Source organism: Nocardia sp. X0981 (assembly GCF_977089955.1).
In genome coordinates, this window is sequence record NZ_OZ372435.1 from 2,305,386 (window position 1) to 2,363,056 (window position 57,671).

Here is a 57,671-nt window from a genome sequence, read left to right on the forward strand (position 1 = left end):
CCATCGCGCAGATTTTGGCCGATGAGGCCAACGATGGCTCATCGATTTCCCCACCGGAATTGGTCAGTGCGATCACCGGGGGCCGACCGGTCGACAAGCTGGTGAACAAGGCAGTCCAGCACGGCTGGTCCGAGGCTCTAACCATTGCCCTCTACCAGGCGTATCATGCCGGCAAGTTCGGCGAAGGCCGAAAACTTCCCTCCATCGCGCAGCTCGTCGAATACCTGAACAGTGCGATCCGTACCGTCGGTGCCGAACACCCGCAGGTTTCGGAATGGGATGTCAGAACGGCGTACCAGAAACTCAGCGAGGCGGGCCCTCCTTCAGCGGCCGTACGGCGAAACAGAACCGTGGCGAGGCCGAGCGGTCGGCTGAAACGCGTGGCGTCATCCACTCCGCTCGATCCAGCAGAACTTCTCGAAATACTCACCGGCGACAGCACTCCCGGCACCCTTATCCGTGCAAGAACCGAACTCCGGAGTTGGCACAAAGCCCTCACCACCGCATTTCGCCGCGCGCTTCACGACGGTAAGTTCGTCGAAGGCCAACAGCTGACCCCGATCGTGCCACTAGCGCAATTTCTCGGCCTATCGCAGAGGACAGTTGCCTACGTTTACGATGAACTGGATGCCCTCCACTATCTGGAGAGGATAGAGGGTGGCGCGATCGTAGGCCCCGAGAGTGACCGGCCGACGTCGATGGACCCGATCACCATGGTCCTCACCGCATCGGAGCTCCTGGAGATACTCACCGGGGATCCCACCCCCGCCACCCTCGCCCGTTCGGCGGCCGAACTCGGGAGTTGGCACGCGGCTCTGGTCACCGCGCTGCGCCGGGCACTGGATGATGGCAAGTTGGTGGAAGGTCAGCAACTGACATCAGCCTCGATAATGGCCCGGCACTTGGGCATTGCGAAGTACACAGTCACCCGGGTATATGCTCGACTTGCCGAGGAACTGTATCTGATCGTCGTCCAGGGGCAGGGCACCACTGTGGCGAGTCCGAAAGGTAGGAAGAAACCGAATCATCGGCAGCAGCCCCCAGCTGATCATTCGCCGGAGCTTCCGGTTGATGCATCGCCGGAGCTTCCGGTTGATGAATCGTCGGAGTCCCCAGCTGAGCCTCCTCATTCCCTCACCGCATCACAGCTTTTGACGATACTCAGCGGGGACCCTACTCCCGCCGCCCTCGCCCGTTCGGCGGCCGAACTCGGAAGTTGGCCCGCGGCTCTGGCCACCGCGTTTCGCCGGGCATTTTATGACGGCAAGTTCGTGGGAGGCCAGAAATTGACACCGGCGGCGAGGTTGGCCCGCCACCTCGGTAAAGCGAACGAGATTGTCGCCCGTGAATACCGGAAACTGGCTGCTCTCCACTATCTGGAAATGAGTCGCAGTGGTGTGTTCGTGCGGCCTGAGAGCGACTGGCCGGCATCAATGGACCTGACCCCTGCAATATCAAAAAATAATGTCGGCCGCGTAGACGCGAAGCTGGCCGCCCTGCGCTATCGCGAAATAGGGCGGGAGGGGTCGATCGCGGCGTCTGAGAGCGGCCGGGTGGCATCTGCGCGCCCCACCACTACTGCCCTCACCGCACGAGAACTTCTCGAAAGACTCACCGGGGACCCCACCCCCGACACCCTCATACGTTCGGCAACCGATCTTCGAAGTGGGCAGGCCGCTCTCACCACCGCATTTCGCCAGGCACTGCGCGAAGGCAAGCTCGGTCCGGGCCGGAAACTCCCCTCGATCAGGGAACTCGCCGGATACCTGAGCAGTCCGGCCCGTACCGTCGGCCCCGAATATCGGAGCATCTCAGCAGTTACTGTCAGGCAGGCGTACGCGCAACTCACCGAGGAAGGCTGGCTGGCATCGGCTCCGGGGTGGGGTACGGCCGTGGCGCGTGAAAGCCGTTGGCCGAAATCTGTTGCTCCGTTCACGCTCCCGGATGAGCAGTCGACGACTGAAGCCACCTCCCCCCTTACGGGCGTTCGGGCGACGGGATCGAACCATCATACGGATATGACAGCACGGCGACTACGCGGTGGAGTTCCCCCCACGGCAGATGGCACCGTGCCCCGCCCATTGGACGACGGGATCCGATCGAGGGAACTGCTCGAAGATGTCCGCCTTCGCGCGGTGTGGAACGCCACCGGAGGTGGTGGCACTCGCGGCGGGCGGCCGCGATCGGGCCCTCGTGACCCCGCGGCCGGTCGGGAGCCCGAGGCCGGGTCCGAATCTCCCGGAGCGGTCGGGTCCGCCGATCCGCCTCCCTTGGTGAATACCGATGGTCCCGGCCCGGAACTGGCCGCCGCGCTACACCTCGACGTAGACGCCGATCTCGACGGTCCGACCGATCATCGGCCGGATCGAGTGATCTCGCCGACCACCCCCGGCCGAGACGATCCGCACGGGTGGCGGGTGCACAACCCGCCCGGCGTCTCGACGGCGAGCGAATATCGTCCGCTCGGTGGCGACTCCGGCGTGGATATGTCGCCGGAGGACGCCCGGACCATCGCCTACGCGGCGCTCGCGCGCAACGAGACCGCGGAGGGGTTCGGCAACCGGATCTACTTCATCGGTGAATATGTGCTCGTGCTGGTGAAACCCGTGGAAGGGGTGGATCCGAAACAATTCCCGCAACACGCGGTGTTACGAGAGCTGACCCGCGCCGGCGTGGAGAATACGCCGCGGGTTTTCGCGGTCCTGACGGATTTCCGGTTGCCGGAGGGAACGGTGACCACCGAATCGGCACCCGCGATGATCCTGCGGCGGGAGCCGGGCCGGAAGGGCGATCAAGCCGAGTTCTACCACCGGCGCCGGGAGATCCTCGCCGTGGCGAAGCGGATGTTCGAGCAGTTGCGTTCCGTGGATGTGGCCCCCTTGCGGCAGTACCTGCCCGATGATGTGCCCACGGATGTCTGGGAGTTCGCCCGCTACGTCATCGATGCGCAGCGCGGGGTGCTTCGTTCGATGGCGGAACAAGACGCCCGCGCGGTATTCGATTACTTCGGCAGTATCAGCGCGGACAAGACACTCGCGGCACCGCCGGGTGAGCTCTATCGACAAGCTTCCGAACCGGCGGCGAACTACCGGCATCTCGGTGCGCCCGACGACGACAACCGGCCGGAGCTGCCCGCGCGCGAGGCATTCGATCTGCTTCGACTCGCGCTACGGTTGCAGGGGGGTATCGAGCAAGGCGGGCATTGGGCCGGCGCCTTCGTCGGCGACGGCTATCGGGTCGGCTGGGATATCCGCTCGAACAGCCCGCTCGGTGACGATCCGCTGGGCCTGCGGTTGTTCGCGGGGCAGGAGCACCGCCTGGCGACCGTCACGGCACCGCTGGTACCCGAGCTGCTACCGCGAGTTCTGCATGCCTTCCGCGGGACGGAAGTGATGGAGGGCCGGGACGTCCCGAACCTGGTGTTGGTTACGCGGCGGCTGCCCGGCGCCCAGCGCGAAGGCCGCGACCTGCGCGCCATGGTCGACGAGATCCACCACACCCGTGACCTGCTCCTGCGGCAGTTGGCCCGGGTGCCGCGGAGCGTGCTGGACGATCTGGCTCCCGGCGCTCCGCGCAGTGCCCGCGGTTTCCTGCGCTCACTGATCGAGCACGCTCGGGCGGCGTTCGAGCCGCACCGGAACGCGGTGGAAGCGCTGGGACTGGTCGATGTCGCCGACCCGTTCCGGGAAGTGGCGGCGCGGATCGGTGAATTGGACGATCGGCCACTGCAATTGGCGCCGATAGCCTTCGACGGCACGAACATACTGTTCGCCAACGATCGCGTTTCCGGAGTGACCGGGGCACTCGGCCTGGTCGACAGGTCATGGCCGACGGCCTGGTTGGCCACCAGAAACACGGGCCTGGTCTCCAAGGAGTTGCTCGATAAGAACGCGGCTGTCTACACGCATTTCCTCTCCGTATGGTTTCTCGTGGAACAAGCGGTCGGCCTGGCTTCGGAACAGGCTCCGAAGCCAGGGGCCGGTGGGCCGGCGCCGGGCCCGGTGACCTCGTTCGACGACCCCCGATCCGTGGCCGATATCTTCGACCTACCGGTGCGACGCAGGCCGAGGAATCTTTTCGGCGGCAGTTCCCCCGAGCAGCAGTCGATCTTCTTCGCCGATGACCGCCGCCTCGACCGATCGGCACAGGCCAACGCCGGTAGTCGTCGTCGCCCCGCGGACAGCACGCGGTCTGTGCCCAGCGCGGATGGTGGGGCCGACCGCTCCGACACCCCGAGCGCATCCGCGGAGCCCGGCCCGTTGCGCGCCGAGCCGGCCGGAGAGGTGCTCAGATGGGTACGGACGGCCGTGGGCCGGTTGGTGGAGCGGGGTGTCATCGAGCTCGACGCGGAGCAGCAGCGTCAGCTGGTGGGTGAGATCGTCGATGACGTCGCCACCGCGGCCGCACCCTTGCTCTCCGACGCCTCGGACGCCGGTATCGGCCAGAAATTGGCCGGTATCACCAGGCGGACCATCCAGCATCATGTCGGGATCGAAGAGTCTCGCCGCCGCATGCTCGATGCTCTTCCCGAGGAGCTCCGGAGCGGAGCACACGGGCGAGCACTGAAGCGATTCACGCGCAGCGAATTGCGGCAACGCCTTCGTGATCTGGCCACCGAGCATCCCTTCCAGTACCGCAGTCTCAACGATTTCGCTGATCCACTGGCAGCACAGCGCCGATTCCGGGCCGCGCTCACCGTCACGCGGATTCCGTTCGAGGAGACTGTCGCGGACGAGCCGCCGAGTGGGGTGGCCACGATCTCCGCGCAGGCATTCGTCACGACGATCGCCGAAGGCTTGCCCTGGGAGCAGGGGACCGGTGACACCGAAAACCCGGATCTCGGTCGGGAGGCGATCGCAGCTCTGGCGGGCAAGCACAGCTGGCGTAGCGTTCTCGTTTATTTGATCGGCCTCGCGATCCACGAGGGCAGGCTCGCGGTGGATCAGAATCTCCCGTCACGGAACGCAGTCGCCGAGCACCTCGGTGTATCGGGGACATCGGTGGCGGATGCGTATCGCGATCTGGAGCAACGGGAGTATGTGGTCGAAACCGCGTACGGTTTTGTGGTGGGTGCGGAAGGGCGGCCGTCTCGTCCGGACCCGCTTCCGCTGCCGGCGCTCGAGGCTGCTGGTTTCGTGGACAAGCTCACCGAAAGCGATGCGGTCGAGGGTCGTGGTCGTGAGGTGATCGCAGCGCTTGCCGGCGCACGCAACTGGCGTATTACTCTCGTTTCTTTGATCGGCCATGCGATTCACGACGGTAAGCTCGCGGTGAATCAGCAGCTCACGTCACAGACCGCGCTCGGCAAATACCTCGGCGTGAGCGGTACGACAGTTACAGAGATTTATCGTGCCCTGGAGCAGCAGGGGTACGTGGTCGAAACCGCGTACGGTTTTGTGGTGGCGGGTGCGGAAGGGCGGCCGTCTCGTCCGGACCCGCTTCCGCTGCCGGCGCTCGAGGCTGCTGGTTTCGTGGACAAGCTCACCGAAAGCGATGTGGTCGAGGGTGGTGGTCGTGAGGCGATCGCGGCGTTGGCGGGCGTGCACACCTGGCGTGGTGTTCTCGGTTATCTGATCGCTGTGGCGATCCACGACGGCGAGCTGGTGGTGAATCAGAAGCTCCCGTTACGGAACGCAGTCGCCGAGCACCTCGGTATATCGGTGACGCCGGTGGCGGATGCGTATCGCGATCTGGAGCAGCAGGGGTATGTGGTCGAAACCGCGTACGGTTCTGTCGTGGCAGGTGCGAAAGGGCGGCCGCCTCGCCCGAAGCCGCTCCTGCTTCCGGTGCTCGATGCTGCCGGTCTCGTAAGAAAGCTCACCGAAAGCGATGCGGTCGAGGGTCGGGGTCGTGAGGCGATCGCGGCGTTGGCGGGCGTGCACACCTGGCGTGGTGTTCTCGGTTATCTGATCGCTGTGGCGATCCACGACGGCGAGCTGGTGGTGAATCAGAAGCTCCCGTTACGGAACGCAGTCGCCGAGCACCTCGGTATATCGGGGACACCGGTGGCGGATGCGTATCGCGATCTCGAACAGCAGGGGTATGTGTCCGAAGCCCTGGATGGTTTTGTGGTGGCGGGTGCGCAAGGGCGGCCGTCTCGTCCGGATTCGCTTCCGCTGCCGGCGCTCGAGGCTGCTGGTTTCGTGGACAAGCTCGCCGAAAGCGATGAGGTCGCGGGTGGTGGTCGGGAGGCGATCGCAGCTCTGGCGGGCGAGCACACCTGGCGTAGGGTTCTCGCTCACTTGATCGCTGTGGCGATCCACGACGGCAAGCTCTCGGTGAACGAGAAGCTCACGTCGCCAACCGAACTCGGCGCACACCTCGGTGTAGCGGATAAGACAGTCGCAGCGGTCTATCGTGCCCTGGAGCAGCAGGGGTATGTGGTCGAAACCGCGTACGGTTTTGTGGTGGCGGGTGCCGAGGGGCGGCCGTCTCGTCCGGATTCGCTTCCGTTGCCGGCGCTCGAGGCTGCTGGTTTCGTGGACAAGCTCACCGAAAGCGATGAGGTCGAGGGTGGTGGTCGGGAGGCGATCGCAGCTCTGGCGGGCGAGCACACCTGGCGTAGGGTTCTCGCTCACTTGATCGCTGTGGCGATCCACGACGGCAAGCTCTCGGTGGGGCAGAAGCTGCCGCTGCTGTCGGGGCTCGGCGCACACCTCGGTATAGCGGATACGACAGTCGCGGATGCCTATCGCGATCTCGAACAGCAGGGGTATGTGTCCGAAGCCCTGGATGGTTTCGTGGTGGCGGGTGCGCAAGGGCGGCCGTCTCGTCCGGATTCGCTTCCGCTGCCGGCGCTCGAGGCTGCTGGTTTCGTGGACAAGCTCGCCGAAAGCGATGAGGTCGAGGGTGGTGGTCGGGAGGCGATCGCAGCTCTGGCGGGCGAGCACACCTGGCGTAGGGTTCTCGCTCACTTGATCGCTGTGGCGATCCACGACGGCAAGCTCTCGGTGAACGAGAAGCTCACGTCGCCAACCGAACTCGGCGCACACCTCGGCTTAGCGGATACGACAGTCGCAGCGATTTATCGTGCCTTGGGCCAGCAGGGGTATGTGGTCAAAATCCTGGATGGTTTTGTCGTGGCGGGCCCGGAAGGGCGGCCGTCCCGTCCGTGCCCGCTTCCGCTGCCGGCGCTGGCTGCCGCCGGTTTCCTGGAAAGGCTCGACGAAGGTGCGGATGGCGATGCGATCGGAGCTTTGGCGGCCGCGCGCAGCTGGCGTAAGACTTTCGTTTCGCTGATCAGCTATGCGATCTGCCACGGCAACCTCGCGGTGAACCAAAAGCTCACACCGCCGGCGGAACTCCGCAAACATCTCGGTGTAAAGGATATGACAGTCGCCAGGGCATATGGCGATCTCGAACAGCAGGGATATGTAGCCAAAACCGCGGACGGTTTTGTCGTGGTGGACGCTTCCCCGTGGCCGGCCGGCTCCGCCGGACCCGACGCTGCTTCCGGGCAGCGCAGTGCCGCGCAGCAGATATCGGGCGGCAAAAGCTTTTCGCCGGCGGTGAACGATCGGCGCGCGAGAGTACCTCGGCGTACAGGCATGATCGGCACCATCGGTGTTCCCGACCCGTCGCAGCGTTTCGGCGAGGAAAGCGATCTCTGGTATCGCGGCCCGAGGCTCGCCCGGGGGCAGCGCCGAGTGGAGTGGCTCGCGCAGGTCGAGGCGACCGGTGGCGGCTGGGCTCCCAAACCGCGAAACCTTTTCGGTAGTTCCCCTGAGCAGCAGGCAGTGTTCTTCGCGGATGACCGCCGCCTCGATGCCTCGGCGCAGGCCAATGGGGGTAATCGTGGTCCCGCGAACAGCAGGCGGGCTGCGCCCGACGGCGAGGTCAGGGCCGAGCGGCCCGGCGCCGCGGCCGCGTCCGCGAAACCGGGTTCGTCGCGCGCTGAGTGGGTCGAGGAGATGGTCGGACGGGAATGGCCGGCTGTGCGCCGGCTGGTGCAGCGTGGTGTCATCGAGCTCGATGCGGCGCAGCAGGAACAGATGATGCGCGAGATCGTCGACGATATCGTCGCCGCGGCCGCTCCGCTGCGGGATGATTCCGTCACCGATATGGGCCGGCTACTGGCCAATATCACCGTACAGACCATCCGGAATCACGTCGGGATCGAAAGGTCTCGCCGCCGCATGCTCGATGCTCTTCCCGAGGAGCTTCGGAGCGGAGCACACGGGCGAGCACTGAAGCGATTCACGCGCAGCGAATTGCGGCAACGCCTTCGTGATCTGGCCACCGAGCATCCCTTCCAGTACCGCAGTCTCAACGATTTCGCTGATCCACTGGCAGCACAGCGCCGATTCCGGGCCGCGCTCACCGTCACGCGGATTCCGTTCGAGGAGACTGTCGAGGACGAGCCGCCGAGTGGGGTGGCCACGATCTCCGCGCAGGCATTCGTCACGACGATCGCCGAAGGTTTACCCTGGGAGCAGGGGACCGGTGACACCGAAAACCCGGAACCCGGTCGGGAGGCGATCGCAGCTCTGGCGGGCAAGCACAGCTGGCGTAGCGTTCTCGTTTATTTGATCGGCCTCGCGATCCACGAGGACAGGTTCTCGGTGAACGAGAATCTCAGTTCCCCAACGGAACTCGGTGCACATCTCGGCGTAGCGAATACGACAGTCGCAGCGGTCTATCGTGCCCTGGAGGAGCAGGGGTATGTGGTCGAAACCGCGTACGGTTTTGTGGTGGCGGGTGCACAAGGGCGGCCGTCTCGTCCGGACCTGCTTCCGCTGCCGGCGCTCGAGGCTGCTGGTTTCGTGGACAAGCTCACCGAAAGCGATGAGGTCGAGGGTCGTGGTCGGGAGGCGATCGCAGCTCTGGCGGGCGAGCACACCTGGCGTGGTGTTCTCGGTTATCTGATCGCTGTGGCGATCCACGACGGCGAGCTCGCGGTGGATCAGAAGCTCCCGTTACGGAACGCAGTCGCCGAGCACCTCGGTATATCGGGGACACCGGTGGCGGATGCGTATCGCGATCTGGAGCAGCAGGGGTATGTGGTCGAAACCGCGTACGGTTTTGTGGTGGCGGGTGCGGAAGGGCGGCCGCCTCGTCCGGACCCGCCGGGTGGGGTGGCCAGTATTTCCGCGCAGGATTTCGTTATTGCGATCACCGAAGGCCGGCCGACCGACGAATTGGTGAACACGGCAGTCCAGCACGACTGGTTCACCGCTCTCGCTTTTGTCCTCCGCCGGGCGCTCCACGAAGGCAGGTTCAGCGAAGGCGAAAAGTTTCCCCTGCCCGCGATCGTCGCGGAATATTTGAATAGTTCGGTATGTGCCGCCGGTGCCGGCGATCCGGAGGTTACGGCGTCTACTGTCGACAGGGTATATACAAAACTCGCCGAGGAGCTGTATCTGACAAGAAGTAGGGGCCCGAAGGGCACGAGGGTGGCGAGTACGAGTGGCTGGCCGGAACCGACTGATGTGGAACCACTTCCAGCAGTGCCGACTCGCCCCCTCGCGCCGGCGGACTTTCTCGGGATGATCACCAGGAGCTCCGACCCCGTCATCACGGAGCGCGATCGGGAGGCGACCACGAAGTCGGAGCTCCCACGCTACGGACGTCGGGCTCTTGTTTCTCTGATCATCGAGGCGATCCGTGACGGCGGACTCTCGGAAGGCCGGAGGCTTCCGCCGCGGCAGCCGCTCGGCAAACACCTCGGTGTATCGGATAAGACGGTTGCCTGGATCTACCATGAGCTGGAACAACAGGGGTATGTGGTCAACACTACGGACGGCCTTGCCGTGGCCGGTGAAGGAGGGGAGCCGGCTCGTCCGCTCCCGGTTCCGGTGCTCGATGTCGCCGGTTTCGTGGACAAGCTCACCGAAAGTGAGGCGATCGAAGGTCGCGGTCGCGAGGCGATCAGAAAGGTGGCGCACCCACGTGCCTGGCGTAGCACTCTTGTTCCGCTGATCATCGAGGCGATCCGCGGCGGCGGGCTCGTGGGAGGCCAGAAGTTCCCCTCGCAGTGGGAGCTCGGTAAACACCTCGGTGTATCGGATACGACGGTCATCTGGGTCTATCGTGAGTTGAAACGGCAGGGGTATGTGGTCGAAACCACCGGCGGTTTCGTCGTGGCCGGTGAAGAAGGGCGGCCGGCTCGTCCGGATCCGCTGCCGATTCCGGAGTCTGCTACTGATTTCGTGGACAAGCTCACCGAAAGCGAGGCGATCGAAGGTCACGGTCGCGAGGCGAGCAACAAGTCGGGGCCCGCGCACTACGGGCGTCGGATTCTTGTTTCTCTGATCCATGAGGCGATCCGCGGCGGCGGGTTCGTGGCGGGCCAGAAGCTTCCGGCGCAGGGGGAACTCGCCACACTCCTCGGTGTATCGGATACGACGATCGCCTTGGTCTATCGAGAGTTGGAACAGCGGCGGTATGTGGTCGAAACCACCGATGGTTTCGTCGTGGCCGGTGAAGAAGGGCGGCCGATTCGCCCGGACCCGCTCCCGGTACTCGATGTCGCCGGCTTCGTGGACAAGCTCACCGAAAGTGAGGCGATCGAAGGTCGCGGTCGCGAGGCGATCAGAAAGGTGGCGCACCCACGTGCCTGGCGTAGCACTCTTGTTCCGCTGATCATCGATGCGATCCGCGGCGGCGGGCTCGTGGGAGGTCAGAAGTTCCCCTCGCGGTGGGAACTCGGCAAATACCTCGGGGTATCGGATACCACGGTTGCCTGGATCTATCATGAGCTGGAACGGCAGGGGTATGTGGTCGAAACCACGGATGGTTTCGTCGTGGCGGATGCCGACCGGTAGCCGGTCGGCTCCGCCGCATCCAAAACCGCTCCCGGCCGGCGCAGCGGATATCCGGTGGCGAAGCTTCTCACCAACTCCGGATGATCGGCGGGCGACGGTGCCTCGGAGTACGAGCATGATCGGCTCCGGCGGTGTTTCCGGTCCGTTGCTCCGGAATGCCTCCCAGTGTCGGGAACCCGCCGGGATCGAGACGGAACCGCCATCGGCCTATCATCCCAGGAGCTGGAGTCTCATCTGGTCGGGCGATATGTGGGTCGGCGCACGCTGCCGACGGTGCCGAGATAGTCGAGAAGTCAGGACGTATGGAAGACAGGGCGCCTTCCGGGCCTCCTACACCGGACCCTCTGCCCATACCGAACAACCCATGGCCCCAACTCAAGGAATACGCGACCCGGTCGAAGGATCCGCTGAAGTTCGAGGGGATGATGGCGGGTCGACGCGGTTCGACTCCGGTCGGAGCGCCACCGACCGCGGGCTCCGGACAGCCTCCCAGGGAGGGGAATTCGCGGTGGTCGCGACCGGACTGTCGGCCGCCTATCATTGTAGGTCCGGTTGATGTGTACCTCGGGGCGGAGCCGCGTACTTGCCGGGCTCGTATCGCTGGTTTCCTGGGCCGTCACGATAGTAACGGCACCGCCGCGCTGCCGATGGTGCCGAGATAGTCGAGGAGTCGGGAGGTATGGGAGACATGATGCCTTCCAACCTCTTGTACGTAATCTTTCGGCTTTTGCGTGGCCGAAGCACCGGACTCCCGGCGCTTACCGGCCGAATGCCGGGAGCGATGGCCGGTGGAGGTTCCCGGAACTTCGGGCGCGGTCCGATCGGATTCATGTCAGGATGTGAATCGGATGGACCGGTGGTCCGTCCGGCGGTCTCAAATGGTTAGGAGTGACCTGTGGCGCCGAATGACGTGCCGTCGTGGGGGAGCCTCGAGAACATGGCGGCGAACGGCCTGCTGCAGTTGGAAGACAGTGCCGTGGACGATTGCATACGCGCATGCAACGCCGTGGTCGGTCGGCTCCTGGCGCTGCGGAAACATATCGCCGAAATGTCCGATCTCGCTGCGTTCGCGCCGAGCCTGGGTTCCAGTAATACGCTGGCGCAAAAATTCGTTACCAGCGCTGAAACGCTCGGCGATATTCTCAAAGACCATATCGACATCCAGAAAAAGATGGCGGATACCTTCCTTGCGGCAGGAAAGGCATACATCAAGGCCGAGGTCGACAGTGAAGACCAGATGAATCGTATCAAGGCGCTGAACGATATTCCGCCCATAACCACCAAGCCCGGAAAGTTCCATAAAGATCCGAGCTCGATCCAGCCCGAGTACGAACAGGCCGGGTTCCTGGGTTGGAAGAATCTGGATAAAGGAAAGATAAAGAACGCGAACGGGTACTCGAACGGATTCCATGTCGATGCTCTACCGAAAGGTCTGAAGAACCTCGGAGGCGGTCGATTCGTCGGCGTTCCTGCTGAGGGTGAGAATCCGCATTCATGGGATTACAATCGATTTCATTCGATCGGGCAGGAGATCGACTGGTCCACAGCGGCGGCTCGGGCGGGCAAATGGAAATGGATGATGGGGGAATTGGACGAGGTCTTCACAACGTTCGTGAACGATGTGGGTGCCGTGACAAACGGGGGAAAGTGGCACAGTGACGGTGCCGGCGCAGCGCTGAGCGCAACCACCCAGTACGTGAAAGATACTCAGGAACTCCGGGAGAAGGTGGGGCTGCTCGGCACGAATCTCTCCTATACCGCCGGATGGCTGCAGTTGACCAAGAGCAGCATGCCCACCAGCCCGCAGGATCTGTCGGGCCAGGAAATAGCACAACCGACGGGAACCGTGGTAAGCGCTCCGGGTGGTAGCGTCGGGCCGGTGGGTATGGAGTACCCTGACCAGACTCCGATATATCGCGCGAATTTCGAGAACACCTACCTTGTCGGTCTTCCCGAATCCGATGGAAGCGTACCCGACCTCCCATTCCCGAAGAGCTCGGTGCCTGGAGACTATGAAACCGGACCGGGTTCCCCGCCTTCAGGGAATGGAAGCCCCTACGGTGGTGGTGGCAATGGCGGTGGCGGTGGTGGCGTACCGAACTACAACGGTGGAGTCATTCCTTCCGCGCAGAACGCGGCATGGCAGGGGGCGCTGCCCGGCGGCCCGCAGGCCCAGGGCTCGGTCGACAGTCGGACGGCGGATGCGGTGGCTCGGCAACAGGCAGCCGACGCACAGTTCCAGCGGGAGCAGCAGGCGGCTGCCAGGCGACAGCAGGCCGAGGCGGCCCAGTTCCAGCGTGAACAACAAGCCGTAGCACGACAGCAGCAAGCCGACCAAGCGGCGCAGCAGGCCGCCCTGGCGGGACAGCAGGGGATGCAACAGGCCATGTCTGCTGCGCAACAGGCCGCGCAACAGGCGATGTCGGGCCTCGATCAGGCGGCGCAACGGGCCGCGCTGGCAGGTATGCCGCCGGGCTCGGACCCCAAGGCGGGTCTTCCGAAAATGGGCGGGGGAATCGGTGCCGGTGCCGGTGCCGGTGCCGGTGCCGGTGCGAGTCCACTGGCGAAAGAGTGGGGGCAGTCGTCGAGGTTGTTCCCGCGGGCCAATATTGCGGCTGCGCCGGCCGGTATGGCAACAGGCGCTCGGGCCGCCATGATGCCGATGGCCGGGATGCCCGGCTCACCGGGTGCAGCCGGTGCGGCAGGTAGGAACGCGGGAGAAGGGAACAACCAGCACAAGCGGCCTGCCTTCCTCGAATCCACCGAACATCTGGAAGAAGCGCTGGGAGAAGCTCCCCGAGTCGTCAAGCCCGTAGTGGAGAAATGAACCGGACCTGGGAACTCACCGATCTGGAATTTGTTGTCGCCTGGGAAGATATGAAGGGGGAGTTCCTTCCGCATCCCTTCGTCTTCACCAGTCGAACACCTCTGTGGAACGACTATCTACGCGAAAAGAAAGAGGTCAGGAAACAGCTGGAAACCAAACTGGATCACTCGTTCTCCGAAATTCTTACCAGGATTGCCCAACCGGATATCCGACTCGAAGTGACGGCCTGGGACAGCCGGGCCACCGACGACCCGAAAAGTTGTATCCGGATACTGGCGGTCCGGCTCGATGCCGATGCTCTCGTGGTGACCCAACTTCCTGGAGAAACGGTTCGGCACAGTGGTGGTTTCACACTGGCCGAAGCCGACCCGTTGGCACTCGCCGATATCGTGGTCGCCGCCCTGCCGAAGGCCGACGCCGGGCACCGGCGCGAGGTTGTGCTCACCGAGGCCGAAGGCGCGACAAGGGACGAGGACTTCGACTATTCCTACCGCGAGTCGGAGGTATTCGACTCGTTCGATGATTCGGTAGGGCGTCGTTCCACCGATTTCCTGAATGCGCCCACCGGATTGATGGGCGTCATCAGAATCGTTCAGGGGCGTTCGAGGTTCGGCCCACGCGGAATCGTCCACAGGACACTGCGTTGGCGCGATCTGCTCGATGACGGTCGCTACATGATCACCGCGGACAACCCTCCGATCGCTCGTCCGGTCAGCGCCAAGCAGATGATCGCGATGGTCAACTCCGAGATCGTAACCGTGGTTCGCGCTATCAAGGACGAGCGGATGTGATGGTACGTGGCCGAGTGATCGAGGGCGGTGGGCTGGAAGTTCCAAGGATCCCCAGATTTGGTGATTGGCGGTATCCGAGTGCCGCCTACACTCATTGACCAGCACAAGAAGACGAGGGATGTCATGTGGTCCGTCACATCGAGGAGTGGCTCGATTTCGATCGAGACCACCGAGCAGGGCTTGCCGATCGGGATCACGATCGAGCGGGACGAGTTGCACCGTCCCCCCGCTGAATTGGCTGCCGAGATCGTGCGATTGTGCAAACAATCGGCGAACCGGGCCGGGCTCGCACGCCGCGCGGAACTGGCGGCGGCGGGACTGACCAGTGATGTGCTCGCGCTGACCGGGCTGCCCAAACCGGAGGACGTCGCGCACCAGGAACTGGTCGAGGAAGCCGAATACGAGGTCGAACCGCAGAGCTGGTTGAGGTCGGTATGAGCCAGGCGATGGACGAACTGGAGGCCCGGGCGAACCGTGCGCTGAACCGGTTGCGTGACCTCACCGACCAGATGAACGCGGTCCGGGTACGGCAATCCTCGCCCGACGGTGTGGTAACGGTCGAGGTCGACGGCAACGGTACGTTACGCGACCTGGTGCTGTCGGCGGGGGTAGCGAAGCTTTCTCCGAAGGAGTTCGAGCAGGCGCTGGTGAGTACGGCAGCGGAAGCCGCGCGGTGTGCTTTCGCGGAGCGGGCCGATCTGGTGACCGCGTTCAACCGGGAAGCCGCGGAGTAGATCGGCGATCGATGGCTGGTGCGAGATGGCTCCGATAGCGTTCGGCGACCGTGTGCCGAGCGATCGCTCGTACGGTCCGGTAGGTTCGGAAACAAATCAATCATCCTCCGGCAACAGGGGTTTCAGATGAATCGACTTTCAGTTACCTCCGAAGCGATCCGTGGGTACGGGGACGCGTCGGCGACGATGGCCGCCGACGTCGTTGTTGCCGGAGCGACCAACCAGGCCGCCACCATCGCGGCCGCGGTCCCGGTCTTCGGGTTGATCGGCCAGGATTTCCTGGCCGCTTTCGCGGTCGCCCAGGCCAACAACCTGTCCTCGGTGGCCGAGCTGGCCTACGTCCACGGGATGACAGCGGTCGCCGCGCACGAGAGCGCCGCTCTCTACGACACCGTCGAGGCCGGCGCGGTCACCGATTTCGGGACGATCAGCAGAAAAATATGAGTTCGCCGCTCGACCAGTCGGTACTGGACGTCCTACGGCAGAGCGCGGCCGGGCCCGCGCTCGATCGGCCGGTCAACGATGTCCTGAAGGATATGGGGCTACCGCAGCTACCCGAGATATCCGGCCTGCCACCGCTACCGGAGCTGCCACCGCTGCCGGTTATCGATCTGTCCCTGCTCGCCAAACCGCTCACCGATCTGGCGAGTAGTTTCGGCACCGGGCAGCTTCCGGTCGCCAGCGGTGTGGGCCCGCCCGAGGCCGACCCCGCGCAGGTGTTCTCCCAGGTGTCCACCGTAGTACAGACAGCGATGACGCTCGGTTCGTCGGCGCTGCAGATCGCGATGTCGCTGTGGCAGGGGATGGGTGCCTCGGCTGCGGCGGAGAAGGCCGGTCAGGCGGCTTCGGACGGGGCCGCGGTGTCCGCGCAGAGCGCGGAGACCTCGCTCGGTGTCACCGCGGCCGCCGGCAGCGTATTCCAGGGTGCGACGCTGATGACGGCGGTCATCGCGAAGTTCATGACCTCGCTCGCGGCTTCGGCACCGTTCATCGGCACCCCTCCGGGCCAGGCGTTCCTGGTGGCGATGACCGCCGAGACATTGGCCGAGGCCACCGCCGTCGTCGCCAAAACCCGTGCCGAACTCACCGCGCACAGCGCCGCCATGACCAAAACCGGAACCAAAGTGCCGGTTACCGGGGCGCCGAAAAATGTCGATCCGAGCCAGACCATCACCCAGTTGATGCAGCTCGTACAACCGTTGACGCAGATGGCGACGGTGGGCGGTCAGGCATTGCAGGCGGCACAGACCGCGTTGAATCCGGTGAAGCCGATCGCCGAACGGGACAAGGAGACGGTCCGCACCGGGCTCGGGGGTGCGCCGTCCGGCGTTGCCATGGGCGCGGCCGGGGCGCCGGGCGCGGTCGCGGGAAGTCCTACGCGCCAATTGGGTGCCTGGTCGGCTGCCCGCCCGGGCGGTTCCTTCGGAGCCGCGGGGATGAGTATGCCGGTCGGCGAGCCGGCGACCACCACCACCTCCTCGCCCGTGCGCGGTATGAGTTCCAGCCCCGGTGTCATGCCGATGGGTGGCGCGGCGGGTGCGGCGGGTATGGCGGCGCGTTCGGGCGAACAGTCGGCCGAGGGGTTGCGTGGGCTGCTGGTCACCGAGCAACACGGCAACGAGGTCGTGGGCGATATCGCAGGTGCTTCCCTACCGGTGGTCGGCGCTACCGAACATGTATCGGAACCGCTGGATTCCGACCCCCCCGATAAATCGCTCACCCTCTGACAGGAGCAGGTCATGGAACTGGAACCGGCCGAGGCGCACAGGTCGGCGTCGGCATTGGATGCTCTCGCGGCCCGGTTGGAGACCGATCTGCGACGGCTGATGCCCGCTCTTGCCGTCGAGCCCGCAGGGGCGGACGAGGTGTCGGTGCGCGCGGCGGATACCTTGCGCGGTGTCGCCTCGTCCTATGACGATGCCGCGACCGCCGGCATCCTGGAGATCCGCAAATTGGCCGCTGCTCTGCGATCCCACACCGATGCGCTGGTTCGGGTGGACGAGGACAACGCCACCGACATCATGGCAGCGAGATAGCGGCGGAGTACGCGTATGGTCGAACCACCGGTAATCGGATTCACCGGTGTGGTCTGGCCCGCCAGACACACCGAACAATTGTCCCGCGATCTGATGACGGGTCCGGGGGCGGCACCGATGGCCGAGGCCGGTGCGGCCTGGACCGAACTGGCGGCGACCTTCGGCGCAGCGGTCGTCGAATACGATCAGGTACTGGCCCGGATCCGCGCGGCATGGCGCTCGCCGGACAGCGAGGTCGTACTCGAGCGGATCACCAGGCTGCGCGATTGGCTCGCCGACGCGGCGACGGCCGCGGGGCAGAACGCGACCCGGGCGGGCGGCCAGGCCGTGGCCTACGAGGTCGCCCGGCTCGCCATGCCGCATATCGCGGAGGTCGCCGCGCTGGAAGATCTGAAACAGGGCATCGAACAAGCGGGTGCCGCGCTCGGAGCGCCCCTCGTCGCGGCGGCAGCGCAGGTCGAAGGTGAGCAGGATCGCGCCCAGGCGAACGCCGCACGGGTGATGCAGAGCTACGAATCGGCGACAACCCCGCTGGCGGATCCGTGGCCACAGCAGCGTCCGCCGGTCATCGCGGCGAGCACCGCTCTGGAAGCCGAACGCAATGCCGCGACACGACCCGCCCCGGCGGCCGCAGGGCAGGCCGTGCCGGGTGGTTTCCCGGTGGGTTTTCCGGGCCGCTCGGTGCCGCTGGCAAAAGTCGCCTATCAGACCCGGGCCATCGTTCAGCCGGTGGCCGCACCGGAGGTCGTGCCGGTGCAATCGAGCGCGGCGAAAACCGAGAGTGGCCTGAGCCGCGCCGTACCGGGCGGAATGGCGCCCGCGGCCGGTATGGCGGCCGATGGCGAACGCACTGTGCGCGCCGGCTCGGCCGGTGCACCACGCCCCGGCGACGCGCTGAACCTGGAAGCGGGCTTCGACGCGGCTCCGCCGGTGCTCGGCGCGGCCGCCGACCGGGCGCCGTCGCAGGCCGAGGCGCAGTCATGAGACGGCCCGAAGGGAGCAGGCCGGTATGCCGACCATGACCAATGACGGTCTGCTGGCCGTATCCGGTTTACTCGGGGTCCAGGCTCTGCCGCTGGTTCTCGGCGTCGGCCCGCGACAGGATTCGGCCGAGGCCTGGCGCGCGGCACAGCACGAGGCGCTCGGCGATTTGCGCGCCGCCGGTCTGATCGACGGATACGACGAGGTGGAAACCGAGCTGGCCACCGCGCTACGGGTGCTGGCGCAACCGGACCGGGAACTGGTCGCGCGTATCTACACCGAGAAGGAAACCATTCGGGTGTGCCTGGCGCGCCGCGGGGTGGAGCATGCGCTGGCCACCCGGACCGGCAGCGTTTTCGATATCCGTACGACCTGGGCGGACGACAGCGGAGCCGCCCTGGCCCGCCCGCTGCTGAGCGCGCTCGGTACCTGCGCTCCGGCGCCGATCACCGGTTTCAGCGCCCTGGCGGACGAACTGCGGACGCGGTTCGACGAAGCCACGACATCCAGCGATTTCGCCCAGGCGCTCTACACCCTCGGCGTTGCCGACCACAAGGACGCGGTCGAATTCGGGCTCGCCATGTCGACCTGTTTCGCGCATGCCGAAATCGTCGCCTACGCCCATCGGGACGGGGCGACCACTCGATCGTCCGGAGCGGTCGCGGTATACGACACGTCGCGAGGTCGTATCGTGGCCGCTCCCGGCATCGCCGGGGACCTGCGAGTCTGGTCCACCTTCACACCGGGCTCCGACCACCGGATCGCGCAGGCGGTTTCCGGCCTGATCGATTCGCTGCCCGGAGGAAGGTGGATGCCCTAGCTCGCGCGTTGCCGAGGCCGGGCTGTGCGAAATGGTTCCGAACTCAACTCCATACCCCCGTGAACACAACAGACCAGGAAAGGTCGAAAGATGAGCAAGGTAAGTCTCGATGATGTCGCCGCCGCACAGGTCGTGAACGATTTCATGACCGCTGTGGGGGAGATCAAGAAGACGATCTCGAATATCGCCACCGATATCGACGCCGCCAAGCCCGGCTGGCAGGGTGACGCCAACACCGCGTGCGGTAAGGCGGCTGCGGCCTGGGAAGACGAAGGCACTCGGCTGAACAACAAACTCGACCAGATGACCTCGCTGCTTTTCGAAGGCAGTGAAACGAAGACCAAGGTCGACGCCTCCAACGTCGACTCCTTCACCAATCTGATCTAGCAAGCGGCAATTCATTTCCGGGAGGAACGAACATGATTTACGATCCCAAGTACCTGATTCCGCTGATCGATCAGCTGGACGGCCACTACAAGGATCTCAAGACACAGATCCACAATCTCGAGGCAGCGGCCGGGAAAATGATCAATGTCGCGTGGGAGGACAACGAGTCGGCCGAAGGCTTCCGCACGGCACACACCAATTGGGAAACCGAGTTCGCGGACACCGCCGATATTCTCGAGGCGCTGCGTGACGCCGTCGACCGCGCGCTCGGCAATGCCCAAAGTGCCGACAAGAAGGTGTACGACAGTTTCGCCGGAATGTAGTCCTGTCCGGATGATCCCGAACGGCCCGCTCACGAGGCACGTGGGCAGGCCGTCTCGGGGAGTTCAGTAGGCCAGCGCCGGCTCAGCGCCCAGGAAAGTCATCTCCGCCGGGGTGGCGACCGTATGAACGGTAGTGGTTCCCGTGGGGGTTCGTACGGTGACGAGGTTCGGGGTGTGGGGGTCTTCGACCAGCGTGATATCACCGGTGAAGGTCGCGATGGCCTGGCTGCCGGTGGGCCGCAGCAGGATCACGGTGGCATCGGAGTGGTGCGTGGACGGCGGGATTCCGTCGTAGACGAAAACCGTCGCGGACCGATAGGAGCTCGCCTGCTGCGAGGCGGCGGACCACGACGCCAGCGACAGCGCGTGCGGCGAGCCGACCCGCTCCACCATGGATCGCCAGGCGTCATGGCGATTGGTGTGTACGACGACGGTATAGCCCAGCGCGATCGCACGCAGGATCACCTGTTTCGCGATGAGCAGCGCGCCGATGATCTCGACCCGTCGTACGTGATGACCGACCAGGGGCAGGGCGACACCCTGCCCGGACGAATCGGCACCGATCACCTGCCCGCAGCCGATGACCGGAGTGAACAGGCGGGCCAGCGAATCCGGAGTTCCCAGATAACTTTCGATCGGCAGAGCCGGCCCGGGCGCGCTGATCGGCAGGTGGTCCAGCAGCGCGCTGCGATGTTTACCGGCCATCGGAATCAGGCCGGTAACCGCGATACGAGGAAGTTCACCGCGTGCGGCGAAGCGGACGACCGCGGAGACCGAAATCGTCGCCGATCCGCCCGCGTGCTCATCGGTCGGTGTGCCGCTCGCGCGGCGCAGGCGCAGGGTGAGCGTCGTCGCGAGACTGGGCGTGGCCCACACCTCGGCCAGTCCACGCGGGTCGAGCGCCTCGGGAGCCATACGGTAGCTCGCGAGGCGAATGCCGCAGTATTCGACGCTCGAAACTGTTTCCTCGAGCCGCGTGAGATCGGCACCGTGGGTGAGTTGATTCACGGCGGCGGTGATCTCGGCGGCGGAGAGTACCGAAACGGTCAGATCCCGGGCGGCGAGGCGGTTCGCCACCCGCCGGGTGGCCACGATAGCGGAGCGCAATGTTCCGGTGGAGCCGCCGCCGCGCCGGTTCACCGCCGAGGCGTTGGCCAGCGGGTCCAGGCGCAGCACCACCCAGGCCGTCCGATGCGCCACCGCGGGCAGGGGGCCCAGAATCTGTTCGTAGACACTTGCCACCGGACCCGCGTCCGAGGTGCGCGAGCCGGTGCTGATCACATCGATCGAATCCAGATCGATATCGAATTGGTTGAGGCAGCGCGCGATTTCCGGCAGCGGCACCATTTCGCCGGTATTCAAGCCGCTCGGGCTGAGCAGCGTCACGGTCTGCGGCTGCGCGTCGATACGCAGCATCGTTATCAACCGTGCCCCGTCCCAGCGCATACCGTAGCTGCCACCGTCGGGCACCGGCACATCGAACGGGGCATTGCCGACGTCGTTCGACCGGCGTCGCCACGCATACCGGCGGAACCTGAATTCATCGGAGAGGAAAGTGGCCAGGGAGGTACCGCGGAACGGCACCAGAGCGATCGGCACGACGAGCACGCCACAAGCGATCGCGACGTAGACCGGGGATCCGCAGACCAGGGCGATCAGAGCGATCGCATTGGCGATCACCAGTACCGGAATCACATGGCGCAGCGGAAACATCCGGAACAACCAATATTGCGGTGAACGCAACGGCGGGGCCGGAACTCGCGTGGCCGAATCGGTTGTTGTCGTCACCATGCGCACATCATGGACTGAACTTCCCTCACTTCGCTACTGTAGTCGCGTGAGTCGGTGACGCTCCGCGTGAGTACGAGCGCTCCGACACCCCCCTCGCCTGATCCGCGTCTCGTTCGGAGGTTACGTGCCGGCCCAGTTGACAACGCGTGCCCAAGTCAACGGGTACCGGTTTCTGCTGCGTCGCTACGAGCACGCACTGGTGCGCCGGGACGTGCGCATGCTCCACGACCCGATGCGCTCGCAATCGCGCTCGCTGGTCGTCGGTGCGGTACTCGGCATCCTGGTCGTCGCCGGCGCGGCGATCATGTCCTTTCTGCGACCGCAGGGCGCGATCGGCGACTCGAAAATCGTGATGGCCAAGGAGACAGGTGCGCTCTACGCCATTGTCGACGGCACCATGTATCCTGCACTGAATCTGGCCTCGGCCCGGCTCATCACGAACAGCAACGAGGCGCCGACCTCGGTGAAGGAATCCAAGCTCGGGGATCTGCCGCGCGGCCCGCTGGTCGGTATCCCCGGCGCGCCGGCCGCCCTGCCCGGTTCGTCGGCCGGTGACCGGTCGACCTGGACGCTGTGTGACACCGTGGCGCTGTCGTCCGCGGGCAGCGCCGTCGGTTCGGCGGGCGCGTCGTCTACCGTGCTGGCCGGCGGCCTGGATATGGAGGCGGACGCCGCGGCGCGGCCGCTCTCCACCACGGAGGCGCTGTTGGTGAGCCGCGACGACAAGACTTTTCTCCTCTTCGACGGCAAGCGCGCGGAAGTCGACCCCGCCGATTCGGTGATGGAACGATCATTGGCGCTGGGTAACCATCATCCGCGGCCGATCAGTACCGGTCTGCTGAATGCCGCCACCCAGGTGCCCCCGTTGACGCCCCCACATATCGATCGCATCGGTGAACCGGGCCCGGACCGGTTGTCCGATGTACCGGTCGGTGGTGTCGTCCGGGTCCGCGGAGTCGACTCCGACGAGTTGTACGTGGTGCTGGCCGACGGTGTGCAGCGGGTATCGCCCTTCGCCGCCCAGGTGATCCGCAATACGAATTCCCAAGGCATGAGTGAGATCACCACGGTGCCGCCGGACCGATTGATCGGTATCCCGGTGCGCACCACGCTCGCGGTCGGGCACTTCCCGTGGGAGACCCCGGAGATCAAGACAGCCGAGGAAGCGCCGGTCGGCTGTATTTCCTGGGTGGAGGAAGCCGAGGCACCGGCCGCCACCGTGACGTTCCTCGCGGGCCGCGAACTGCCGTTGGCCGAGCCGTCCGCACCGGTCGAACTCGCCACCGCCGACGGCGTCGGGGACCGCGTCGATGCCGCCTACATTCCGCCGAGCACCGGCGAATACGTCCAGGCGGTGGCCATGACCCCGGGCAGTGCGCGCCGTGGCGGCCTCTTCTACATAGCCGACAACGGTATTCGCTATGGCGTCCCCGACATCCAGACCGCGACGGTTCTGGGGTTGGAGGAGAAACCACGGCCGGCGCCCTGGCCGATCATCGGCCAGCTCGTCCCCGGGCCCACGTTATCGGCCGAGGAAGCCCTGACGAGCCACGACACATTGCCGACGGGGCGTTAGCCGAGCCGGCGAGCGGGACTTCGCCGGCTCGCGCGCTCAGCGCAATGTGGACATCACGCCGGACAGCGCGTTGCGCATATCATCGGCTTCGATCCGCATGAGTATCGACTCGTCGATGTTCGTGAGGTCGAGATTCGCATCGTTGGCCAGCCGAAATTCACGCTCCTCTTCGGCCGCCTCGATGACGTTGCGGATGAAGCGCCCGTTACCGGCCAGGTCGATACCGCGGCGCGGCTGACCGCTCTGGTCGATGGTTTCCTTTTCGTAGAGCTCGGTGCACGCCCGGACGAGAAGGTCCAGCGCATCGTCGGCGATCTCCGAGTCGCGTTTCCGCGCGATGAACTGACCGATCTCACCCAGTTCGGCCGGGGTGTAGGAATCGAATTTGACCCGCTTCGCGAACCGGGAGGCGAGACCGTCGTTGGCGGCGAGGAGCCGGTCGATCTCACCGTCGTATCCGGCGATGATGACCACCAGCCGATCGCGATCGTCTTCCATCCGGGCCAGCAGGGTGTCCACGGCCTCGCGCCCGAACGCATCCCCGCCCTGCAGACCGGACTGGATCAGCGTGTAGGCCTCGTCGATGAACAGCACACCGTCCATAGCGCTATCGATCAGCTTGGACGTTTTGATCGCGGTACTGCCCAGGTGCTGGCCGACGAAATCGGCACGTTTGGCCTCGACCAGCGAGTCCGTCTTCAGCAGGCCCAGCCCGCAGTAGATCTTGGCGACCACCCGGGCGACCGTGGTCTTACCGGTGCCCGGCGGACCGGTAAAGGCCAGATGCTGCCCGCGTGGCACGCTGGCCATCCCCTTCTCGGCGCGTATCTTCGCCAGCTGGGCGGTGGCCTGTAGCTTGGCGACCTGGGTTTTGACCGCGGCCAACCCGATCTGGGCATCGAGTTCGGCGCGCGCGGCCGCCAGGATCAGCTTGGCTTTGTCGTCGCGCTCCGCCCGGCCCATCTGCTCGGCGGAGGGCGCCGAGGCGGGATCCCAGCGATCGGTCCGCGCGTCGATCTGTTCCTGGGTGGTGATCGTGAGGCGGTATTTGCGGTCCCGCATGGCCTGGGAGTTGGCCTCGAAATCCGGAGCTTCCGAGTACACCTTCTCGAAGATGGCCTGCGCTTCGGCCTCCTTACCGGTTTCCCGCAGGCACAGGCCGCGACAGAATCGGGCGGTGAGCGCGGCCGCCGGGATCGGGCCCTGTTCGGCCTGTTCCATCCGGCGGATGGCCTCTCCGAACAACCCCAGCTGCGCGCACGCGGTCCCCACCATGACGTGGGCCGCCGCGGCCATGAAGGGATCGTCCCATTCGGCGGAGCCCGCCAGCAGCGTCATCACATCGGACCAACGCTGGGTTTGATAATGCAGCGTCGCGCGGACGTAGGCGCAGATACGGTCGTCGGTCTCGCGCTCCGGGTGGGAGATCTGGGATTTGCGATGTTCGGCGAGTTCGTCGAGCACACGCTCGGCCTCGTCGTAGTCGCGGGCGGCGATCAAGGCGGACGCCTGAGCCAACCAGATCTCGGTATAGCTCGCCAGGGGGTAGTCGATGTATTGACCCACCACGAACCGGCCGGACAGCGCGCGGGGCGGTAGTCCGAGGCGGCGCTGTTCCCGGAACAGCGTCGCCGAGCTCGTCCGGTACAGATTGAACAGAACCTCATCGCTGACCTCGCCGGCCGCGGCCCGGCCCAGCCATGCGTCGCACATGTCCGGGTCCCATTCGGTGGCGCGGGTGAAGGCCAATTTGGCGTAGTCGAGGTCTCTGATGGATTCCTGCCCCTCGACGGAGATGCCCAATGACAAAACCCCGGCGTCGAAGGCGCGTTGTGCTTGGCGGTTGCCGGTCATGCGGGTACGCCCCCAAAAGCTACGGACATTGCGAGTTCTCGCTCAGCATACCGGCTGGGATGTGTATAGATTAAGAGCGTCATCAAGTTCGGCAGCGTGAACGTAGGGAGCAAGTCAGCTCGTGAGCGAGTCGTCGACCAGCGGCGTGGAGGCGGCTGATCCTGATCTGTGCCGAGTCTCGGTAATCGGCGGCAACACTCAACTGGACCTGGGGTTGCCCGCGACTATTCCCATCGCCACTTTCATCTCGGATGTGGTCGACCTCATCGAATCCCGGAACCGGGATCTCACCGAGCACGAAGGCGGAGGCGCGCCTCCGCGGGCCGCCCATTGGACATTGGCCAGGATCGGCCGTGACCCGATTCCGCCGAACCAGACCTTGACCGAGGCCGAGGTGTTCGACGGCGAACTGCTGGTGCTGCGCTCGGTGACGGCGAAGGAATCGCCCGCGCTGTTCGACGATGTCATCGATGCCGTATCGCGATTGACCGCGGAGTCGTTCCGTGGTTGGACCCCGGGCGCGGCCCGCTGGATGGGTCTCCTCGCGGCCCTGGGCGGACTGCTCTCGGCCATCGTTCTGCTCGTCACCGCGAAACAGGGCGGTGCGGGAATATACCTCGGCTTCATCACGGTGGGCACCGGTATCGCGTCCATGGTGGCGGCCGTGATCGCGGTCCGCAAGTATGCCGCCACGCTCACGGCGGTGATGCTTTCGCTGTACACGACAGTGCTGGGCTTCGCCTCCGCGGTGCTGTTCGTGCCGGGTGAACCGGCGAGCCCGCACCTGCTGCTGGCCTGCGCCGCGAGTCTCGTCACCGCCCTCGTCGCCTACAGCGTCACCGGAGTGGGCGCCATGCTCTGCGCCGCCGTCGTCACCACCGCGTTGTCCGGTGGGGTCGCGGCGTTCATCCGCATGGTGTGGGATGCCGGAACCCCGAAGATCGCCGCGGGTGTTCTCGTCGCGGCGCTGATCGTGATCACCATGGCGCCACGGATCTCGGTGGCGGCCGCGCGGCTGCCGATACCCCCGGTGCCCACCGCGGGTGGGGCCATCGACCCGGCCGATCACGAACCGCGGCCGACGATCGAGGACATCGGCGCCATCGGCGCGACCGCACTGCCTTCGGCGGTGGGGCTCGAACTGCGGGCGGTCGCGGCGAACCGATACCAATCCGGTCTACTGCTCGGTAGTGTCGTTTCGGCGGTCTTCGGAGCAGTGCTCGCCGCCGATCCGCTGGGGGCGGCACGCTGGCAGGGAATCGCGCTCGCGGTCGTCATCGGACTGATTCTGTGTATGCGCGGACGGTCGTTCGCCGACCTGACCCAGGCGAGCCTCTTGATCGGCGGTGGCGCGATCACACTGATCGCGGTGCCGGTCGCTGTCGGCATCGGCAATCCCTCCGCCCTGGTCCCGCTCGCCGGGGTGATACTCGCCCTGTCGGTCGTCATGCTGTGTTTCGGTGTGATCGCGCCGCACACCGAGATGTCTCCCGTGGTACGCCGGGCAGGCGAAATCGCCGAATATCTGCTGATCGTGACTGTCGTTCCGCTGGTGTTGTGGGTCATGGAAATCTATTCGGCCGCAAGGAATTTGTGATCGAGGCATACCCATGAGCATTGCGTTGCGGCTTGCCGGGGCGGCGCTGGTGGCCGGTCTCGGTACGTTCGGTGTGCCTGCTCCCGCCTTCGCTATCGGACCACCCGGGATCGACGAGGGTGCGTTGGCCGCCGCGCGGGCGGTGGAAGCCAAAGGTGGACCACCCGAGGCGACCGAGCAGCGGTCGGTCTGTGCCGAACCCACTCTCGGTGGTGCCCCGCCCCGGGATCCGCCGCCGCCACAGCGACTTCTCGACCTTCCGTCGGCCTGGCAGTTCAGTCGTGGCGGTGGGCAGAAAGTGGCGGTGATAGACACGGGTGTGAACCGGCATCCACGTCTGCCCGCGTTGCAGCCGGGCGGGGACTTCGTCTCGAACACCGACGGCACCGCCGACTGCGATGGCCACGGCACCTTGGTCGCGGGGGTGATCGCCGCGCGGCCGAGCCCGGACGACGGGTTCGCCGGGGTCGCACCGGAAGCGGAGATCCTCACCATCCGTCAGCTCAGCCTGGCCTACGAACCGAAGGACCGGGCCGCCGGCGATATGCCGGGCAAGATCGCGTCGACCGGCTACGGCAGTGTGCTGACCCTGGCCGCTGCCGTCGTGCGCGCGGTCGATCTCGGATCCACCGTGATCAACATCTCCGAAGTCGCTTGCGCGCCTGCGGGCTCGAATACCGCCGACGCCGCGCTCGGCGCCGCGGTGAAATACGCTTACGACCGGAACGTGGTCGTCGTCGCTGCGGCCGGAAATATTCAGCAGGGCGGGGCCTGTGAACAGAACGAGGGTGCCGGATGGGACGCGGTCCGCACCGTGGTGAGCCCGGCCTGGTTCAGCCAGTATGTACTTTCGGTGGCGTCCGTGGATGCCGAAGGCCAACCTTCGGAGTTCTCCGTACACGGGCCGTGGGTGGGGGTGGCAGCCCCCGGTCACGGCATCGTCTCGTTGGACAGCAAACCGGGCGGCACCGGACTCGTGGATTCCGTGCAGACCAGCGAAGGTATCGGTTCCATCGACGGAACCAGCTTTTCCAGCGCCTATGTTTCCGGGCTCGCCGCGCTGGTGCGGGCCCGGTTCCCCGAACTGTCCGCCCAGCAGGTGATCGACCGGATAACGCGCACAGCGATGCAGCCCGGCACCGGCCGGGACGACCGGGTCGGTGCGGGGTTGATCGATCCACTCGCCGCGCTCACCGCGGAATTACCCGCGCAGCCGATCGGTGCGGGGGCGGATGTGCCGCGCGCGCTGCCCGCGCCCGCGCCCGCGCCGTATGTCGATCCCCTGCCACGCACCGTGGCCACCATCGGCACGATCGTTTTGCTCGCCCTGCTCGGGATCGGATACGCGTTGTCCATTCCGTTCCGTAAACAGCACGGCAGCGCCGATCCGGCTGAGGAAACCGGAGCCGGAGAAGGGCTGTAGAACATGGCTACCGAAGGTTTTGTGCGACGGCCCCGGATCGCGCCGCCCCGGCCACCGGGCGGCGAGGTGGCGCTCACCGCGCCGCCGGAGATACCCCGGCCGGTGCCCACCGGCTTGTTGATGAAGCTCATGCCCATCGTGATGGTCGTCGCCGTGGTCGGCATGATCGCCATGATGGTCATGATGGGCCGCAGCCTGCTGGCGAATCCGTTCATGATGATGTTCCCGCTGATGATGCTCATGTCCATGGTCGGCATGATGATGGGTTACCGAGGCGGAGGCACCAAGAAGGCCGCCGAACTCAACGAGGAGCGCAAGGACTATTTCCGCTACCTGGGCCAGATACGCAAGGATGTGCGCAAGACCGGCCGGTCTCAGCTGGAAGCGCTGATCTGGAGCCACCCCGAGCCCGCTGATCTGCAATCCATCGTCGGCACCCGACGGATGTGGGAACGGCGACCCAACGACCCCGACTTCGGGCATGTGCGTGTCGGAGTCGGTAGCCATCGGCTGGCGACCAAACTGGCCCGCCCCGAAACCGGCCCGCTGGAAGATCTGGAGCCGGTGTCGACGGTCGCTCTGCGCCGCTTCGTCCGCACCCATTCGGTGGTGCACAACCTGCCGACCGCGGTCTCGCTGCGCGCGTTCCCCGCCATCAATATCGAAGGCGACCACGCCGAAGCCCGGATGCTGGTCCGATCGATGCTGATGGAATTCGTCACCTTGCACGGGCCGGACCATACGGCGGTGGCCGTCATCTGCGCCGATCCGGACGGCGAGACGTGGGAGTGGGCCAAATGGCTCCCGCACCTGCAGCATCCTGCCGAGCGAGACGGAGTCGGTGCCCGGCGCATGATGTACCAGTCGCTGGCCGAGTTCGAAACCGCGATGGCCGCCGAACTTCTCGAACGCGGCCGTTTCATGCGTAACGCGCAGCCGACGCCGGGACGTATCCATCTGCTGGTCATCATCGACGACGGGTACGTCAGCGGTACCGAGCGTATCGTCAGCGACGCCGGGCTCGATTCGGTCACCGTCCTCGACCTTTCCGCCCCTCAGACCGGGCTGGCCGTACGCCGCGGACTGCAACTGGTGGTCGACGACGGCATGGTGGCGGCGAAATCGGCGGCGGGGATCGAGAAATTCGCCACCACCGATTTCGTCACCGTCGCCGAGGCGGTGGCCCTGGCCCGGAAATTGGCCCGCTATCGCATCGCCACGGCGGCACAGATCGTCAGCCTGGGCGACGAGACCCGCTCTGTCGCCGACCTGATGACGCTGCTGAAGGTGCCCGACGCGGCGCAGATCGATCCGGCGGTGGTCTGGCGTCCGCGCAGCGACCGGGAACGGCTGCGGGTACCGATCGGGGTCACGCCGGACGGTACCCCGGTGGAGTTGGATATCAAGGAGTCCGCCGAGAACGGTATGGGGCCGCACGGGTTGTGTATCGGCGCCACCGGCTCCGGTAAGTCGGAGTTCTTGCGGACCCTGATCCTTTCGCTGGTGACTTCGCATTCACCCGATCTGCTGAATCTGGTGCTGGTCGACTTCAAAGGTGGGGCGACCTTCCTCGGTCTGGATTCGCTGCCGCATGTCGCCGCGGTGATCACCAACCTCGAAGAAGAGCTCTCGATGGTCGACCGGATGCAGGATGCGCTGGCCGGGGAGATGAACCGCCGGCAGGAACTGCTGCGTGCGGCAGGCAACTTCGCCAACGTCACCGAATACGAGAAGGCGCGAGCCGCGGGCGCCCAGCTCGACCCGTTGCCCGCACTGTTCATCGTGGTCGACGAGTTCTCCGAACTCCTCTCCCAGAAACCGGATTTCGCCGACCTCTTCGTGATGATCGGCCGGCTCGGCCGCTCCCTGCGGGTGCACCTGCTGCTCGCCTCGCAGCGGTTGGAGGAGAACAAACTGCGCGGGCTGGACAGCCACCTGTCCTATCGGATCGGTCTGCGTACCTTCTCGGCCAACGAATCACGCGCGGTACTCGGCATCACCGATGCCTATCATCTGCCGAGCGTGCCCGGTTCGGCGTACCTCAAAAGTGACGCCGACGATCCGCTGCGGTTCAATGCGGCGTACGTGTCCGGACCGTATGTCTCTCCCCGGGGAGATCAAGAGGTCAGCTGGCGTTCGATAGGCGGGCGTTCGCCGGTGGTCTTCACCGCGCGGGAAGTGGAAGCGGAGGTTCCCGCCGCGCCGGCCGGGCGTACCGGCGAGGCCCGCCCCGGGCTCCCCGACCTGCCGCCACCACCCGGCGCGGTGGACGACCCGGCGGCTTTCGAGACCGAGACGACCGCTCTGTCGCCCGGAGGTGTGCCTCCGACACTGCTGCAGGTGGTCGTGACCCGGCTCGTCGGCCATGGACGATCGGCTCACGAAGTATGGTTGCCGCCGCTGGACGAATCGCCCTCGGTGGATATGTTGCTTCCCGATCCGGACTGGAAGTCCCCCGCGAACCGCAACGGACAGTTGTGGATGCCGATCGGCGTGATCGACAAGCCGTACGAACAGCGTCGTGATGTGCTGGTCATCGATCTTTCCGGGGCGCAGGGCAATCTGGCTGTGGTCGGTGGGCCACAATCGGGTAAGTCGACCACTCTGCGTACCGTCATCATGGCGGCAGCCGCCACCCATACGCCGGAACAGATCCAGTTCTACTGTCTGGACTTCGGTGGTGGCACCCTGGCCGGTCTCGCGGACCTGCCGCATGTCGGTTCGGTGGCGGGCCGGCTGGAGGTGGACCGGGTTCGTCGCACCGTGGCCGAAATGGTCACGCTGCTGCACCAGCGGGAAGAACGTTTCCGCGAACTCGGTATCGAATCGATCGCCGAATTCCGCAGGCGTAAGGCACGGCTCGCCGAACTACCGGAGGAGCAACGTCGTTCCGACCCGCTGTCGGAGGATCTCTTCGGCGATGTGTTCCTGGTCGTGGACGGGTGGCCGACCATCCGCGCCGAGTTCGACATCCTCGAACAGGCATTCAACTCGCTTGCCGCTCAGGGTTTGTCCTACGGTATCCACCTCATGCTGTCGGCCAGTCGGTGGGCCGAGATCCGCCCCACCGTCAAAGATCTCATCGGCACCAGGCTGGAGTTGCGGCTCGGCGATCCGTCGGATTCCGAAATGGACCGGCGCACCGCGGTGCTGGTACCGATGAACCGTCCGGGCCGTGGCCTGACGCCCGACAGCCTGCACATGCTCGTCGCGCTACCGCGGCTGGATTCGAATTCCGACGCGGAAACCCTGGCCGACGGCGTCGGTGAGGCGAAACAGCAACTCAACGCGCTCTACGAGGGTAGGCGGGCGCCCGAGGTGCGTATGCTTCCGCTGGAAATCCCACGTGAACAGGTGCTGGAAGCCGTGCGCCGGGACGGGATCGCACTGGGGCCGACCCGTATCGCGGTCGGGATCGGCGAATCCGGACTGCGGCCACTGGTGCTGGATTTCGATGCCCAGCCGCATCTCATGGCTTTCGCCGACGTCGAATGCGGTAAGACGACACTGCTGCGCAATATCGTCATGGGGGTGGCCGAGAATTCGAACGCCGATCAAGCGCGGGTGATCCTCATCGACTACCGGCGCACCATGCTCGGTGTGCTCGAGGGGGATCAGCTGGCCGGTTACTCGACTTCTTCGCAGACCTCGGTGGGCATGATCAAGGAGGTCGCGACCTACCTGATGCGCCGGATCCCCGGCTCGGATATCACCCCGAAGCAGTTGCGTGAGCGCAGCTGGTGGAGTGGGCCGGAAATCTATATCGTCGTCGACGACTACGACATGGTGGTGGCAGGCCAGAACCCATTGGAGCCGCTGCTCGAATTCCTTCCGCAGGCCCGCGATATCGGCATGCATCTGATCATCGCCCGGCGCTCCGGAGGCGTGTCTCGCGCGCTGTACGACAAGGTTCTCGGCAGGATGAAGGACCTCTCGGTGGACGCGCTGCTCATGAGCGCGCCCAAGGACGAGGGGAAGATCCTGGGCGATATCCGTGCGAGCAAGCTGCCCCCGGGCCGAGGAACTCTCGTATCCCGTAGTCACGAGCCGGAAATGGTCCAGGTGGCCTACCTGCCGCCGGTGTAACCGCCCATACCGCCGGCTGTCGCGTGGCGGCGGTGCTCGCTCACCCGAAGGCCGGCAGGACGAGCGGGTCGCGGCTCAGCGGTGTCATCGGGAAGGCTGCCCGGGCAGCGATCGCGTGATCGTCCCGCACCCAGCTGTCGACGTGCCGCTCGAAGAGCGCGCACGAGGGGCTCGGGCTGTTCGGGTCGGCGATCCGGACCATACGGAACCCGGCGCGCCGGTAATAGGTGTGCAGGTCGGTATTCGTGGTCCAGGCGTCCAACCGCACCCAGCTGCGTCCGTGCGCGAGGGCCAGCGCCCCCGCGTGGGCCAGCAACCGGCGGCCGATACCGCTGCCCGCGTAGCCGAGATCCACGATGAGATAGTGCACGATCAGTGATTCGGCGATCTCCGCGGGCGTCCACAATCCTGTGTCGGCGCGGTCGTTGACGGTGATCGTCCCGGCCGGTGCGCTGTTCACCTCGCCGATCCAGGTCTCGCCGGCCGCCACCGCCCGGCGCACCGCGCGGGCGAAGTAGTCGATGGGCAGCCCGGACGCGGCCAGGGACCACTGGTCCGAGCCGCGGGCGGCCAGCCACGAGCAGCGTTGTAGCCGCAGGCGGCAGATCAGGTCCAGGTCACCGGGGACGGCCGGCCGAATCTGCACGGTCATGGGCTAGAACCATAGTCCCGACCGATCAGTCTGATCCAGCACCCCGCGGATAACCGCGCTGCCGGCGGGGTCGCCGAGTTCGTAGGCCAGCCGGTTGCTGGCCGCGATGGAACGATGCCGGGTCACCCGGGTGACCCGCTGGTGGTTGGCACCGATCCGCAGATGATCCAGCAGTACGGTACCGACGGAAACACCGAGCACTTCCGCCTCCTCGGCGCTGGCCGGGCGGGCGACCACGGTATCGCGGTGCGCGGTTTCGCCCTGGCCACGTTCGGCCAACCGGCGTGTCGTGCCCTCGGGGATATCGTGTGGAGAATCGATACCGGTGGCCTCGGCGAGGTCTCGTGGATAGAAACTCACCTCCCAGGACCACGGTTCGTTGTCGAGGAACTGTACGACGGTGCGGGCGACCACCCACGAGTCCACCGGCACCCCCAGCCACTGCGCGACACGCGGGCTCGCCGGTTCCATCCGTGCGTTGAATTCCTTGGTGGGCACGCGGCCCGCCGCGCGTGCGATCTCCTCGAAGATATCGTGGGCCGCCCGCGGCCGATCCGGGCGGATATGGTCGGTGACCAGGGATTCCAGCACTTCCTGGCTGCGTACTATGGTGCCGCGGGAAGTGGCGGTATAGACGAGATTTTCGGTGACCAGCAGTTGGATCGCATTGCGTGCGGTGGTGAGCGAAACCTGCATCTGCTCGGCGAGTTCGGAGTGACTGGGCAGCCGATCCCCGGGCCGCCATTTGCCTGCTCGTATCTCGTCACGGAGTAGATCCGCGATGCGTCGATACGTCGGACCGTCCGCCATCGTGCTCCTCGGGTGGTCGCCAGATAACGAAGTGTACGCTTTTCGTGTCCAGGGGGCCCTGCATCGCTTGACAGTCGACTTCTGCGGTTTATTGTAATCAACGTACTGACCCGGTGTTGTGCGGCGATGAACGGCGAGGCAACCGTGATAGGTTCGGATACAACAGTCGTAATGGCTCTTCCCGGCGCCCAGCGTGGCGCCGACCCCTTGGCGCAGAACGGGATTCCCGGTCCGCTGCCCAATTCGGATCTACTGGTGCGAGCCGCGCGCGGGCATCGGGTGGTCGGAGGGCAGTTGCTCTGGTATGCCCGGGATCTGGCCGTACTCCACGAGCGCAGGCTGGTGGGGCGCGGCGGATCCATCGTCACCGATCCCGACCGCTTGGTCGAGATCGACCGGCGCCGTATGGAATTGGTATTGGCGATCGATGACTGGGTGGGGCGCAACGTCCCACAGCACCGGCTCGGTGTCACCCTGCACACCGAAACCATCGGTGCCATCATCGACCGGATCGCCGAATCCGCGGTACGCGCCCACCACGCGCTGATGACGTTGGACGCGGACGACGAACTGCTGCACAGTGCCTGGCATCACCTGGCCGAACTGGCCGATGCCTACGACGCGCTGGTCGGCGACGTCCTCGCCGGAAGGCGTCGGCTGCCGGAGTGGTGAGCGTCCCGGGACGGGCTGCCGCCACGGCCGGTCCCGGGGTCCGCGGATCACGCCCGATCCGGGTGCGGGATCACCCGCCCTGATAGGTGTGGTAGCTCTGGTTGAAATCGTCGGCCACGGTGGCCGCCAGTTCCACGTACGCGCGTTTGGTTTCCTTCTTCAGCCGCGCCAGATCGATTTCGGCCCCCTCCGACATATGCGGGTCGAAGGGGATCATGTGCACGGCCCGGCAGCGGGACAGGAAGTACTGGCGCAGCTGCTGCACATCGATATTCGGGGTGCCGTCGCGTGGTGAGTTGATCACGACCACCGCGTTCTGCACCAGATGGTGATAGCCGTGCAGGGACAACCAGTCCAGAGTGGCCGACGCGCTCTGCGCGCCGTCGATCGCGGTCGGTGAGATGAGTACCAGCGAATGCGCCAGCTGGAGCACCCCGGCCATGGCCGAATGCATCAGGCCGGTACCGCAGTCGGTGAGGATGATGTTGTAGAAGCGCTGCAGGATCCGGGCCACCGCGCGGTATTCGTCCTCGTTGAACGCCTCCGAGGCCGCCGGATCCCGCTCGCTGGCCAGCACCTCCAGCCGGCTGGTCGCCTGCGAGGTGTGCCGGCGGACGTCCGAATACCGTTCGATCGCCGTATCGAGCAGCAGATCGCGCACCGTCGAGCGTGTCTGCAGCGGCACCCGCTGGGACAGGGTGCCGAAGTCGGGGTTCGCGTCCACCGCGATGACCCGGTCGCCGCGGATGGAAGCGAAGGTCGAACCGAGGCCGACGGTCGTGGTGGTCTTACCGACGCCGCCCTTCAGGGAGAGCACCGCGATGCGGTAGTCCCCGCGGACGGGCTGGCGGATGCGCGCCACCAGTTCCTGGAGACGCCGCTCCTCGGCCGACATACCGGGATTGATCCGCCCGCCGGAGGCGTGGTGCACCACTTTGCGCCAGCCGTGGCCCGAGGCCTTCTTGGCGCGCCGCACCGCCACATCGTCGAGCGACGGCCCACCCGGACCGGGTGCGCCGTACTGCGCCGGCGGGGGTGGGTTCTGCCACTGCCCGGCCGGCGGCTGCCTCTGCTGCCATGTCGGTCCGGGACCGGCCTGCTGGGGTGGCGGTCCGGCATACGGAGCGGGAGCGGGGTGCTGCCGGTTCGGTGGGGGCGATTGCGGTCCCGGGCCGGTCGGGGGCCCCTGATGCGGCGCGGCCGGCATCGGATGCTGGGGCCGGGACTGCCGCGGGTCCGGCTGACCGGGGAGCGCCTGCTCGGGGGCGCGCCACTGCTGCGCGGGCGCTCCGTTCGCCGGTGCGGTGTTCTCCGGAGGGCGCCACTGCGGCCTGCCGTCCCCCGGTGCCGGTGCCGGTGCATGCGGGCCGGGGGCCGGTTCGGGCGGTCCGCTGTGCGGGGCGGGATGCCCGGTGGGCCGGGGAGCATTCGACACCGGTGTCGCGGGCGCGGCCACCTCCGGGCCGGGGGCGGAGGATTCGTTGCGGCCGGCGGCCGCGGTATCACCGGTACCGTTCGCCGGATCGGATCGCTGGTCCGGCACCGCCGGGGGATCCGGGGGAGCGGACGGCTCCGGGTAGTGGGTGGGTTCACCGGTTACGGCGCCGGTGGCGCGCTCCGCGGTTTCGCTCCCCGGGGTGTTCGCGGACGGTTCCCCGGGCGCCGGTGGGAGATCGGGGAGCCGCCGCAGTGGCTCCTGTTCGACCGGAGCGGCGGTATCGGCGGCCGGTGGGTCCGGCAACGGGGGAGGCGGCGGCAGAAAGGGGCGTGGGGAGGCCGCCGCGGAACCAGCGGCGGGAGCACCGCTTCCGGTCGCGCTCTCCGGCTCGGCCGGGGTCCGCGGGGCCGGATGGGGCGGAATCGGATGCTGCGGGCGCAGCCGGTCGAATTCGGGCGCCGGTTCGCTCGGGGTCCGTAGCGGCAGGCTCGGCGGGGACGATTCGGGAGCCTGGAACGGATCCGGAACCGGAGCGGACGCGGTACCGATATCCCCGCCGGGTCCCCGCTGCTCGGGTGTGGGAGCCGGGAAAGGGCCCGGAGCGGGAAGGCCGGAGCCGTCCCCGTCCGGGGCACCGGTGTAGGCCTGCGCGGGACCGCGGAGCTGCTCGGAACCGGGGATCGCCCGATCCGGCGCGTTCGGTGGTTCCGGGTAGGGCTGCTGTCCGGACCGGATTCGCTGATCGGGGGGCAGGGGATGTGCGGGAGCCTGCCGGGTATCGCCGGACAGGCTCCACGGCTGTGCGGCCCCCCACTGCTCCGGGGCCTCCGGACCGCGTCCGCCCCGGTCGGTCTCGGGACGGAACGGTTCGGGCCGCTGGGATGGGTCGCCGGGATGCGGACCCGCAGCGGCCGCCTCCCCTTCACCGCCCGGCCCCGGCACGTTGCGTTGCGGGGAGGGCGGGGCCTGCGTGTTCGGCAACAGCTCCCCGACACGCTCCTCGAGGGACGGCTGCCCCTTGTTCTTGTTGCGGAACCAGCCTTTGTTCTTCTTCTTGTCGCTCTCGGCGGCGGATTGCTCCTCGCCGCGGCCACGACGACCGAAATAGCCGCCGGGCGGCTCCGGGGTTTCGGGAATGACCTCGTCCTGAGGGAGGTTCTGCACCGGCGGCGGCTCGTAGTTGCGGAAATTCGCCTGCCCGACACCGGTGACCTCGGTATCGGCCAGCCATGGTGGCAGCATGGGGAGGCCGTCGTTACTGCGGCTCACCGGTGTCCCCTCCTGGAATGGTCGGCCTCGGACAGCGGCCAGTTTACGCGACGAGGCCGGTGCCGTTCAGTGTCGGGGAGTTGCCCTCGCAGCCGGGCGACGCACGGCGAGGGGTACCCCTTTTTGCCCGATCTCGTACCTACCGGTAAGCTGGCCAGGCGGTGTATCAAAGCGCCGCCTGTTCGTGTGCGATCGGTTGTGCGCCGTCTCCGGGCGGTACCGAAGACGCTCCGACCGGAGGCATCGGACAGTACCAGGCAATCAGACCAGGTTGAGTGTAACCGGGATCGCGGAGGATATGGCGAAGAAAGACGGGGCCATCGAGGTCGAGGGGCGGGTTGTCGAGCCGTTACCGAATGCGATGTTCCGGATCGAGCTCGAGAACGGGCACAAGGTCCTCGCGCATATCAGCGGCAAGATGCGGCAGCACTACATCCGTATCCTGCCGGAGGACCGGGTCGTCGTCGAGTTGTCACCGTACGACCTGTCCCGCGGTCGGATCGTCTACCGCTACAAGTGAACGGGTGGGCCCGCGCCCGCTCTCCGAGATTTCCCCGGTCGTGCCCGGCCGGGGTCAACTGTGTTCGCACCCCGGTGTGAACCACAACGAAAGATTGGACGGACGTGAAGGTTCAGCCGAGCGTCAAGAAGATCTGCGAGAAGTGCAAGGTGATCCGGCGTAACGGCCGGGTCATGGTGATCTGCGACAACCTGCGGCACAAGCAGCGGCAGGGCTGACACCGGCGCCGAGCACCGAACGCGGTTCGGATTGGCACGAGAGAAGAACTCCCAGCGCCAGCCGCGCACTGAGGCTTTTTCCGGGTTCCACCCGGAAGGTGCGCGCGCCTACCCCCGGAACGGAGGCCGGGGCCCCACCAGACGAGGGGACGGACAGGGAGCAGACCTCCGCAACAGACAAGGAACTGCCAGATGGCACGTCTCATGGGCGTCGACCTCCCGCGCGAGAAGCGCATGGAGATCGCACTGACCTACATCTACGGCGTCGGCCGTACCCGCGCCAAGGAGATCCTGGAAGCCACCGGCGTCAGCGCCGACCTGCGCTCCAAGGATCTCAGCGATGACGATCTGACCAAGCTCCGCGATTACATCGAGGCCTCGGAGTTCAAGGTGGAGGGCGATCTGCGCCGCGAGGTGCAGGCCGATATCCGCCGCAAGATCGAAATCGGCTGCTACCAGGGGCTGCGCCACCGTCGTGGCCTGCCTGTGCGTGGCCAGCGCACCAAGACCAACGCGCGCACCCGCAAGGGCCCCAAGCGCACCGTCGCCGGCAAGAAGAAGTAGGGGATAAGCGATGCCTCCGAAGTCCCGGGCCTCCGGCCCGAAGAAGAGCCAGAAGTCGCGCCGCAGGGAGAAGAAGAACGTCCCGCACGGCCACGCGCACATCAAGAGCACGTTCAACAACACGATCGTGTCCATCACCGACCCCACCGGCAACGTCATCTCCTGGGCGTCCTCGGGCCACGTCGGTTTCAAGGGTTCGCGCAAGTCGACCCCGTTCGCCGCGCAGCTGGCCGCCGAGAACGCGGCCCGCAAGGCGCAGGAGAACGGTGTGAAGAAGGTCGACGTATTCGTCAAGGGTCCGGGTTCGGGCCGCGAGACCGCGATCCGTTCGCTGCAGGCCGCGGGCCTGGAAGTGGGCACGATCTCCGATGTCACTCCGCAGCCGCACAACGGCTGCCGTCCGCCCAAGCGGCGTCGCGTCTAAGCGGGAAGGAAGGTAGAGCACAATGGCCCGTTACACCGGACCCATCACCCGCAAGTCGCGTCGCCTGCGCGTCGATCTGATCGGCGGGGACCAGGCTTTCGAGCGTCGCCCCTACCCGCCCGGCCAGCACGGCCGCGCGCGGATCAAGGAGAGCGAATACCTGCTCCAGCTGCAGGAGAAGCAGAAGGCGCGTTTCTCCTACGGTGTCATGGAGAAGCAGTTCCGCCGGTACTACGAGGAGGCCAACCGCCTCAAGGGCAAGACCGGTGACAACCTGCTGCGTCTGCTGGAGACCCGGCTGGACAACGTCGTGTACCGCGCGGGTCTGGCGCGTACCCGCCGGCAGGCCCGTCAGCTGGTCAGCCACGGCCACTTCCTGGTGAACAACAAGAAGGTGAACGTTCCTTCGTTCCAGGTGACCCAGTACGACATCATCGATGTCAAGGAGAAGTCGCTGGGCACCCTGCCGTTCCAGGTCGCGCGCGAGACCGTGGGCGACCGCCCCGTTCCCGGCTGGCTCCAGGTCATCCCGGGCCGGCTCCGCATTCTGGTGCACTCCCTGCCGGAGCGCGCCCAGATCGATGTGCCGCTGCAGGAACAGCTGATCGTCGAGTACTACTCGAAGTAATTTCGAGTTCTGCTCGGCGCTACGGCTGCGCCGCTGGTGCGGGTCGCCTACTACGCGGCCCGCACAACCCCTAGACGAGGCGTCAAATAGCGGGCGCCCACAACAGGAGGATTGATCCCATGCTGATTTCCCAGCGTCCGACCCTCACCGAAGAGGTCATCGCCGACAACCGCTCGAAGTTCACCATCGAACCCCTCGAGCCGGGCTTCGGCTACACCCTCGGCAACTCGCTGCGGCGCACCCTGCTGTCCTCGATCCCGGGGGCCGCGGTGACCAGTATCCGCATCGACGGCGTTCTGCACGAGTTCACCACCGTGCCCGGCGTGAAGGAGGATGTCACCGACATCATCCTGAACCTCAAGGGCCTGGTCGTGTCCTCCGAAGAGGACGAGCCGGTCACCATGTACCTGCGCAAGCAGGGCCCGGGGACCGTCACCGCCGATGACATCGTGCCGCCGTCGGGTGTGGTCGTGCACAACCCGGATATGCATATCGCCACCCTGAACGACAAGGGCAAGCTCGAGATCGAGCTGGTCGTCGAGCGTGGTCGCGGTTATGTGCCGGCAGTGCAGAACAAGGCCAGCGGTGCGGAAATCGGCCGGATCCCGGTGGATTCGATCTACTCGCCGGTGCTCAAGGTGACCTACAAGGTCGAGGCCACCCGTGTCGAACAGCGCACCGACTTCGACCGGCTCATCCTGGACGTGGAGACCAAGAACTCCATCAGCGCGCGGGACGCGCTCGCCTCGGCGGGCAAGACCCTGGTCGAACTGTTCGGCCTGGCCCGTGAGCTGAACGTCGAAGCCGAAGGCATCGAGATCGGCCCCTCCCCGGCCGAGGCGGATCACATCGCCTCCTTCGGGCTGCCGATCGAGGATCTGGACCTGACGGTCCGTTCCTACAACTGCCTGAAGCGCGAGGGTGTGCACACCGTCGGCGAGCTGGTGGCACGCACCGAATCGGATCTGCTGGATATCCGTAACTTCGGCCAGAAGTCCATCGACGAGGTCAAGGTCAAGCTGCACGCGCTGGGCCTCTCGCTCAAGGACAGCCCGGCGTCCTTCGACCCGTCCAGCGTGGTCGGCTACGACGCGAGCACCGGAACCTGGTCCGACAGCGGCACTTTCAGCGATAACGACGGCGGCGAGCAGGACTACGCCGAAACCGAACAGCTCTAGGTCGCCGCAGGGGTAGGCACCCGCGTCGACCTTGCGCCCGCGACGTGAGCGCGGGGTCCGCTGGCAGAAAACTTGACAACGGACGCCCGCCGCACACGCCGCATACACACAAGGAGAACCCACAATGCCCAAGCCCAAGAAGGGTGCTCGCTTCGGCGGGTCGGCGTCGCACCAGAAGGCGATCTTCGCCAACCTGGCCACGGCGCTCTTCGAGCACGGTCGGATCACGACCACCGAGGCCAAGGCCAAGGCGCTGCGCCCCTACGCCGAGAAGCTGGTCACCAGGGCCAAGGCCGGTACCCTGGCCGATCGCCGCGAGGTGCTCAAGGTGATCCGGAACAAGGACGTCGTGCACGATCTCTTCGCCGAGATCGGTCCGTCGTTCGAGGGCCGCAACGGCGGCTACACCCGGATCATCAAGACCCTGCCGCGTAAGGGCGACAACGCCCCGATGGCGGTTATCGAGCTGGTCCGGGAGCAGACCGTGACCAACGAGGCCGATCGCGCCCGCCGGGTCGCCGCGTCGAAGAAGGCCGAGGAGAAGGCCCCCGAGGCCGAGACCGAAGCCGAGACCACCGAGGCTCCGGCCGAGGAAGCCGCGGCTGACGAGAAGGCCGACGACAAGGCGTAATCCGCCTGCCGAAGGATGCGGCCGAGCCGTATCCGTGGTTCGTCCGACGAGCCCGCCGCCCGTTACGGGTGTGCGGGCTCGTCCCGTTTCCGGAGGATTGTCTGGTGAGCGAACACGAGCCGAGCGCGACGGACGCATCTGTGTCCGGGCCGGCCGAACCAGGGGGACGTTCGGCGCGCCTGCGGCTGGATATCGCCTATGACGGCACCGATTTCACCGGCTGGGCGCGCCAGCCGGGTCTGCGCACCGTCCAGGGTGTTCTGGAGGAATCGCTGGGGAAGGTGCTGCGGGAGCCGGTGCAGTTGACGGTCGCCGGACGCACCGATGCCGGGGTGCACGCCGAGGGGCAGGTCGCGCATTTCGACACCGCGGCGGAGGTCGATCCGGACAAGCTGATCCACCGGATGGCGAAATTCCTGCCCAAGGATGTGCGGATCACCGGGGTACGCGCGGTTCCGGCCGAATTCGACGCCCGCTTCTCGGCGGTGCGCCGGCACTACGTCTACCGTCTCACCACCGCGGCGTACGGCGCCGATCCACTGTCCGCGCGCAGTGTCGTGGGGTGCCGGCCGGTGGACCTCGAGGCCATGCGGGCGGCCTCGCGCACACTGCTCGGGTTGCACGATTTCGCGGCTTTCTGCCGCCGCCGGGAAGGCGCGACCACGGTCCGGGAGCTGCAGCGCTACGACTGGGTGCGTACCGGCGACCGTCTGGACGCCTATGTGAGCGCGGACGCGTTCTGCTGGTCGATGGTGCGCAGCCTGGTGGGCGCCGTGCTGGCGGTGGGAGAGGGTCGGCGCACCCCGGAGTGGGTCGCGGGGTTACTGGACGAGCGTCGTCGTTCCAGCGCGGTGACCGTGGCGCCGGCCCATGGGCTCAGCCTCGTCGCGGTCGACTATCCGGCCGAATCCGAGCTCGCCGCGCGTAACGCCCAGACCCGGGAAATGCGCTCGGTGGTCACGGGCGGATGCTGCGGGGGAGGCTGACCCGAACGGAAAACGTTGCCGGGACGGTTATTTCCGCTCCCGGCTGCGGCCGGCCCCGGAAACGCGGCACGTGACCGGGCTCCGCGTTCGGGGAATGCCCCGAGGATAAGGTCGGTGCCGGAATGGTCCCACCGACGACAAGGTTGCGGTAGTTATGACGATTGATCTCGGACGCTACGGCGTATGGCGCTACTACAAGTCGTTCACCCCCGAAGCAGCCGTGGAATTGGAGCGGCTCGGTTACGGCACGCTCTGGCTCGGCGGTTCCCCGGAAGCCGACCTCCCGGTGGTGGAGGATCTGCTCGCCGCCACCGAGACGCTGAAGGTCGGCACCAGTATCGTCAATATCTGGACGGCGGCGGCCGCGCCGGTCGCGGAGTCCTTCCACCGCATCGAACAGCGTTTCCCGGGCCGGTTCGTACTCGGTATCGGCTGCGGTCATCCCGAGGCCAACGCCCCCTACCGCTCCCCGTACGAGGCACTCGTCGGATATCTCGACGAACTGGACGCGGCGAAGGTGCCCGTGTCCTCCCGGATGCTCGCCGCGCTGGGGCCGAAGGTGCTGAAACTGGCCGCCGACCGCACCGCGGGCGCACTGCCCTACCTCACCACGCCCGAACACACCGCCCGGGCCCGCACGACGGTCGGTGACGCGCTGCTGGTACCCGAGCAGAAACTGGTCGTGGACACCGATCCGGAGCGCGCCCGCGCCACCGGCCGCAAGGTCGTGACCATGTATCTCGGCCTGCGCAACTACACCAGCAACCTGCGGCGCCTCGGCTACACCGACGACGATATCGCCGAGCCCGGTAGCGACCGGCTGCTCGACGCCCTGGCCGTGCACGGCTCCGCCGAACAGGTCGCCACCCAGGTCCGCGCCCATATCGAGGCGGGTGCCGACCACCTCGCCCTCCAGCCGCTGGGCGCGGATTACCTCGCCGAGCTGCGTGCTCTGGCGCCGCTGCTCATCGAGCGGGCCTGATTCCCCGGGCCCGCATCCAGCCGGTGGTTCGCGGTCAGGAACGGACGAGCCGCGCGATGGCGTCCGTGGCTTCCTTGATCTTGGCTTCGGCCTCCGGGCCACCGGCTACCGCGGCGTCGACGACGCAGTGGCTTATATGATCCTCGAGCAACCCCATCGCGACCGCCTGGAGCGCCTTGGTCATCGCGGAGACCTGGGTGAGGATATCGATGCAGTATTTCTCCTCCTCGACCATCCGTTGCAGGCCCCGGGCCTGGCCCTCGATCCGGCGCAGCCGCTTGAGGTAGTCGTCCTTGGCGGTGATGTAGCCGTGGCCGGTGTGGGCACGGTCCGCGCCACCGGTGGCCGGGTCCGCGGGTGTGGGATGGGAAGTCACCGTTCGTCTCCTCTGCGGTCGAGCGGACCGTCTATACCCCCCTAGGGTACACATACCGTCCGGTACTGTCAGGTGCGTCGCCGGATGCGCCTACGCCGGGGACGCGCGAGAATCGGGAACATGACTTCCCAGGAGCGGCCCGCGCTGGCGGTTATCGGCGGCAGTGGATTCTACGACTTCTTCGACGGTCCGCTGGACACGGTCACCGTACGAACCCCCTACGGGGATCCGAGCGCCCCCATCGCGGTCGGCACCGTCGAAGACCGTCCGGTCGCCTTCCTGCCCCGGCACGGATCCCGCCACGAGTACTCTCCCCACACCGTGCCCTACCGGGCGAACATGTGGGCGCTTCGCTCGCTCGGCGTCCGCCGGATCTTCGCCCCGTGTGCGGTCGGAAGCCTGCGCCCCGACTGGGGGCCCGGCACCGTGGTCATCCCCGACCAACTCGTCGACCGCACCTCCGGCCGCGACCAGACCTACTTCGACGGCAACGGTATCCACGTATCCTTCGCCGACCCGTACTGCGCCGGCCTCCGTGAGATCGTCGTGAAATCCGCCGACAGCGCCGTGCACGTCCACCCGCACGGCACCATGGCCGTGATCCAGGGTCCGCGTTTCTCCACCCGGGCCGAAAGCCGCTGGTTCGCCGCCCAGGGCTGGGAGCTGGTGAATATGACCGGCTACCCCGAGGCCGTACTCGCTCGCGAACTGGAAATGTGTTACGCCGCGATCGCTCTGGTCACCGATCTCGATGCCGGGGTCACCGAGGGCGAGGGAGTACGCGCCGCGGATGTCTTCGCCGAGTTCGAACGCAATATCGGCCCCTTCAAAGAACTCGTGCGCAGCGCTGTCGCCGGGGTCGCCGACACCGGGACCTGTGACCAGTGCCGGGTACACGCGGGGGTGGCACTGCCCTTCGAACTGCCGTGAGCCGGATCCGGCCGGGTCCCGGGATAGTCTCGTGCCGTGGATACACCACTCCGACTCGAGGTGATCATCGCCAGTGTCCGGCCCGAACGGTTCGCGCCGGTGGTCGCGGACTGGTTCCTGCGCGCCGCCCGGGCTCGCCCCGAATTCCACACCGGAGTGCTGGACCTGATGGATGTACCGCTGCCCCCGGATCTCACCGAAACACCGGAAACCGCGCGCTACCGGGAACGACTGGCCGCCGCCGATGCCTTCGTCGCGGTGACCTCCGAGTACAACCACGGCTACCCGGCCTCCCTGAAAACCGCGCTGGACAGCGCGAAACACGAGTGGCGGGCCAAACCGATCGGCTTCGTCTCCTACGGCGGCCTCTCCGGCGGCCTGCGGGCGGTGGAACAGCTCCGCCAGGTCGTGGCGGAGATCCATATGGTGTCGGTACGCGAAACGGTGAGCCTGCACCGCGCCCGGAAACGCTTCGACACCGCCGGTGAAACCACCGACAGCGCCGCTGTCGACGCCGCCGAACGTATGCTCACCCAACTCGCCTGGTGGGGCCGCACCCTGCGTACCGCCCGCCTCACCGACCCCTACCCGGGCTGAAAGGTACTCACGGCCCCGCCACCTTCACGAGCCGGGCCATCCGCATGCCGGCTTCCCGGAAGCGACCTCGCGATGTCGAGCGCCGGGAAACGAACGCCACTCAGCCGCGCTGTGGTTGCCGGACCGGTGCGGGTGCGGGGCCCGGCCGGCCCTGGCGCGGAGCCTGGCGGGTGCGGGGCTCGCCGATGTAGGTGTGCTCGCGAGGAATCGAAACCAGGTTGAGCGGGATCTGGGTGGTCGCGGTCCGCAGTACCACCCGGGTGCCGATGGCGCCGGGCTGCTGGATCGACAGATCCGGTTTGGTGGCCGGCCAGCCCATCGGGTCGCCTGTTACGTAGATCGTGGTGATACCGGCGTGCGGCGCGGGCGCGAGGACTCCGTCCACGACGGTCGCGGTGAACATGGCGTCCGACTGGTGCATTTCCGCCGCCAGCATCAACCGTTCCGGATTGCCTATCGTCTCGACCAGCTGATACCAGGCGTGCGGGCGGTTCGTCCGGACCAGGATCCGCTCACCCACGGCCAGCGCCCGGAACACCAGCTGCTGGGCGAGGTACAGTTCGCCGGCCACATAGACCGCGGAGATACCGGCGCCGATGAGCCGCATCGCGACCCCGTTGCCCTCGTCGTCCGAGCCGATCAGCTGACCGCATCCGGAGGAGGGCAGCGCCAGCGCGTCGAGCACCTCGATCGGATATTCGGCGGTCGGTACCACGTCTTCCAGTCCGGGGACACCGATCGGCAGGTGGGCGAGCAGGCTGTCGCGGTGCCGCCCGTTCATCGACACCATGCCCGTGGACCTGGTCTGTTCCGGTAGTTCCCGCAGGGTCGACCGCCAAGCCGCGCCGACCTGCACGGTATCGGCGGTGCTGCCGGGACGTAACCGCACCGCGACCGTGGTGCCGCGGGATTGCGCCACCCACAGCTGGGAAAGGATTTCCGAGCCCAGGTGTCCGGGATCTATCGCGGCCCCGATGTTCACGCTGTTGCCGAGTTCGGCGTAGCGCCACCGGTGCGTCAGCTCCCGCGCCTCCGCGCCGTGCAGGATCTGTTGTACGGCGGCCCGGATCTCCGAGGCGGTCAGTACCCGGGAGCCACAGCCGGCGTCTTCCAGCGTGCGTACGATCCGCTGGGTGGCGATGGTCGCCGTACGCGCGGCGCCTTCGGTACCGCCACCGCGGCGCGCCGCGGCACCGGGGCAGTCGAGCGTATCGAATCCGATGGCCAGCCACACCGTGCGATGGGCGGTGGCCGGTAGGGGGCCCAGCAGGGATTCGTAGATCGCGCCCGCCGGTGTACCGGAGCGGCTGCGATGGCCGTGGCTGATGATATCGATACCGCTGAGCAGGATATCGTGCTGAGCGAGGCAGGCGGCGAGTTCGGCCATCGGCAGCAGATGGGACGCGTGCACCGCCGTGCGGTCGATCCGGGTGAGTCCGCCGCGGGGCGCGAGGACTTCGATCACCGCGACCACCCGGCTCCCGTCGTGGTACAGGCCCAGTGATCGGCCGTCCGGGCCGCGGAAGTCTTCGCTGTGGCCGAGTTCGTATTCGGGGTGCGTCCGGTAGTTCCACCAGGTGCCCACCCAGTCCAGCAGGACCCGGCGGCCCAGCGGGATCAATGGGATCACTCCGACGACCACCGCGACCCCCAGCGCGATCCACGGGTTCGGCACGACGAGGAGTGTGGCAGTACCGGCGATGAGGGCGATCAGCTGTGCGATCAGCAGATGGGTCATGGAGATACGTCCGAAGAGCAGGCTTCGCCTGCGGCGCGCTGCGGCTGGAACGGCCATCCGAGTCCCCCAGTAACCGTGTCGGCCGATTAGCGGCGGCCGAGCTGAACTACGTCCCCGGGAACTGTACTGTGTTCGGCGAGCACGAGCACAGTTCGGGGGAAGACGATGCCTTCAAAGCCCACTACCCGGTGGCAGATCAGCGGCTACAACTTCTTGGTTCGCCGGATGGAGCATGCGCTGGTGCGGCGGGACGTACGGATGCTGCACGACCCCATGCGTTCTCAGGTGCGCGCCTATGTGGTGGGGCTGGTGCTGGCGATCGTGGTGCTGGCGGGGTGCGGGGTGCTCGCTCTGTTCCGCCCGCAGGACAAGATCGGCTCGAACACGATTCTCATCGGTAAGGAATCCGGTGCGGTCTATGTGGTGCTCAACGATGTGGTGCATCCGGCGCTGAATCTGGCCTCGGCCCGGCTGGCCGCCGGGGAGGCCCCGGACGCGGCGATCGTCAAGGAAGCCGAGGTCGGTAAGAAGGCCCGCGGTCCGCTGATCGGTATCCCGGGCGCTCCCGGCGCCATTCACTACGACCCCGAGGGCACCGGCCGCCAGTGGACCATCTGTGACGAGATGAGAATCGACGGCAGCCAGGATCGCACCACCTCGGTACTGGCCGGGGGGCTCGAACTCGGTACCAAGGCCTCGGCCCTGGCCCCGGGCGAAGCGCTGCTGGTGCAGGGGGAGAGCAACACCTACCTGATCTACGACAAGCAGCGTGCCCGCGTCGATATGAGCGATCGAGCGGTCACCGACGCCCTCGAGATCACCGGTGCCACACCGCGTCCGGTGAGCGAGGGGCTGATCAACGCGATTCCCGAAGTACCGGCGATCGTCCGGCCGGCCATCGCCGATCCGGGCGGTACGCCCGGTTACGAGATCAGTGGGCACCGTATCGGTGAGGTCGTGCAGATCGGTGGTTCCACGCCCGAGTACTACGTGGTGCTCGCCGACGGATTGCAGCAGGTCTCCCCGCTGACCGCCGAGATCATCCGCAACTCCAATCCGCAGACCTCCACCGACTACACCATCGACCAGTCGGAGCGGACACTGGCCGATGTGTCCACCGCGCTGCAGGTGCAGAGCTACCCGCAGACCGCGCCCACCATTCTCGAGGCCAAGGACCAGCCGGTGAGCTGCCTGTCCTGGAAGCCGATTCCGGAGGCCGGAGAGAATACGGGCACCCGTGCGGAGCTGGAGGTGATCACCGGGGTGAGCCTGCCGCTGGCCGATAGCGTGAAGCTGGTCCCGCTGGCGCAGGCGGACGGGTCGGGACAGAACGTCGACTCCGCCTACCTGGCCCCGGGTACGGGCGCCTATGTGCAGACCACCGGTATCGAACCGGACAGCCGGCGCAAGGACAGCATTTTCTATATCGCCGATACCGGAGTGCGCTACGGCATCAAGAACGCGGATGCCGCCAAGGCGCTGGGTATGCCGGAGAAGGCCGAGCCGGCCCCTTGGCCGATCGTGGGCCTGCTGGCGTCCGGACCGAGCCTGGGCCGGGAGGAGGCTCTGGTGGCGCACGACGGTGTCGCCCCGGATCCGTCACCGGCGGCGCAGCCGGTCGCTTCCGCGAAGTAGCCGCAGCGGGCTACGGCCGCGAGCCCGGACCCGGTGACCGGTCAGGCGTCGTCCTCGCCGACCCCGAATCGGCGACGTGCGGGGAAGGAGGCGAGATAACCGAGGATCAAGCTGCCGCCGATGATTCCGCTGCCGATGAGCGCCACATTGCGGGCCGTATGATCCGGCGGCTCGGGGGGTGCCGGGACCGCGAGCTGTTTGCTCACCGCCGGGTTCGGCCGTTTGGGGCGTAGCTGATCGGGGACCTCGTTCGTCAGGGCCGCGATCGGATCCACCGCGCCGTAGCCCACATACGGATTCCACCCCTCGGCGGGTGCGTGCGCGGTGGCCTGGATCCGTTTCATCACCTCGACCGCGGAAAGCTCGGGGAAGCGGGCGCGTACGAGGGCGACCACCCCCGAAACATACGGTGCCGCGAAACTGGTGCCGTTGATGCCCTGCTGACCGCCCTGAGCGTTGACGGTCCCGTTGATCACCCCGCCGCTGTGCACATCCAGCGAGACGATGTTCTCCCCGGGGGCGGCCACGCTCAGCCAGGGGCCGGGCACGGTGAATTCGGACGGAGCCCCCTCGGCGTTGATCGAGCCGACCGACAGGACGAGCTCGTCGTAACGGGCGGGGGTCACATTGACCGTCGTCTTGCTCCACGGATCGGCCGCGGGAGCCAGCGGGTCCTGGATATCGGTATTGCCCTTGCAGTTGTCGTTATCGGTATTGCCCGCCGAGGCGACCACCACGACATTCTTCTGATGGACCGCGTAATCCAGCGCGGCACCGAGTGAACCGTCGGCGATCGGGGAGGAACTGCAGGCGACCTCGGAGATGTTGATCACGGTCGCGCCCATATCCGCGGCACGGCGGATCGCCTGCGCCATCGTGGCGACGTTGCCGTATCCCTCTTTCGAGAGGTCTTCGGGTGATTTCGTCCTGTTGCTGCCGGCTTTGACGTATTTATCGCTCGTCTGCCGGATGGTCAGGATGGCGGCCGCCGGCGCTACACCCGAAAACCCCTGACCGGGAACCTGGCTCGCCGCGATGATGCCGGCCACCACGGTCCCGTGCGCATCGCAGTCCTCGGTGCCGTCACCGCTGTTGGCGACGAAATCACCGCCGGGCCGTAGATCCAGCAGCCGCGGGTGGCGGGCGACGCCCGTATCGATCACCGCGACCACCTGGCCCTCACCTCTGGAGAACTGCCACGCCCGCGGCAGGTCCAGCGCGGCCTGGGCCGGTGGAACCGTCGGCCCGTCGCCACCGGCCACGGTGCTGTTGCAGGCGGTATTGGCTTTGCGCTCGGTCGCTTCGCTCGGTTTCGCCGGATTCCCCGCGGGCAGTTGGCCCGGGTCGATGGGAGCCGGCCGGTCGGCGTGGGCGATCGGGTGCCCCGGACCCAGCGCCGCGCTCATACCGACGGCCGCGGCGACGGCCGCGACGCGCACCCCCCGGTTCACAGTCCGCGGACGAGGGAGTAGAGCTCGGTCACCCAGAACACGAGCGGCAGCACGGCGGCCACGAACCCGTATTCGATCAGTTCGGCGGCACGCCGCATGGGCGGGGTCGCCGACTGATTCGGCACGATGATGCCGAGGATCAGCGCGCCGATCAGCATCACCAGGGCCGCGCCGAACACCGCCAGCGGGAGGTCGACCGCGAACGCCATCCCCACCAGCATCACCAGCAGGATCGCCGCCCCGCCCACGATCAGGATCACGGCCTGCTCCGCACCGGCGTAGGTGCGGCTGCGGAACATGAGCACCGCCGCGCACACCAGGGCCAGCGCGATGCCCTGCCAGTAGAAACCGCCATAGGCCGGATCGGTGGCCAGCAGCGCCCCGACCACGGTGACCAGCGTCGTCGCCGTGACCATACCGCTGAGGTAGGTGCGTGCCCGGGCCGATTTCGCCTGGAGAACATCCAGGCTCGGCAGGGCGCGGTGGTCGTCGGGGTCGTCCTCGGTGGGGTCGATCGGGGTGCCGGGAGAGGGCACCGGCGGTAGCGGCAGTTTGGCCAGCGCCATGGAGATCCGCGGCGCCAGGGAGAGGGCGGCCAGCGCGACGCCCGCCAGCACCGCGCCGATGGCCTCGAGCGGCTGCTCGGTGAGCAGGCCCACCAGCGCCGCGGGTACGGCGAAGGCCGCGACCGTGCCCGCGCCGATGAACAAGCCCAGACCCACCCCGGTGACCCGCCACGCCAGGATCGCCGTGGCGCCCAGCAGGGTGGATCCGAGCAGGATGTGCGGCCAGCCGTAGTGATCGGGCACGATCAGCATGCCGCCGGCCAGCGCCGGGGGCAGGGCGCACCCGCCGAGTACCAGTGCGGTGCCGGGGTCCGCGTACACGCGGCTCAGCACCATCGCCCCGGCGACCAGTAGTACCGCCACACCCAGCGCGATCGCGCCGGTGATCCAGCCGGGCATCGCGGCGGGGGCGGCCAGCAGGCCGACGCATCCGGCGAGCATGGTCAGTACCGCCAGCACCGAACCGGTGATCCGGGCGGTCTTCGGATCCCAGCCGCGGAAATGCTCGGCGTCGGCGATGGCGACGTTGTACATGATGTCGTCGAACAGCGGGGTGGGTGCGGTGTGCGCGGAGTTCTCCAGCATGAGCAGTTCGCCGTCGCGGACTCCCTGCTCACCCAGGCTCAGCGAATTCGACAGCGGCGGCTGCCCGATCCGGGCCAGCACCCAGTCGGCGGGTTCGTAGCGTTCGCCCTGGTTGTCGAAGTCGTTGGTCCGGCTGTGCGCGGCGACCATATCGACGACACTCGGGATCACCAGCGCAACAGGAACATCGACCGGTATGGCCATATCCACCTGCGTATGTTTGGCCAGAATGGTGACCCTGGTGAGATCCGGTGCGCGGACTATACCCCGCGAGGAGTCTTCCTCCATATGGTCGAGTCGCGCATGCGTCACGCTTCCCCCAAGTTGATTCGCTACCCAGCTGTTTCCCGCATTCTCCCAGCGGATGGCGGGTTGCGTGCCCGGCCGTGTGGCCAGCAGAATGCAGGTCGAACTGTACGACATGTTCGTGCCTGCCTCTACACTGAGCCCGAACATCGCATTGTCACAAGGGGGAGCTCGTTCGATGACCACCGTCCGGTTTCAGCGGCGTGCGCGCAGAGAGGTCCCGCGGACCCCCGGCGGTGAGGTGACACTGCAGCCGCCCCCCGAAATTCCCCGGGTCACGCCGGGAAACCTGCTGATGAAGCTCATGCCGGTGGTGATGATCATCGGCATGGTCGGGATGATGGCGCTGCTGTTCACCCAGGGCGGCGGGATCGCGTCGAATCCGATGACGCTGATGTTCCCGATGATGATGATGGTCTCGATGATCGGCATGTTCGCCGGTCAGGGAAACGGCAAGGGTGCCAAGGCGGCGGAGGCCAACGAGGATCGCAAGGACTATCTGCGCTATCTCGATCAGGTCCGCAAGGATGTCGACGCCACCGCCGGTGAGCAGCGCGCCGCGGTGGAGTGGAGTCATCCGGAACCGGGGCTGATCTGGATGCTCGCGGGCACCTCCCGGATGTGGGAGCGCCGCCCCACCGACAAGGATTTCTGTCACGTCCGTATCGGTATCGGCGGTCAGCGTCTGGCCACCCGGCTGGTGGCGCCGGAAACCGGGCCGGTGGAGGAGCTGGAACCGATCGCCGCGGTCTCCCTGCGCCGGTTCGTGCGGGCTCATTCCACGGTCCCCGATCTGCCCACCGCGATCGCGGTGAAGGGCTTCGCCACCGTCGCACTCGACGGCGACCGGGTCCAGGCCCGCGATATGGTGCGCGCGATGCTGGTCCAGCTGGCCATGTTCCACGGCCCCGACCAGGTGCTCACCGCGATCGTCTGCGGCCCCGACACCAGCCCGGATTGGGAGTGGACGAAATGGCTGCCGCATACCCAGCACCCGGACGCGCAGGACGGCGTCGGCACCCAGCGCATGTTCTACGGTTCCATCCGCGAGGCGATGGCGGGGCTGGCGCCACTGCTCGCCAACCGGGTCCGCTACTCCCGCAACCAGCCCACGAACTCCGCCATGGTGCACGTGGTGATCGTGGTCGACGGTGGTCTGCTCGAGGCGGAGGAGGATCACCTCCGCGAAGCCGGGTACGAGGGTGTCACGGTGATCGATCTCTGCGGCTACGCGCCGCGGCTGGCGGTCTCCCGCGGTATCACCCTGACCATCCGCAACGGTGAATGCCTGGGGCGCGGTGCCACCGGCAACCAGGAACGTTTCGCCGTTATCGACCGGATCAGTCCCGAACAGGCCCAGCAGGTCGCCCGCCGGCTCGCCCCGTATCGCGCGGCCACCCAGCGCAGCAGTGATATCGAGGTCGCGGAGACGGAGACCATCGACAGCTGGGCCCAGTTGATGGGCCTGGGAGATCTCGGCTCGTTCAATCCGGAGAGCGCGTGGCGGCCCCGGTACGGCCGGGAACGCCTGCGCGTCCCGTTCGGTGTGGGGGCCGACGGCCTGCCCGTCTTCCTCGATATCAAGGAGGCCGCCGAATCCGGTATGGGCCCGCACGGTCTGTGCATCGGCGCCACCGGTTCGGGTAAATCGGAGTTCCTGCGCACGCTGGTGCTCAGTCTGCTCGCCACTCACTCGCCCGATCAGCTCAATCTGGTCCTGGTGGACTTCAAGGGTGGCGCGACCTTCCTGGGTATGGAAGGTGTGCCGCATGTCGCGGCCATCATCACGAACCTGGAAGAGGAGGCCGATCTCGTCGAGCGTATGCGCGACGCGCTGGCCGGTGAGATGAACCGCCGCCAGGAGGTGCTGCGGCAGGCCGGTAACTTCGCCAATGTCTCCGAATACGAGAAGGCCCGGGCCGCCGGTGCCGATCTGGAACCGATACCCGCGCTGTTCGTGGTGCTCGACGAGTTCTCCGAACTGCTCACCATGCACCCGGATTTCGCCGACCTCTTCGTGCAGATCGGCCGGATCGGCCGATCTCTGCATGTGCATCTGCTGCTCGCCTCGCAGCGTCTCGAGGAGGGCAAACTCAAGGGTCTGGAAACCTATCTCTCCTACCGGATCGGGTTGAAAACCTTCTCCGCCAACGAGTCCCGTCAGGTTCTCGGCATCCCGGATGCCTACAATCTGCCGAGCACCCCCGGTGGCGGTTATCTGAAAACCGATGCGGGCGAAATCCAGCGTTTCCAGGCGTCCTACGTTTCCGGGCCCTACAAGGGTGGGGGGCCGCAGCGCGATATCACCGTCGCCACCGCGGCCGGCGATATCGATATCACCGCCCGGCCGTTCCTCGCCAAACATGTCGAGTTCCGCGCGGCGGACCGGCTTCCGGTGGCGCCCGAACCGCTCGACACCCCCGAGCCCCTGATCGAGAACGGGGAGCAGATCTCCGATCTCGGCATGCTGGTCTCCCGTATCCGCGGGCACGGACGGCCCGCCAAGGAGATCTGGTTGCCGCCGCTGGACGCCGCGCCGTCGCTGGACGAGCTCCTACGGCTCGTGCAGCACCCGCTGCTCACCGGCGAATACAACGCGGTCGCCGGTTTGCGCGCCCCGATCGGTCTCGTCGACCGCCCCTACGACCAGCGGCGTGATCCGCTGGTCGTGGATCTGGCCGGCGCGCAGGGCAACGTCGCGGTGGTCGGTGGCCCGCAGTCGGGTAAATCGACCATGCTGCGCACGTTCATCATGTCGATGTCGTTGATCCACACCGCCGAGCAGGTGCAGTTCTACTGCCTGGACTTCGGTGGCGGTACCTTGGCCGGTCTCGAAGGTCTGCCCCATGTCGGTTCGGTGGCCGGGCGCCTGGATCAGGACAAGGTGCGGCGCACCATCGCGGAGATGACCACCATCGTGCGATCTCGCGAACTACGGTTCCGGCAGCTCGGGATCGAATCGATGGCGGAATTCCGGCGGCTGCGCGCCGAGGATCCGGCGAGCAGCCAGGCGGCCGCCGGAGCGCACGAGGACCCGTTCGGCGACGCCTTCCTGGTGATCGACGGGTTCGGTTCCATCCGGCAGGATTTCGAACCCCTGGAACAGGCCATCATGAATTTGGCGGTGCAGGGCCTTTCCTACGGTGTGCACGTGGTGATCGCGCTGTCGCGCTGGATGGAGGCGCGCCCACAGCTGAAGGATCAGATCGGTACCCGGCTCGAACTGCGCCTCGGTGATCCGGCCGATTCCGAATTCGGCCGCAAGATCGCCGCGCTGGTGCCGCAGGGCCGCCCGGGCCGCGGTATGACGCCGGAGAGCCTGCACATGCTCACCGCGCTGCCCCGGGTCGACGGGTCCTCCGGAACCGAGGATCTCAGCCGCGGGGTCGCCGACGCGGTCGGCCGGATCCGGCAGGTGACCCCGGGCCGCGCCGCTCCGCAGGTCCGTATGCTCCCCGAACAGCTCGATCGCGGTCAGTTCGTTCGTGCCATCGGCCCCTGGCAGGGTCCGGAGGATCGCCGCAATGTCGTGATCCCCGTCGGGATCAACGAATCCGAGTTGGCGCCGGTTTTCCTCAACTTCGACGAGAACCCGCACTTCCTCATCTTCGGTGACACCGAATGCGGTAAGACGACACTGCTGCGCAATATCGTCAGCGGGATCATCGAATCGAATGCGCGGGACAAGGCCGCGTTGGTGCTGGTCGATTTCCGGCGGACCATGCTCGGTGATTTCGATCAGGAGCGACTGGCCGCCTATGCCACCGGAGCCGAGGGCCTCACCACGAATATGCGCGATCTCGCCGCGCTGCTGCAGAGCCGGATGCCCGGCCCGAACGTCACCCCGCAGCAATTGCGCGACCGTTCCTGGTGGACCGGCCCCGATCTGTTCGTCATCGTCGACGACTACGACCTCGTATCCAGCGGTTCGACGGGGAATCCGATCGCGCAGATCGTCGACTACCTGGCCCACGCCAAGGACATCGGCCTGCATCTGATCATCGCGCGGCGTTCCGGCGGTGCGGGCCGGGCCATGTACGAAACGGTGATCTCCCGGCTCCGGGATCTGGCCACTCCCGGACTGGTCATGAGCGGTAGCCGAGAGGAAGGTGGCCTGCTCGGCAATGTCCGGCCCAGCGCCATGCCGCCCGGCCGCGGTACCCTCGTCGGCCGGTCGGGGATCGAACTCATCCAGACCGCGTGGATGCCGGCCCAATAATGTCGGCCGTCGAAATCGCGCTCAACGAAACACATTTGTGGTCGTGGAGCGCGAATACTCACGCGGATCTGATCCCCTCGGTCGTACCGGCCACCGACGGGCGCACGCTGGTCGTCGGAGAACCGCTGGCGCCGCCCTCGATCGCGGTCTCACCGGTCCAGCTCGCCGCCGCCGACCGCATCGCCTACGACCCGGGTATGCCGAAACCGGTGGACGCGCTGGCCGCGGTATTCGGTCATACGCTGGAACAATTGCGTATCCCCACACCATGCGAGCGGCTCACCATCGTGCACCCGACCGACTGGGATCCGCACCGGCTCGCCGTTCTCGAAACGGCGGCAGGTCGGCACGGTGACGAGGTGGTGCTGCAGCCCACGGCGCTGCGCGCGGTCACCGCGAGCCGCCGGCTGCGGGACGTACGCACGGTGGTGCTCGAGTTCGGCCCACTGTCCACCACCGCTTCGACAGTGGTTGCGGCCCAGGACGGGCCGCGCCTGGAATACTGCGAGCACGAACCTGTTCTGGCCGCCGCCGAGATCGCCGCGGACGAGCACGGAACCGCCGCGTTTCGCGCGCTGCTCGAACGGCTCCTGCACGGATGCGCGGTCAGCGCGGTGATCGTCGTCGGGCGCGCCGATGCCGATTTCACGGATCTCATCGCTGCGGTGATCGCCGATCTGGGACACAACGCGGAACTGGTCGTGGTCGCGGGTGCCGACCTGGTGCGGGCGCGGCGCAGCGAAACCGCGGTCGTGCCGCCCGGTCTGCCGCCGGCCCAGCGTGACAGCGAATGGCTGCAACCGTTGCGGGAACGAGCCGCGGCCACCCGGCCGCCCCGGTCGCGGACCCCGCTCTACCTCGCAGCGGCGGCGGTGCTCGCCGCCGCGGTGCTGATCGGGGGCGGTATCGTGCTCGTCCGATCCACCGGTGGCTCCTCCGAAACAGTCGCCTCCCCACCACCGCCGTCCGCCGGGCCCACATCCGTCCGGGCGACGTCCGATCCCGAAACCCGTCCCGGTCCGGTGACGTTGGGCGCGGTCCGGATCACCGTGCCCAACGGCTGGCGGCTCGCGCAGCCCTCCGCCGATCCCGGGCGGCGCCTCGAATTGGTTCCCGACGCCGGGCTGCGCGCCCGTATCACCGTGACGCAGCAGCCGTTGGCCGCGGACGCCGGCTACGACCGGGTCGCCATCACACTCGAGGATCAGATCGCGCGGCGGCCGGCGGGTTCCGTATCGGCGCTCCGCCGCGATGCGGTGTTCGCCGGCCGTCCCGGCCTGGCCTATACCGAGTATCCGGAGGACGGTTCGATCGTTGACTGGCATGTTATCGTCGAGCACAGCACCCAGATCAGCATCGGGTGCCAGTACCGGACAGGGGGGCAGGACTCGATCACACCTATTTGTGAAGACCTGGCGACCTCGCTGGACGTCGTGCCATGACTCCGGCCGGGAAATTTTCCGAAATCCACTGGAACCGATTGCGCGGGTGCCGCGTCCAATCATCATGAAGGCAAGTTCGGGCCGTTTGCGGGCGCAGGGGGTCCGGATCCGAACTCTTGTAAAGGAGGACCCATGGCGGGCAACGTCACTACCGATCTCGCGGCTATGGAGACCGCTGCCAAGCACGTCGAAACGGTGAACTCGCAGCTGCAGGGCGAACTCGGCAATGTCCGCAACATTGTCGCGAGTTCGGAGGGCGCCTGGAAGGGCGGCGCCGCCGCCACCTTCCTCAAGGTCATGGCCGACTACGACTCCCAGTCCAAGAAGCTGCACGATGTGCTGGCCGAGATCGCTGTGCTGATCCGTGAGAACGGCAAGGGCTACACGGAGGCCGAGCAGGCCAACCAGGAAGCCTTCCACAACTCGGGGCTGTCGTCCGATCTGGGCTCGAGCCTGCGGATCTAGAAGCCACCCAGCGATCTCAGAGGAGTACACGACATGTCGGAAGTGAAGTATTCGGAAGCCCAGCTCACCGCGATGGCCGGGGATATCCGTAACGCCAAAGGGCGGCTGACGGAAACGCAGGCCGAACTGGAGAGCTATGTCAGCCAGTTGGCCGCGTCCTGGGAGACCAGTGAGGCCAAGGACGCCTACCGCGCCAAGCAGTTGCGCTGGGATGATGCCCACAACCAGCTGATGGACATCATGGAGCGGATCGCCAAGGTCGTCGAAGACGGTGCGATCAATATGACCAGCACGGACAAGATGAACGCGGCGCGCTGGCTCTGAACGGACCGATCGACTTCTCGCGTCAGCGGTTATATGTCCCGGACGGAATTCCGTCCGGGACATATTTTTCGGCCCA

At 66.6% G+C, this 57,671-nt stretch carries 42 protein-coding genes (1 of these 42 only partly in view); 33 read left to right on the plus strand and 9 right to left on the minus strand.

Features of this window, described 5'->3' with window-relative positions; translation table 11 throughout:
- The 12 genes from ACYR7D_RS09940 to ACYR7D_RS09995 form a co-directional block, all read left to right on the plus strand.
- Window positions 1–10,763, plus strand: partial view of a GntR family transcriptional regulator gene (locus ACYR7D_RS09940; protein ID WP_459549312.1) — the 3' portion only. 78,610 nt of this gene lie to the left of the window's left edge; the window shows 10,763 of its 89,373 coding nt (coding positions 78,611–89,373); its start codon lies beyond the left edge, outside the window; the stop codon is at window positions 10,761–10,763.
- Between the two features lie 895 nt (window positions 10,764–11,658).
- Window positions 11,659–13,590, plus strand: a complete 1,932-nt coding sequence (locus tag ACYR7D_RS09945; RefSeq protein ID WP_459549313.1) for a hypothetical protein — start codon at window positions 11,659–11,661, stop codon at window positions 13,588–13,590.
- Window positions 13,587–14,381, plus strand: coding sequence for an ESX secretion-associated protein EspG (locus ACYR7D_RS09950; protein ID WP_459549314.1), 795 nt, complete (start codon window positions 13,587–13,589; stop codon window positions 14,379–14,381). Before ACYR7D_RS09945 ends, ACYR7D_RS09950 begins: the two co-directional genes overlap by 4 nt.
- A 123-nt stretch (window positions 14,382–14,504) precedes the next feature.
- Window positions 14,505–14,819, plus strand: a complete 315-nt coding sequence (locus ACYR7D_RS09955) for a hypothetical protein (protein WP_459549315.1) — start codon at window positions 14,505–14,507, stop codon at window positions 14,817–14,819.
- Window positions 14,816–15,115 carry a YbaB/EbfC family nucleoid-associated protein gene (locus ACYR7D_RS09960; RefSeq protein WP_459549316.1) on the plus strand — a complete coding sequence of 100 codons (300 nt, stop codon included), beginning with the start codon at window positions 14,816–14,818 and terminating at the stop codon, window positions 15,113–15,115. The genes ACYR7D_RS09955 and ACYR7D_RS09960 overlap by 4 nt, the downstream gene beginning before the upstream one ends.
- A gap of 126 nt (window positions 15,116–15,241) precedes the next feature.
- A complete protein-coding gene (locus tag ACYR7D_RS09965) occupies window positions 15,242–15,559 on the plus strand; it encodes a hypothetical protein (RefSeq protein WP_459549317.1) in 318 nt (105 codons plus the stop codon).
- Entirely contained in the window at window positions 15,556–16,842 is a 1,287-nt protein-coding gene (locus ACYR7D_RS09970) for a hypothetical protein (RefSeq protein WP_459549318.1), read from the plus strand. The genes ACYR7D_RS09965 and ACYR7D_RS09970 overlap by 4 nt, the downstream gene beginning before the upstream one ends.
- A gap of 12 nt (window positions 16,843–16,854) precedes the next feature.
- Window positions 16,855–17,151 carry a PE family protein gene (locus ACYR7D_RS09975; RefSeq protein WP_459549319.1) on the plus strand — a complete coding sequence of 99 codons (297 nt, stop codon included), beginning with the start codon at window positions 16,855–16,857 and terminating at the stop codon, window positions 17,149–17,151.
- Window positions 17,152–17,166: 15 nt separating this feature from the next.
- Window positions 17,167–18,135: a PPE domain-containing protein gene (locus ACYR7D_RS09980; protein WP_459549320.1), complete on the plus strand. Its 969-nt coding sequence runs from the start codon at window positions 17,167–17,169 to the stop codon at window positions 18,133–18,135.
- Window positions 18,136–18,169: 34 nt separating this feature from the next.
- Window positions 18,170–18,952 (plus strand): ESX secretion-associated protein EspG, encoded by a 783-nt coding sequence (locus ACYR7D_RS09985; protein WP_459549321.1) that lies wholly within the window; start codon window positions 18,170–18,172, stop codon window positions 18,950–18,952.
- 90 nt (window positions 18,953–19,042) lie between these two features.
- A complete protein-coding gene (locus tag ACYR7D_RS09990; protein ID WP_459549322.1) occupies window positions 19,043–19,339 on the plus strand; it encodes a WXG100 family type VII secretion target in 297 nt (98 codons plus the stop codon).
- A gap of 32 nt (window positions 19,340–19,371) precedes the next feature.
- Complete coding sequence (locus ACYR7D_RS09995; RefSeq protein WP_459549323.1) at window positions 19,372–19,662, plus strand: WXG100 family type VII secretion target; 291 nt, start codon at window positions 19,372–19,374, stop codon at window positions 19,660–19,662.
- 63 nt (window positions 19,663–19,725) lie between these two features.
- On the opposite strand, the gene eccE (ACYR7D_RS10000) is transcribed toward ACYR7D_RS09995, so the two are convergent.
- The gene (gene eccE, locus ACYR7D_RS10000) at window positions 19,726–21,453 is read right to left on the minus strand and encodes a type VII secretion protein EccE (RefSeq protein ID WP_459549324.1); all 1,728 of its coding nucleotides are present in this window, start codon (window positions 21,451–21,453) and stop codon (window positions 19,726–19,728) included.
- 124 nt (window positions 21,454–21,577) lie between these two features.
- On the opposite strand from eccE (ACYR7D_RS10000), the gene eccB (ACYR7D_RS10005) reads away from it, so the two are divergent.
- Window positions 21,578–23,029 carry a type VII secretion protein EccB gene (eccB, locus tag ACYR7D_RS10005; protein ID WP_459549325.1) on the plus strand — a complete coding sequence of 484 codons (1,452 nt, stop codon included), beginning with the start codon at window positions 21,578–21,580 and terminating at the stop codon, window positions 23,027–23,029.
- A 36-nt stretch (window positions 23,030–23,065) separates the two neighbouring features.
- Here eccB (ACYR7D_RS10005) and eccA read toward each other — a convergent pair whose 3' ends face one another.
- A complete protein-coding gene (gene eccA, locus ACYR7D_RS10010) occupies window positions 23,066–24,883 on the minus strand; it encodes a type VII secretion AAA-ATPase EccA (RefSeq protein WP_459549326.1) in 1,818 nt (605 codons plus the stop codon).
- A 121-nt stretch (window positions 24,884–25,004) separates the two neighbouring features.
- Between eccA and eccD (ACYR7D_RS10015) the strand changes: the two genes are divergently transcribed.
- From eccD (ACYR7D_RS10015) to eccCa (ACYR7D_RS10025), 3 genes are read left to right on the plus strand one after another with little or no spacing between them, the layout of a single operon-like run.
- Complete coding sequence (eccD, locus tag ACYR7D_RS10015) at window positions 25,005–26,480, plus strand: type VII secretion integral membrane protein EccD (RefSeq protein WP_459549327.1); 1,476 nt, start codon at window positions 25,005–25,007, stop codon at window positions 26,478–26,480.
- Between the two features lie 13 nt (window positions 26,481–26,493).
- Window positions 26,494–27,903, plus strand: a complete 1,410-nt coding sequence (gene mycP / locus ACYR7D_RS10020) for a type VII secretion-associated serine protease mycosin (RefSeq protein ID WP_459549328.1) — start codon at window positions 26,494–26,496, stop codon at window positions 27,901–27,903.
- 3 nt (window positions 27,904–27,906) lie between these two features.
- Complete coding sequence (gene eccCa, locus ACYR7D_RS10025) at window positions 27,907–31,989, plus strand: type VII secretion protein EccCa (RefSeq protein WP_459549329.1); 4,083 nt, start codon at window positions 27,907–27,909, stop codon at window positions 31,987–31,989.
- A 40-nt stretch (window positions 31,990–32,029) separates the two neighbouring features.
- Here eccCa (ACYR7D_RS10025) and ACYR7D_RS10030 read toward each other — a convergent pair whose 3' ends face one another.
- Window positions 32,030–32,641, minus strand: a complete 612-nt coding sequence (locus ACYR7D_RS10030) for a GNAT family N-acetyltransferase (RefSeq protein WP_459549330.1) — start codon at window positions 32,639–32,641, stop codon at window positions 32,030–32,032.
- A 3-nt stretch (window positions 32,642–32,644) separates the two neighbouring features.
- Window positions 32,645–33,451: a GntR family transcriptional regulator gene (locus ACYR7D_RS10035; RefSeq protein ID WP_459549331.1), complete on the minus strand. Its 807-nt coding sequence runs from the start codon at window positions 33,449–33,451 to the stop codon at window positions 32,645–32,647.
- Between the two features lie 171 nt (window positions 33,452–33,622).
- Here ACYR7D_RS10035 and ACYR7D_RS10040 point away from each other — a divergent pair, with 171 nt between their 5' ends.
- A complete protein-coding gene (locus ACYR7D_RS10040; RefSeq protein WP_459549332.1) occupies window positions 33,623–34,123 on the plus strand; it encodes a DUF4254 domain-containing protein in 501 nt (166 codons plus the stop codon).
- 70 nt (window positions 34,124–34,193) lie between these two features.
- Here ACYR7D_RS10040 and ACYR7D_RS10045 read toward each other — a convergent pair whose 3' ends face one another.
- Complete coding sequence (locus ACYR7D_RS10045) at window positions 34,194–36,830, minus strand: MinD/ParA family ATP-binding protein (protein ID WP_459549333.1); 2,637 nt, start codon at window positions 36,828–36,830, stop codon at window positions 34,194–34,196.
- Between the two features lie 298 nt (window positions 36,831–37,128).
- Here ACYR7D_RS10045 and infA point away from each other — a divergent pair, with 298 nt between their 5' ends.
- The 9 genes from infA to ACYR7D_RS10090 all read left to right on the plus strand — a co-directional run bounded on the left by infA (window position 37,129) and on the right by ACYR7D_RS10090 (window position 42,961).
- Window positions 37,129–37,350: a translation initiation factor IF-1 gene (infA, locus tag ACYR7D_RS10050; protein ID WP_003418601.1), complete on the plus strand. Its 222-nt coding sequence runs from the start codon at window positions 37,129–37,131 to the stop codon at window positions 37,348–37,350.
- A 104-nt stretch (window positions 37,351–37,454) separates the two neighbouring features.
- Complete coding sequence (gene rpmJ / locus ACYR7D_RS10055) at window positions 37,455–37,568, plus strand: 50S ribosomal protein L36 (protein WP_025347279.1); 114 nt, start codon at window positions 37,455–37,457, stop codon at window positions 37,566–37,568.
- 192 nt (window positions 37,569–37,760) lie between these two features.
- Complete coding sequence (gene rpsM / locus ACYR7D_RS10060) at window positions 37,761–38,132, plus strand: 30S ribosomal protein S13 (protein ID WP_459549334.1); 372 nt, start codon at window positions 37,761–37,763, stop codon at window positions 38,130–38,132.
- Window positions 38,133–38,142: 10 nt separating this feature from the next.
- Entirely contained in the window at window positions 38,143–38,556 is a 414-nt protein-coding gene (gene rpsK, locus ACYR7D_RS10065) for a 30S ribosomal protein S11 (protein ID WP_033244291.1), read from the plus strand.
- 22 nt (window positions 38,557–38,578) lie between these two features.
- A complete protein-coding gene (gene rpsD / locus ACYR7D_RS10070; RefSeq protein ID WP_459549335.1) occupies window positions 38,579–39,184 on the plus strand; it encodes a 30S ribosomal protein S4 in 606 nt (201 codons plus the stop codon).
- A gap of 119 nt (window positions 39,185–39,303) precedes the next feature.
- The gene (locus tag ACYR7D_RS10075) at window positions 39,304–40,362 is read left to right on the plus strand and encodes a DNA-directed RNA polymerase subunit alpha (protein WP_459549336.1); all 1,059 of its coding nucleotides are present in this window, start codon (window positions 39,304–39,306) and stop codon (window positions 40,360–40,362) included.
- Window positions 40,363–40,486: 124 nt separating this feature from the next.
- A complete protein-coding gene (rplQ, locus tag ACYR7D_RS10080; RefSeq protein ID WP_459549337.1) occupies window positions 40,487–40,993 on the plus strand; it encodes a 50S ribosomal protein L17 in 507 nt (168 codons plus the stop codon).
- Between the two features lie 101 nt (window positions 40,994–41,094).
- A complete protein-coding gene (truA, locus tag ACYR7D_RS10085; RefSeq protein WP_459550107.1) occupies window positions 41,095–41,979 on the plus strand; it encodes a tRNA pseudouridine(38-40) synthase TruA in 885 nt (294 codons plus the stop codon).
- Window positions 41,980–42,133: 154 nt separating this feature from the next.
- Window positions 42,134–42,961: an LLM class F420-dependent oxidoreductase gene (locus ACYR7D_RS10090; protein ID WP_459549338.1), complete on the plus strand. Its 828-nt coding sequence runs from the start codon at window positions 42,134–42,136 to the stop codon at window positions 42,959–42,961.
- A 34-nt stretch (window positions 42,962–42,995) separates the two neighbouring features.
- On the opposite strand, the gene ACYR7D_RS10095 is transcribed toward ACYR7D_RS10090, so the two are convergent.
- On the minus strand, window positions 42,996–43,337 hold the full coding sequence (locus ACYR7D_RS10095) for a metal-sensitive transcriptional regulator (protein WP_459549339.1): 342 nt from the start codon (window positions 43,335–43,337) through the stop codon (window positions 42,996–42,998).
- Between the two features lie 120 nt (window positions 43,338–43,457).
- Between ACYR7D_RS10095 and ACYR7D_RS10100 the strand changes: the two genes are divergently transcribed.
- Entirely contained in the window at window positions 43,458–44,267 is an 810-nt protein-coding gene (locus tag ACYR7D_RS10100; RefSeq protein WP_459549340.1) for an S-methyl-5'-thioadenosine phosphorylase, read from the plus strand.
- A 36-nt stretch (window positions 44,268–44,303) separates the two neighbouring features.
- A complete protein-coding gene (locus tag ACYR7D_RS10105; protein ID WP_459549341.1) occupies window positions 44,304–44,864 on the plus strand; it encodes an NADPH-dependent FMN reductase in 561 nt (186 codons plus the stop codon).
- Between the two features lie 100 nt (window positions 44,865–44,964).
- Here the strand turns inward: ACYR7D_RS10105 and eccE (ACYR7D_RS10110) are convergent, their stop codons facing one another.
- The gene (eccE, locus tag ACYR7D_RS10110; protein ID WP_459549342.1) at window positions 44,965–46,659 is read right to left on the minus strand and encodes a type VII secretion protein EccE; all 1,695 of its coding nucleotides are present in this window, start codon (window positions 46,657–46,659) and stop codon (window positions 44,965–44,967) included.
- 108 nt (window positions 46,660–46,767) lie between these two features.
- Between eccE (ACYR7D_RS10110) and eccB (ACYR7D_RS10115) the strand changes: the two genes are divergently transcribed.
- A complete protein-coding gene (gene eccB / locus ACYR7D_RS10115) occupies window positions 46,768–48,237 on the plus strand; it encodes a type VII secretion protein EccB (protein WP_459549343.1) in 1,470 nt (489 codons plus the stop codon).
- 41 nt (window positions 48,238–48,278) lie between these two features.
- Here the strand turns inward: eccB (ACYR7D_RS10115) and mycP (ACYR7D_RS10120) are convergent, their stop codons facing one another.
- Both mycP (ACYR7D_RS10120) and eccD (ACYR7D_RS10125) read right to left on the minus strand, forming a co-directional pair.
- Entirely contained in the window at window positions 48,279–49,643 is a 1,365-nt protein-coding gene (gene mycP / locus ACYR7D_RS10120; RefSeq protein ID WP_459550108.1) for a type VII secretion-associated serine protease mycosin, read from the minus strand.
- 41 nt (window positions 49,644–49,684) lie between these two features.
- Window positions 49,685–51,151, minus strand: coding sequence for a type VII secretion integral membrane protein EccD (gene eccD / locus ACYR7D_RS10125; RefSeq protein WP_459549344.1), 1,467 nt, complete (start codon window positions 51,149–51,151; stop codon window positions 49,685–49,687).
- Between the two features lie 172 nt (window positions 51,152–51,323).
- Here eccD (ACYR7D_RS10125) and eccCa (ACYR7D_RS10130) point away from each other — a divergent pair, with 172 nt between their 5' ends.
- The 4 genes from eccCa (ACYR7D_RS10130) to ACYR7D_RS10145 all read left to right on the plus strand — a co-directional run bounded on the left by eccCa (ACYR7D_RS10130) (window position 51,324) and on the right by ACYR7D_RS10145 (window position 57,595).
- Window positions 51,324–55,364, plus strand: a complete 4,041-nt coding sequence (gene eccCa, locus ACYR7D_RS10130; RefSeq protein WP_459549345.1) for a type VII secretion protein EccCa — start codon at window positions 51,324–51,326, stop codon at window positions 55,362–55,364.
- A complete protein-coding gene (locus ACYR7D_RS10135; RefSeq protein ID WP_459549346.1) occupies window positions 55,364–56,806 on the plus strand; it encodes a type VII secretion-associated protein in 1,443 nt (480 codons plus the stop codon). The genes eccCa (ACYR7D_RS10130) and ACYR7D_RS10135 overlap by 1 nt, the downstream gene beginning before the upstream one ends.
- A gap of 132 nt (window positions 56,807–56,938) precedes the next feature.
- Window positions 56,939–57,271, plus strand: a complete 333-nt coding sequence (locus tag ACYR7D_RS10140; protein WP_459549347.1) for a WXG100 family type VII secretion target — start codon at window positions 56,939–56,941, stop codon at window positions 57,269–57,271.
- A 33-nt stretch (window positions 57,272–57,304) separates the two neighbouring features.
- Complete coding sequence (locus ACYR7D_RS10145; RefSeq protein ID WP_459549348.1) at window positions 57,305–57,595, plus strand: WXG100 family type VII secretion target; 291 nt, start codon at window positions 57,305–57,307, stop codon at window positions 57,593–57,595.
- The last annotated feature ends 76 nt before the right edge of the window (window positions 57,596–57,671 follow it).

Bases quoted from the DNA above. Each gene is read 5' to 3' on its own strand.
- ACYR7D_RS09950 (WP_459549314.1), top strand. From the start codon at position 13,587: ATGAACCGGACCTGGGAACTCACCGATCTGGAATTTGTTGTCGCCTGG.
- ACYR7D_RS09955 (WP_459549315.1), top strand. From the start codon at position 14,505: ATGTGGTCCGTCACATCGAGGAGTGGCTCGATTTCGATCGAGACCACC.
- ACYR7D_RS09960 (WP_459549316.1), top strand. From the start codon at position 14,816: ATGAGCCAGGCGATGGACGAACTGGAGGCCCGGGCGAACCGTGCGCTG.
- ACYR7D_RS09965 (WP_459549317.1), top strand. From the start codon at position 15,242: ATGAATCGACTTTCAGTTACCTCCGAAGCGATCCGTGGGTACGGGGAC.
- ACYR7D_RS09970 (WP_459549318.1), top strand. From the start codon at position 15,556: ATGAGTTCGCCGCTCGACCAGTCGGTACTGGACGTCCTACGGCAGAGC.
- ACYR7D_RS09975 (WP_459549319.1), top strand. From the start codon at position 16,855: ATGGAACTGGAACCGGCCGAGGCGCACAGGTCGGCGTCGGCATTGGAT.
- ACYR7D_RS09980 (WP_459549320.1), top strand. From the start codon at position 17,167: ATGGTCGAACCACCGGTAATCGGATTCACCGGTGTGGTCTGGCCCGCC.
- ACYR7D_RS09985 (WP_459549321.1), top strand. From the start codon at position 18,170: ATGACCAATGACGGTCTGCTGGCCGTATCCGGTTTACTCGGGGTCCAG.
- ACYR7D_RS09990 (WP_459549322.1), top strand. From the start codon at position 19,043: ATGAGCAAGGTAAGTCTCGATGATGTCGCCGCCGCACAGGTCGTGAAC.
- ACYR7D_RS09995 (WP_459549323.1), top strand. From the start codon at position 19,372: ATGATTTACGATCCCAAGTACCTGATTCCGCTGATCGATCAGCTGGAC.
- eccE (WP_459549324.1), bottom strand. From the start codon at position 21,453: ATGGTGACGACAACAACCGATTCGGCCACGCGAGTTCCGGCCCCGCCG.
- eccA (WP_459549326.1), bottom strand. From the start codon at position 24,883: ATGACCGGCAACCGCCAAGCACAACGCGCCTTCGACGCCGGGGTTTTG.
- mycP (WP_459549328.1), top strand. From the start codon at position 26,494: ATGAGCATTGCGTTGCGGCTTGCCGGGGCGGCGCTGGTGGCCGGTCTC.
- eccCa (WP_459549329.1), top strand. From the start codon at position 27,907: ATGGCTACCGAAGGTTTTGTGCGACGGCCCCGGATCGCGCCGCCCCGG.
- ACYR7D_RS10030 (WP_459549330.1), bottom strand. From the start codon at position 32,641: ATGACCGTGCAGATTCGGCCGGCCGTCCCCGGTGACCTGGACCTGATC.
- ACYR7D_RS10035 (WP_459549331.1), bottom strand. From the start codon at position 33,451: ATGGCGGACGGTCCGACGTATCGACGCATCGCGGATCTACTCCGTGAC.
- ACYR7D_RS10040 (WP_459549332.1), top strand. From the start codon at position 33,623: ATGGCTCTTCCCGGCGCCCAGCGTGGCGCCGACCCCTTGGCGCAGAAC.
- infA (WP_003418601.1), top strand. From the start codon at position 37,129: ATGGCGAAGAAAGACGGGGCCATCGAGGTCGAGGGGCGGGTTGTCGAG.
- rpsM (WP_459549334.1), top strand. From the start codon at position 37,761: ATGGCACGTCTCATGGGCGTCGACCTCCCGCGCGAGAAGCGCATGGAG.
- rpsK (WP_033244291.1), top strand. From the start codon at position 38,143: ATGCCTCCGAAGTCCCGGGCCTCCGGCCCGAAGAAGAGCCAGAAGTCG.
- rpsD (WP_459549335.1), top strand. From the start codon at position 38,579: ATGGCCCGTTACACCGGACCCATCACCCGCAAGTCGCGTCGCCTGCGC.
- ACYR7D_RS10075 (WP_459549336.1), top strand. From the start codon at position 39,304: ATGCTGATTTCCCAGCGTCCGACCCTCACCGAAGAGGTCATCGCCGAC.
- rplQ (WP_459549337.1), top strand. From the start codon at position 40,487: ATGCCCAAGCCCAAGAAGGGTGCTCGCTTCGGCGGGTCGGCGTCGCAC.
- ACYR7D_RS10090 (WP_459549338.1), top strand. From the start codon at position 42,134: ATGACGATTGATCTCGGACGCTACGGCGTATGGCGCTACTACAAGTCG.
- ACYR7D_RS10100 (WP_459549340.1), top strand. From the start codon at position 43,458: ATGACTTCCCAGGAGCGGCCCGCGCTGGCGGTTATCGGCGGCAGTGGA.
- eccE (WP_459549342.1), bottom strand. From the start codon at position 46,659: ATGGCCGTTCCAGCCGCAGCGCGCCGCAGGCGAAGCCTGCTCTTCGGA.
- eccB (WP_459549343.1), top strand. From the start codon at position 46,768: ATGCCTTCAAAGCCCACTACCCGGTGGCAGATCAGCGGCTACAACTTC.
- mycP (WP_459550108.1), bottom strand. From the start codon at position 49,643: ATGAGCGCGGCGCTGGGTCCGGGGCACCCGATCGCCCACGCCGACCGG.
- eccCa (WP_459549345.1), top strand. From the start codon at position 51,324: ATGACCACCGTCCGGTTTCAGCGGCGTGCGCGCAGAGAGGTCCCGCGG.
- ACYR7D_RS10135 (WP_459549346.1), top strand. From the start codon at position 55,364: ATGTCGGCCGTCGAAATCGCGCTCAACGAAACACATTTGTGGTCGTGG.
- ACYR7D_RS10140 (WP_459549347.1), top strand. From the start codon at position 56,939: ATGGCGGGCAACGTCACTACCGATCTCGCGGCTATGGAGACCGCTGCC.
- ACYR7D_RS10145 (WP_459549348.1), top strand. From the start codon at position 57,305: ATGTCGGAAGTGAAGTATTCGGAAGCCCAGCTCACCGCGATGGCCGGG.